Source organism: Sunxiuqinia sp. A32 (genome assembly GCF_052690465.1).
Map to the genome: position 1 here is coordinate 288,357 of NZ_JBQYLI010000003.1, position 57,197 is coordinate 345,553.

General features: G+C 37.7%; 47 protein-coding genes and 1 pseudogene (1 of these 48 only partly in view). 26 read left to right on the top strand and 22 right to left on the bottom strand.

What is annotated here, in order from left to right; all coding sequences use genetic code 11:
• From ACUNWD_RS04555 to ACUNWD_RS04585, 7 genes are all read right to left on the bottom strand, one after another.
• Positions 1 to 90: the 5' end (the start) of a sialidase family protein gene (locus tag ACUNWD_RS04555; protein WP_445586591.1), read on the bottom strand. It extends 1,068 nt beyond the left edge of the window; the window shows 90 of its 1,158 coding nt (coding positions 1–90); its start codon is at positions 88 to 90; the stop codon falls past the left edge of the window.
• A 102-nt stretch (positions 91 to 192) separates the two neighbouring features.
• Positions 193 to 1,269 (bottom strand): exo-alpha-sialidase, encoded by a 1,077-nt coding sequence (locus tag ACUNWD_RS04560; protein ID WP_445586592.1) that lies wholly within the window; start codon positions 1,267 to 1,269, stop codon positions 193 to 195.
• 64 nt (positions 1,270 to 1,333) lie between these two features.
• Positions 1,334 to 2,458 (bottom strand): sialidase family protein, encoded by a 1,125-nt coding sequence (locus ACUNWD_RS04565; RefSeq protein ID WP_445586593.1) that lies wholly within the window; start codon positions 2,456 to 2,458, stop codon positions 1,334 to 1,336.
• Positions 2,459 to 2,572: 114 nt separating this feature from the next.
• The gene (locus ACUNWD_RS04570) at positions 2,573 to 4,246 is read right to left on the bottom strand and encodes a RagB/SusD family nutrient uptake outer membrane protein (protein ID WP_445586594.1); all 1,674 of its coding nucleotides are present in this window, start codon (positions 4,244 to 4,246) and stop codon (positions 2,573 to 2,575) included.
• A 5-nt stretch (positions 4,247 to 4,251) separates the two neighbouring features.
• On the bottom strand, positions 4,252 to 7,623 hold the full coding sequence (locus ACUNWD_RS04575) for a SusC/RagA family TonB-linked outer membrane protein (RefSeq protein WP_445586595.1): 3,372 nt from the start codon (positions 7,621 to 7,623) through the stop codon (positions 4,252 to 4,254).
• A 153-nt stretch (positions 7,624 to 7,776) separates the two neighbouring features.
• Positions 7,777 to 8,808, bottom strand: a complete 1,032-nt coding sequence (locus ACUNWD_RS04580; RefSeq protein ID WP_445586596.1) for a FecR family protein — start codon at positions 8,806 to 8,808, stop codon at positions 7,777 to 7,779.
• Between the two features lie 87 nt (positions 8,809 to 8,895).
• Complete coding sequence (locus ACUNWD_RS04585) at positions 8,896 to 9,474, bottom strand: RNA polymerase sigma-70 factor (RefSeq protein ID WP_445586597.1); 579 nt, start codon at positions 9,472 to 9,474, stop codon at positions 8,896 to 8,898.
• A 1,864-nt stretch (positions 9,475 to 11,338) separates the two neighbouring features.
• Here ACUNWD_RS04585 and ACUNWD_RS04590 point away from each other — a divergent pair.
• The 8 genes from ACUNWD_RS04590 to ACUNWD_RS04625 all read left to right on the top strand — a co-directional run bounded on the left by ACUNWD_RS04590 (position 11,339) and on the right by ACUNWD_RS04625 (position 23,427).
• A complete protein-coding gene (locus tag ACUNWD_RS04590; RefSeq protein WP_445586598.1) occupies positions 11,339 to 11,614 on the top strand; it encodes a helix-turn-helix domain-containing protein in 276 nt (91 codons plus the stop codon).
• A 17-nt stretch (positions 11,615 to 11,631) separates the two neighbouring features.
• Positions 11,632 to 13,485: a site-specific DNA-methyltransferase gene (locus ACUNWD_RS04595; RefSeq protein WP_445586599.1), complete on the top strand. Its 1,854-nt coding sequence runs from the start codon at positions 11,632 to 11,634 to the stop codon at positions 13,483 to 13,485.
• A complete protein-coding gene (locus tag ACUNWD_RS04600) occupies positions 13,485 to 15,113 on the top strand; it encodes an ATP-binding protein (protein WP_445586600.1) in 1,629 nt (542 codons plus the stop codon). The genes ACUNWD_RS04595 and ACUNWD_RS04600 overlap by 1 nt, the downstream gene beginning before the upstream one ends.
• Entirely contained in the window at positions 15,113 to 18,244 is a 3,132-nt protein-coding gene (locus ACUNWD_RS04605; protein ID WP_445586601.1) for a type III restriction-modification system endonuclease, read from the top strand. Before ACUNWD_RS04600 ends, ACUNWD_RS04605 begins: the two co-directional genes overlap by 1 nt.
• Positions 18,241 to 19,185, top strand: coding sequence for a DUF4268 domain-containing protein (locus ACUNWD_RS04610; protein WP_445586602.1), 945 nt, complete (start codon positions 18,241 to 18,243; stop codon positions 19,183 to 19,185). The genes ACUNWD_RS04605 and ACUNWD_RS04610 overlap by 4 nt, the downstream gene beginning before the upstream one ends.
• Positions 19,186 to 19,187: 2 nt before the next feature.
• Complete coding sequence (locus tag ACUNWD_RS04615) at positions 19,188 to 22,424, top strand: helicase-related protein (protein WP_445586603.1); 3,237 nt, start codon at positions 19,188 to 19,190, stop codon at positions 22,422 to 22,424.
• Positions 22,424 to 23,077 carry a DUF4391 domain-containing protein gene (locus tag ACUNWD_RS04620; protein WP_445586604.1) on the top strand — a complete coding sequence of 218 codons (654 nt, stop codon included), beginning with the start codon at positions 22,424 to 22,426 and terminating at the stop codon, positions 23,075 to 23,077. Before ACUNWD_RS04615 ends, ACUNWD_RS04620 begins: the two co-directional genes overlap by 1 nt.
• A gap of 80 nt (positions 23,078 to 23,157) precedes the next feature.
• Positions 23,158 to 23,427 carry a helix-turn-helix domain-containing protein gene (locus ACUNWD_RS04625; RefSeq protein ID WP_445586605.1) on the top strand — a complete coding sequence of 90 codons (270 nt, stop codon included), beginning with the start codon at positions 23,158 to 23,160 and terminating at the stop codon, positions 23,425 to 23,427.
• 214 nt (positions 23,428 to 23,641) lie between these two features.
• Here the strand turns inward: ACUNWD_RS04625 and ACUNWD_RS04630 are convergent, their stop codons facing one another.
• Positions 23,642 to 24,286, bottom strand: coding sequence for a hypothetical protein (locus ACUNWD_RS04630; protein ID WP_445586606.1), 645 nt, complete (start codon positions 24,284 to 24,286; stop codon positions 23,642 to 23,644).
• 301 nt (positions 24,287 to 24,587) lie between these two features.
• Between ACUNWD_RS04630 and ACUNWD_RS04635 the strand changes: the two genes are divergently transcribed.
• A complete protein-coding gene (locus tag ACUNWD_RS04635; RefSeq protein WP_445586607.1) occupies positions 24,588 to 25,592 on the top strand; it encodes an HNH endonuclease in 1,005 nt (334 codons plus the stop codon).
• 84 nt (positions 25,593 to 25,676) lie between these two features.
• On the opposite strand, the gene ACUNWD_RS04640 is transcribed toward ACUNWD_RS04635, so the two are convergent.
• The 5 genes from ACUNWD_RS04640 to ACUNWD_RS04660 all read right to left on the bottom strand — a co-directional run bounded on the left by ACUNWD_RS04640 (position 25,677) and on the right by ACUNWD_RS04660 (position 29,891).
• Positions 25,677 to 26,732, bottom strand: a complete 1,056-nt coding sequence (locus tag ACUNWD_RS04640) for a hypothetical protein (RefSeq protein WP_445586608.1) — start codon at positions 26,730 to 26,732, stop codon at positions 25,677 to 25,679.
• A gap of 12 nt (positions 26,733 to 26,744) precedes the next feature.
• Positions 26,745 to 27,065: a hypothetical protein gene (locus tag ACUNWD_RS04645; protein WP_445586609.1), complete on the bottom strand. Its 321-nt coding sequence runs from the start codon at positions 27,063 to 27,065 to the stop codon at positions 26,745 to 26,747.
• 97 nt (positions 27,066 to 27,162) lie between these two features.
• On the bottom strand, positions 27,163 to 27,864 hold the full coding sequence (locus tag ACUNWD_RS04650) for a hypothetical protein (RefSeq protein WP_445586610.1): 702 nt from the start codon (positions 27,862 to 27,864) through the stop codon (positions 27,163 to 27,165).
• Complete coding sequence (locus ACUNWD_RS04655) at positions 27,851 to 29,059, bottom strand: phage integrase SAM-like domain-containing protein (protein WP_445586611.1); 1,209 nt, start codon at positions 29,057 to 29,059, stop codon at positions 27,851 to 27,853. Before ACUNWD_RS04655 ends, ACUNWD_RS04650 begins: the two co-directional genes overlap by 14 nt.
• A 220-nt stretch (positions 29,060 to 29,279) precedes the next feature.
• Positions 29,280 to 29,891 carry a hypothetical protein gene (locus tag ACUNWD_RS04660; RefSeq protein ID WP_445586612.1) on the bottom strand — a complete coding sequence of 204 codons (612 nt, stop codon included), beginning with the start codon at positions 29,889 to 29,891 and terminating at the stop codon, positions 29,280 to 29,282.
• A gap of 94 nt (positions 29,892 to 29,985) precedes the next feature.
• Between ACUNWD_RS04660 and ACUNWD_RS04665 the strand changes: the two genes are divergently transcribed.
• Positions 29,986 to 30,126, top strand: coding sequence for a hypothetical protein (locus ACUNWD_RS04665; RefSeq protein ID WP_445586613.1), 141 nt, complete (start codon positions 29,986 to 29,988; stop codon positions 30,124 to 30,126).
• A gap of 406 nt (positions 30,127 to 30,532) precedes the next feature.
• Here the strand turns inward: ACUNWD_RS04665 and ACUNWD_RS04670 are convergent, their stop codons facing one another.
• From ACUNWD_RS04670 to ACUNWD_RS04690, 5 genes are all read right to left on the bottom strand, one after another.
• Positions 30,533 to 30,919 carry an HU family DNA-binding protein gene (locus ACUNWD_RS04670; RefSeq protein ID WP_445586614.1) on the bottom strand — a complete coding sequence of 129 codons (387 nt, stop codon included), beginning with the start codon at positions 30,917 to 30,919 and terminating at the stop codon, positions 30,533 to 30,535.
• A gap of 375 nt (positions 30,920 to 31,294) precedes the next feature.
• Positions 31,295 to 33,343, bottom strand: a complete 2,049-nt coding sequence (locus ACUNWD_RS04675) for a glycoside hydrolase family 2 protein (RefSeq protein ID WP_445586615.1) — start codon at positions 33,341 to 33,343, stop codon at positions 31,295 to 31,297.
• Between the two features lie 69 nt (positions 33,344 to 33,412).
• Positions 33,413 to 34,357 carry a hypothetical protein gene (locus ACUNWD_RS04680; RefSeq protein WP_445586616.1) on the bottom strand — a complete coding sequence of 315 codons (945 nt, stop codon included), beginning with the start codon at positions 34,355 to 34,357 and terminating at the stop codon, positions 33,413 to 33,415.
• A gap of 116 nt (positions 34,358 to 34,473) precedes the next feature.
• A complete protein-coding gene (smpB, locus tag ACUNWD_RS04685; RefSeq protein WP_445586617.1) occupies positions 34,474 to 34,932 on the bottom strand; it encodes an SsrA-binding protein SmpB in 459 nt (152 codons plus the stop codon).
• Positions 34,922 to 35,506, bottom strand: a complete 585-nt coding sequence (locus ACUNWD_RS04690; protein WP_445586618.1) for a Yip1 family protein — start codon at positions 35,504 to 35,506, stop codon at positions 34,922 to 34,924. The genes smpB and ACUNWD_RS04690 overlap by 11 nt, the downstream gene beginning before the upstream one ends.
• Before the next feature lie 90 nt (positions 35,507 to 35,596).
• On the opposite strand from ACUNWD_RS04690, the gene miaA reads away from it, so the two are divergent.
• Positions 35,597 to 36,523: a tRNA (adenosine(37)-N6)-dimethylallyltransferase MiaA gene (gene miaA, locus ACUNWD_RS04695; protein WP_445586619.1), complete on the top strand. Its 927-nt coding sequence runs from the start codon at positions 35,597 to 35,599 to the stop codon at positions 36,521 to 36,523.
• Here miaA and ACUNWD_RS04700 read toward each other — a convergent pair whose 3' ends face one another.
• The gene (locus ACUNWD_RS04700) at positions 36,524 to 37,261 is read right to left on the bottom strand and encodes an acyl-[acyl-carrier-protein] thioesterase (RefSeq protein WP_445586620.1); all 738 of its coding nucleotides are present in this window, start codon (positions 37,259 to 37,261) and stop codon (positions 36,524 to 36,526) included. It lies immediately after the preceding gene.
• Positions 37,262 to 37,584: 323 nt separating this feature from the next.
• On the opposite strand from ACUNWD_RS04700, the gene map reads away from it, so the two are divergent.
• From map to ACUNWD_RS04720, 4 genes are all read left to right on the top strand, one after another.
• Positions 37,585 to 38,355, top strand: coding sequence for a type I methionyl aminopeptidase (map, locus tag ACUNWD_RS04705; protein ID WP_445586621.1), 771 nt, complete (start codon positions 37,585 to 37,587; stop codon positions 38,353 to 38,355).
• A gap of 95 nt (positions 38,356 to 38,450) precedes the next feature.
• Positions 38,451 to 39,749, top strand: coding sequence for a sensor histidine kinase (locus ACUNWD_RS04710; protein ID WP_445586622.1), 1,299 nt, complete (start codon positions 38,451 to 38,453; stop codon positions 39,747 to 39,749).
• Between the two features lie 55 nt (positions 39,750 to 39,804).
• Positions 39,805 to 40,188, top strand: coding sequence for a co-chaperone GroES (locus ACUNWD_RS04715; protein ID WP_445586623.1), 384 nt, complete (start codon positions 39,805 to 39,807; stop codon positions 40,186 to 40,188).
• Positions 40,189 to 40,364: 176 nt separating this feature from the next.
• Positions 40,365 to 41,654: an aminotransferase class I/II-fold pyridoxal phosphate-dependent enzyme gene (locus ACUNWD_RS04720; protein WP_445586624.1), complete on the top strand. Its 1,290-nt coding sequence runs from the start codon at positions 40,365 to 40,367 to the stop codon at positions 41,652 to 41,654.
• Positions 41,655 to 41,707: 53 nt separating this feature from the next.
• Here ACUNWD_RS04720 and ACUNWD_RS04725 read toward each other — a convergent pair whose 3' ends face one another.
• Positions 41,708 to 42,091 carry a hypothetical protein gene (locus tag ACUNWD_RS04725; RefSeq protein WP_445586625.1) on the bottom strand — a complete coding sequence of 128 codons (384 nt, stop codon included), beginning with the start codon at positions 42,089 to 42,091 and terminating at the stop codon, positions 41,708 to 41,710.
• A 107-nt stretch (positions 42,092 to 42,198) separates the two neighbouring features.
• Here ACUNWD_RS04725 and ACUNWD_RS04730 point away from each other — a divergent pair, with 107 nt between their 5' ends.
• The 3 genes from ACUNWD_RS04730 to ACUNWD_RS04740 all read left to right on the top strand — a co-directional run bounded on the left by ACUNWD_RS04730 (position 42,199) and on the right by ACUNWD_RS04740 (position 45,810).
• Positions 42,199 to 42,813, top strand: a complete 615-nt coding sequence (locus tag ACUNWD_RS04730) for an HAD family hydrolase (protein ID WP_445586626.1) — start codon at positions 42,199 to 42,201, stop codon at positions 42,811 to 42,813.
• 59 nt (positions 42,814 to 42,872) lie between these two features.
• The gene (gene uvrB, locus ACUNWD_RS04735) at positions 42,873 to 44,888 is read left to right on the top strand and encodes an excinuclease ABC subunit UvrB (RefSeq protein WP_445586627.1); all 2,016 of its coding nucleotides are present in this window, start codon (positions 42,873 to 42,875) and stop codon (positions 44,886 to 44,888) included.
• A 94-nt stretch (positions 44,889 to 44,982) separates the two neighbouring features.
• Positions 44,983 to 45,810, top strand: coding sequence for an alpha/beta hydrolase (locus tag ACUNWD_RS04740; protein ID WP_445586628.1), 828 nt, complete (start codon positions 44,983 to 44,985; stop codon positions 45,808 to 45,810).
• 334 nt (positions 45,811 to 46,144) lie between these two features.
• Here the strand turns inward: ACUNWD_RS04740 and ACUNWD_RS04745 are convergent, their stop codons facing one another.
• Together ACUNWD_RS04745 and ACUNWD_RS04750 are read right to left on the bottom strand one after the other, a co-directional pair.
• Positions 46,145 to 47,788 carry an alkaline phosphatase family protein gene (locus tag ACUNWD_RS04745; RefSeq protein ID WP_445586629.1) on the bottom strand — a complete coding sequence of 548 codons (1,644 nt, stop codon included), beginning with the start codon at positions 47,786 to 47,788 and terminating at the stop codon, positions 46,145 to 46,147.
• 193 nt (positions 47,789 to 47,981) lie between these two features.
• Entirely contained in the window at positions 47,982 to 50,273 is a 2,292-nt protein-coding gene (locus ACUNWD_RS04750) for a KamA family radical SAM protein (protein ID WP_445586630.1), read from the bottom strand.
• Positions 50,274 to 50,393: 120 nt separating this feature from the next.
• Here ACUNWD_RS04750 and ACUNWD_RS04755 point away from each other — a divergent pair, with 120 nt between their 5' ends.
• The 8 genes and pseudogenes from ACUNWD_RS04755 to ACUNWD_RS04790 form a co-directional block, all read left to right on the top strand.
• Positions 50,394 to 50,717: a TraR/DksA family transcriptional regulator gene (locus tag ACUNWD_RS04755; RefSeq protein WP_445586631.1), complete on the top strand. Its 324-nt coding sequence runs from the start codon at positions 50,394 to 50,396 to the stop codon at positions 50,715 to 50,717.
• Between the two features lie 11 nt (positions 50,718 to 50,728).
• Positions 50,729 to 51,178, top strand: a complete 450-nt coding sequence (locus ACUNWD_RS04760; protein ID WP_445586632.1) for a hypothetical protein — start codon at positions 50,729 to 50,731, stop codon at positions 51,176 to 51,178.
• 42 nt (positions 51,179 to 51,220) lie between these two features.
• A complete protein-coding gene (locus ACUNWD_RS04765; RefSeq protein WP_445586633.1) occupies positions 51,221 to 51,739 on the top strand; it encodes a hypothetical protein in 519 nt (172 codons plus the stop codon).
• A gap of 284 nt (positions 51,740 to 52,023) precedes the next feature.
• On the top strand, positions 52,024 to 53,676 hold the full coding sequence (locus ACUNWD_RS04770; RefSeq protein WP_445586634.1) for an XdhC family protein: 1,653 nt from the start codon (positions 52,024 to 52,026) through the stop codon (positions 53,674 to 53,676).
• 1 nt (position 53,677) lies between these two features.
• Positions 53,678 to 54,160 (top strand): (2Fe-2S)-binding protein, encoded by a 483-nt coding sequence (locus ACUNWD_RS04775; RefSeq protein WP_445586635.1) that lies wholly within the window; start codon positions 53,678 to 53,680, stop codon positions 54,158 to 54,160.
• A gap of 43 nt (positions 54,161 to 54,203) precedes the next feature.
• Positions 54,204 to 56,351 (top strand): molybdopterin cofactor-binding domain-containing protein, encoded by a 2,148-nt coding sequence (locus tag ACUNWD_RS04780; RefSeq protein WP_445586636.1) that lies wholly within the window; start codon positions 54,204 to 54,206, stop codon positions 56,349 to 56,351.
• Between the two features lie 154 nt (positions 56,352 to 56,505).
• A complete protein-coding gene (locus tag ACUNWD_RS04785) occupies positions 56,506 to 56,856 on the top strand; it encodes a transposase (RefSeq protein ID WP_445586637.1) in 351 nt (116 codons plus the stop codon).
• A 95-nt stretch (positions 56,857 to 56,951) separates the two neighbouring features.
• Positions 56,952 to 57,197: pseudogene (locus ACUNWD_RS04790) on the top strand (hypothetical protein); the annotation flags it as partial.

Consider the following 57,197-nt stretch of genomic DNA (forward strand, 5'->3'; position numbering starts at 1 on the left):
GTCAATATCTTTATTCTTTTCTTTAGCAGAAACACAACTCAAAACAGAGCTTAAAATTAAGATTACAAAAACTTTAACACTTATATACATATTTTTTCTATTATAAGATTTAAAAAATTAACTCATTTAAAATATTAGGAACTTTACTCTATGCTTTCACAATAAGAGAGACTAAATTTCTACCACCATCTATTATGGAGTAAAAATTGTTGCGGCTATATACCTGTATTTAATCCCTTCATTTGCGTTATTGTAATAATAAACAGCAACAACCTTTCCATCAGGAAGTAAAACAGATCTAGGATAACCAATATCAAAACAGGCACCATCATGTCCTCTCAATAATTGGGGCTTACTCCATTTCTGCCCATCATCGGAACTATATGAAACATACATACCTATCCCATCCTTAGTTACATCTTCTCCTCTGATCCCATAAATTAAGCATAGTTGCCCATTATTCAATTTTAGCAAAGCCGGAGGATTTCCGAAGAAAGTATTGCCAACATCAACTGGATCACATAGTTGTTTCCAAGATTTCCCATTATCTGCTGATAAATAGCTAACTAGCCAAGGAGGCTTTGTCCTTCTTATTATTGTTATTATTTGAGATGAATCTAATCTAACGGATGAGGGCATAATTGAATTTACACCGTGTGGGCCAATCCATGACAGAAAACTCCATGTTCTTCCTCCATTATGAGTGCGCACACAAGCAACTTCTCGCCAATCTCTATTACCTTCTTTAAATCCAACCGTTAAAAATGCAGTCATTTCATGTTTACCCTCGATAACATAATCTGTTCTAGTTACAATTCCCGCTGGATTAGAGTCGGGAAATTCAATATGAAATTTATAAGGCCCTTCCCACTTCTTACCTCGGTTATATGAATAAAAAAAAGCAGATGGCCCCTTTCTGTCATTGTACATAAGAAAAGAAAACGAAAGATCGGGATTAGAAAAATCAATACTCTTATCCAATGATTTTAAGGGATAAGTTTTATCAAAACCAGCCTCAATTGACCAAGTTTCTCCCCCATTAATACTTCTCGCAAATTTTATACTTTCTGATCCATCTTTTATGGGGTGTCCTTTCTTATCCTCATGATCACCAACAATAAAACCTGTTAATATCTCATTTCCCCATGACCAAATCCCTATATTAGCAGGCCATCCCCCAAATTTACCTTGCTCATAATATATTTTTACGTTTTTACTATTGGTTACACCATCATCAATAGAATACAATTCAATAGATATCGCAACCATAAGAAATAACATTATTAGGATAGGTCTACTTTTCTGTGTTAATAAATTATTCATAACATTATATCTATTTTATATTTAGGATACTGGCAGAAATATAACGGTATTTGTCTCCTGCGTTTGCATTGTTATAATAATAGACTGCAACCACCTTACCGTCTGGAAGTAATACAGATCTGGGATAGCCAATATCCCAACAGGCTCCATCATGTCCCCTAAGTAATTCAGGTTCATTCCAACTAAGCCCTTCATCAGAACTATACGATACATACATACCTATCCCATCAGGCATCGTTTTTTCTTGCCTAATCCCATAAACCAAACATAATCGTCCGCCTTCTAACTTTAATAATGCAGGTGGATTACCATTAGAATCTACTGTAACGGGATCAGCTAATTGAGTCCAAGAATTTCCATTATCCTCAGACAGAAAACTAACCATTCGTGGAGGTTTTGTTCTCCTTATCATTGTTAATAACCGAGAAGAATCAAGTCTTACAGATGAAGGCATTATTGAGTTAATATAATTAGGACCAATCCAAGAAAGAAATCTCCAAGTCTTTCCTCCATCGTAGGTACGCACACATGCAACCTCACGCCAATCTTTATTACCTTCTTTGAATCCAACTGTTAAAAATGCAGTCATCTCATGTTTGCTCTCAATTAGATAATCAGTTCGAGAAACAATGCCAGCAGGATTACGATCTGGAAAATCAACCGATAATTTATAAGGACCATTCCATTTTTCTCCTCGGTTGTATGAATAAAAAAAAGCAGTGGGGCCTGTTCTCTCGTTTTGCATCAGAAATGAAAATGCCAAATCAGCATTTGAGAAATCTATTTTTTCATCTAACGTTATGAAACTAGTACTTTTATCAAATCCATCTTCTTGATACCAAGTAATCCCCCCATCTTTGCTTCTGGCAAATTCAATAGACGCTGATCCACTTTTAATTGTATGACCACTTTCTTTATCTTCATGATCACCTACAGTAAAACCAACTAAAATCTCATCACTCCAGGACCAAATACCTACATTTGCTGGCCACCCTCCATATCTACCTTCTTCATAAAATACTTTTACGCTTTTAACTGACTTATCTATAGATGAATTTTTATCTTCTGGCTTCTTACAAGATCCAATTAACACAATCACTGTCACAACATGTATTAAATAAAATAGATTTCTCATGTTAAGATTTATGTACATTATTATATATATGATCATAAGTATTTTGAGAGATAGAGTATCATTGGGTGATTCAGATCTTTTCTGAATCACCCAACATAGGCTTAAATATCAATATTAATATCCTGGATTTTGAACTAACAAATCATTTACGTCCATCTCGTCTTGAGGTATCGGCCACAAATAGTTCCTCTCTATATCAAATGCTCTAATCTCAACAACCCTAAGCATATCACCTATGGAAGAATAGTCGCGATTACCGTATTCATCAAATACAGGATTCCCCATATCTGCATAACTATATCCTTCTAGCGGGCGACCATAAAGGGGGCCTGGCATAACGTTTTCTGCAATTCCCCAACGTCTTATGTCTTGTAAACGAAAGCCTTCCATTGCTAATTCAATTTTTCTCTCTCTTCTAATGATTTTCCTCATCTCGGCTTGAGATTTTCCTCCAGAAATTGGTGGCATCTGCACACTCTCCCTTCCACGCACGCTATTAATTGCATTTAAGCAATCTTGATCAATCTCATTTAATTCAATCTTTGCTTCAGCAAAGTTCAGTAGAACCTCGCCTAGTCGTATCATAATGAAATTTAGAGATGAATTATTTCTATAATCAGGAAAATCAATAGGATCTGCCATCTTTTTCCAACAATACCCAGTGAATGTAGCATATGGGTTCAACGCATCTTGATTGGAAATTCTTTTTGGTGGATCAACATTATAATCCCAACATTTGACACTATCTCTGTTCGTTTCAAATTGGAAACCTAAAAATATATCTCCAGGAGTTGCAATTGATTGCTTTAATCGAGGATCTCTATTTTCAAAAGGATGAGCTGGATCAAATAAAGGTGATTGTTCAATAGTCATACCATCAATACATTCATAAGAATCGACCATCGATTGAGTTGGAACTTTAGTGCTTGTACATTTAGCATTTCTAGAACTAACAGAATATGCCATTCTTGAACGCTGTATTCCGTACTCATACATAATCTCAAAAATGACTTCTGAACAACTCTCTCCTTCATATTGAAATAATCCTCTATAGTTAGGATAAAGTTGGTATATCCCAGAATCAATAATTTTCTTTGCAGCAGTGGCAGCAATATCATACCTTCCGGCATATAAAGCAATTCTTGACTTTAATGCCAACGCTGCTCCTTTTGTTGCTCGTCCTGTCTGATCATTACTCCAACTTTCTGGCAACTCCTCAGAAGCCAAATCCAAATCAGCAAGAATGAAGTCAATAATTTCATCCTTGTTGGTACGAGAAACCTTATTTTCTGTAATACCAAGAGTTGATGTTACCAGTGGAACGTCTCCCCATAATGATACTAACTCGTTATACCAAAAAGCTCGTAAGAAGCGTGCTTGTCCGGTAACATGATTGATCACTTCAGATGATGCATTCTCCACTCTGTTTATATTCTCAAGTATGAAATTACATCTTGAAATGCCTCTGTAATTGTGAGACCATACGGTCCCTAATGTTCCGTTTGCTGAGTTTACACTTCCATTTCCTGTATTTGTAAAAGTACTCGATCCTCTATCCCAACTTATATCTGTTCCACAATCAAGTATATATTCCCATTGACCAGAAGCACTAATCTCATTTAGCCACAAATTTTCATAAACACCATTTATTGCTAATATAAGTTCTTTTTCTGTTTTTAGAAATGTAACATTAGATGGACCATCCAATGGGGCTTTCTCTAAAAAATCTTGACATGAATATATCGTTAGAATAAGTATAGAGATTATTAATAATTTTGTCTTTTTCATGACGATTAAAATTTTGCATTAATTCCAAAAGTGAAGGTTTTTACAATCGGGTAGAACCATGAAGATCCATTTGGAGATTCTACATCAAAACCACGTAGAAAATTATCAATTGTCAATAGGTTCTGACCACTAAAATAGATTCTGAAATTATCTATAAATACATTATTTAACATTTTCGGGGGAATAGTATATCCAAATTGGATGTTTTTCATCCTCACATAAGCCGCATTAAATATCCAATAATCAGATACTTGTTCATTATTTGGATAATTAAAGGTTAGACGTGGATAAGTAGCATTTGTATTCTCTGGAGTCCATCTGTTCTCCGCTTGCCACTTATAGATTGTACTTCCCGTGTTAAAAGACCAGACTCCATTTCCGTACCTAAGTCCTTCCGCTTTCCCAACACCTTGAAAAAATACATTAAAATCAAATCTTCGATATGATGCCCCTAAATTTAAGCTATATGTATAGCGAGGAATAGATGAACCAAGTATTACCCTATCTCCATCAGCGGTTATTATACCATCACCTTGATCAGGAATACCATCACCATCGGTATCTAATGTTAATTGATCAACATACTTAATGTCGCCCGGAGCTACTATTCCACCGAATTGTTTTGCATGCTCCACAACTTCTTGGGAAGTTTGAAATAATCCCTCTGTCTGGTAGCCATAGAACGCATCTATTGGAGCACCTTCTTTTCTTATTGAACCCGATGAAATGTATGGACCAGTATCTTTAAGATCAATTATTTCATTTTTCACATCAGACAAAGACAATTGAACTTTGTATTTAAAATCATTTATAGTATTGAAATGAGTCAAACTTACATCCCATCCGGTATTTCTAACTTTTCCAGCATTTTGATAAGGAGCTGTTAAGCCAACAGTTGCGGGAATAGGTAAACGTAGTAAAATATCATTTGTATTCTTTATATAGTAATCAGCTGTAACTACAAATTTTGTAAGAAAAGAGAAATCTACACCAACATTCAGCATTTCAGTTGTCTCCCAGGAAATGTCAGTATTACCAAGAGCAGTCAAAGCAGCCCCAGGTACCGCCGCGTTATTTAAAATATATCCTTGAGTGAGATCAACTGATGAAGAAAATGGATATTCTCCAATATTTTGATTTCCTAATTCTCCCCAAGAAATTCTCAGTTTTAAATTATCAATGGAATCATCTGCCTTCAAAAAGCTCTCCTCGGAAATCCGCCATCCTGCAGAAAAAGAAGGAAACCATCCGTACTTATTTCCAGAAGCAAAACGAGAAGAACCATCATACCTCAAATTAGCTTCAAATAAATATTTCCCATCAAAATTATAATTTAACCTTCCAAAATAAGAACGCAACGAATATTCATGAGAAGATCCCTCCGCTTTTTGGTTTATTTCAGAACCTAAACTGAGTAACTGATATTCTTCTAACTGAAAATCCTCTCTTCGCCCCTGAAATGATTCATAGATATACTCAATTTGTTCAAATCCAGCTAGAAATTTTAAATTGTGATGAGATAAATTCTTTTCATAATTTAACAACGCTCTAATATTATCAGTTTTAGTTCGAGTACTTCGTTGAAGTAGAGAACTCATATTTGGAGCGGTATAGGCAAGATCACCATTCCCATAATATGTATCTATAGTATTTGTAAATTCTTTCAGATTACCATAGTAGAATTCTGGAGCATACATAAAATTAATATCCATACCGCTTATGGGCTGCCATTCTCCCTGCAGATTAATGGTAGTTGTATACATCTGATTGTTATTCTTACCTGAAGAATTTGCATAAGATATTGGGTTTATTCCCAGCCAACCTTGCCCATATTTACCATCTGACAATAGACCTTCTTGATTTCTAGGAATACGTCCATTCATATATTGAAAGATAGTATTTATACCTCCAGAAGGTTCATATTTTAATTCATCGCTAATTCTTATATCAAATTTAAAATTTAAGTTTTTTAATGCCTGCAAATCCGTATTCAGCCTCAACGAATTTCTATTATACCCGGTATTAGGAATTAATCCATTTTGCTTTAAATGAACCACTGATCCCCTGAATTTTATCAAATCGGATCCTCCTGATAGTTCAACTGAATGATTTTGCATCATACCATCATTGGTCAATGTTAAATCCTGCCAATCTGTATCCGGATATAAATCGCTTGGAGCATTTTGTCTATATTCTTCGATATAACTTTCTTGAAACGTAGGAGTCTGCCCCATATTGGTGTTAGCTTCATTTAACAATAACATATGATCAAGTCCACTAACCAATTCTGGTAAATTCGTAGGATTCTGCCAACCAACATAACCATTGTAACTAACAGTTATTTTTTTACTTTCTCCTCGTTTTGTAGTAATAATAATAACGCCATTTGCAGCTCTAGATCCATAAATCGCAGCAGACGAAGCATCTTTCAATATTGAGATATCTTCAATATCGTTGGGATCGACATTATTGATTTTACCTTCAATTCCATCTATTAAAACAAGAGGACTTTGCCCGGCAGTGCCAAGTGTTCCAATTCCACGAATTCGAATAGTACCTCCATCAGCACCTGGTTGTCCCGAATTCTGTGTAATTGTTACGCCAGGTGCAACTCCCTGCAATGCCATAGAAGTTTGGCCAACCGGCTTCCAATTTATTTCTTCACTATTAACAGATTCTACTGCTCCAGTAAGATTAACCTTCTTTATGGTACCATATCCAATCGCAACTACCTCTTCAATCCCAATGGCATCTTCAACGAGCACAACATCAATAAGAGTCTTCCCACCAACAGATATTTCCTGTGTCCTCAAGCCAACAAATGAAAAAACAAGAGTTGCATCCGCTGGAACATCAGCAATTGAATAATTACCATCTACCCCAGTGATTGTTCCATGGGTGGTACTTTTTATTACTACAGTTACTCCTGGAAGTGGAGAACCAGATGAGTCACTAACTTTACCAGTAATACTGGTCTGCTCCTGAGTGGAAAAAACGTTATCCTGTTGAGATAGAGAAGAAAGAACAATCTGACGATCGTAAATTTTATAGTCTATTCCAGTTTTCATGAACAACAAATTCAAGATTTCATCAATTGTTTTGTTTTCCACCTCAAAATCAAATCTTTTGGATAGATCAATTAGTTGATTATTAAACATGAAATAGTAATTTGAGTTATCCTCAATTGTATTAAGGATCTCACCCAAAGAAGCATTTTTTAATTGAACAGTAAGCTTTGTTTCCTGAGAATGGCCAATACTGGCTATTACCGTAGCTACAGAAAAAACGATAAGGAAAACAGTTAGCTTCATAACTAAAAATAATTGTTTGTACGCAATGGAACTACGTTCCTTTACGAGTGTTAATTTTTTTTTCATAAATTTGAACTGATTACATTAATACTAATTGTCTCTCTCTTTGTCATGACTGGGAGACAATAAATTAATTTTACAGCAGGATTGTGGAACCAACACTTTCCTGCTTTTTTGTTTTAATGATTTCGCATAGGTTTCTTTTTAAGATGTCAACTTTTATAATTTATATTTCACATTTATCTCAATTCTGACCTTTGCAACGGTATCATCCTTTTGTCTTTTACCGGGAAATATGTTGTACTTTAAAGGAGAAGAAAAGCATAACATATCCAGGGCTTGCTGAATCGTCTCATTTCGAAAAATGGCTGTAAATCTATATTTTAACAACTCAGGATTTTTCAATTCAATGTCAACATTGTACCATCTTTCCAGTTTTGAAACAACTTCCTTCATTGGAGTATCCTTGAAAATTAATTTTCCTTCTCTCCAAGCTGAGAACTGCCTTACATCTACATCGGATACTATCAATTTTCCATGATCAAATAGTGCTCGTTGCCCCGGATCCATCTTTAAAACTGGAAGATTATCCGATAGCCCAACTTGAAACAGCTGAATAGCACCTTCTTCCAAAGTTGTCTCAAATTCGTCATCCGCAGAAGCAAAAACATTAAACTGTGTACCAACAGCCCTAATAGTATATTGATTTGTAACGACATCAAAAGGTCTTGATTTATTTGCGACAACATCAAAGAAAGCCTCACCATCTAAAAAAACTGTCCTCTTGCTATGATTGAAGTCTGGTCCATATTTTAATTTACTCCCAGAGTTTAACCATACTACAGAACCATCAGGAAGCATCACTGTTGATCGCGTGCCGTACGATGCAACAAATTCTTGCCCCACTGATCTTCCTTTTTCGAAATTAAAGTATAATAGATAAGCAGATAGTATTAAGGCAGGTAAAATAAGAATTGCAGCTGCCCGCTGAAAATAACTCAAATAAATCTTCCACTTGTTCTCAGATTCTTCAATCCTGGAATTTATTTTCCCCCTTGCTTTTAACTTATCGATCTTCTCCATTTGATCCAATCGTTCAGATAAATTCCAAAGAATCTCGTAGTGATCCAGTTCCTTTTTACTTACATCAGATTGGTTAAAGCAGGTAGTTATTTCATCAGCTTCTTTGCCTGACAATTCTCCGTTCAGATAGGCTACTAATTTTTTTATAGAAAGATTTCTAAGTGACATTTTTACTGCTTTACGGAATAACAGACAACTCAACTTGTGCTACCCCCCACGCAGTAAAAAAAAAAATGAAAAAATGACTGTTCTTTTTCAGGAAAGGTACATAAGGAACAGAGGTAAAAAGTCTTTTAACTCTTTCCTTAAAACCTTTAATGCTTTGGTAATCTGATTTTCAACGGTTTTTTCCGTAATCTCTAATTTTTCAGCTATTTCTTTATTTTTTAGATTCTCAAATCGGCTTAACTCAAAAACCTCACGACACCTTGGAGGTAACTTTGACATAGCTTGATTAAGAACATGACGAAGTTCTGATTCATTATATAAACTCCATTGTTCTTCGAAAAGATTATTTTGCTGAATTAAATAGTTTTGACGATAGTTACGCTCAATTTTTTTATGTTTTAGCAAGTTCAGACATTGGTTATATACAGTTTTATACAAATAAAAACGAACAGAACTCTCAATTTTAATATTTTGTCGTTTTTCCCAAAACCTTACAAAAACATCCTGTACTACTTCTTCTGATGCACTTAGATCTCCAATGTAATTTTTAGCATAAATGCACAATCCAGAATAATAATAATCAAAGAAATAGTTAAATGATTCTTTATTACCTGCTTTCATTTCAGCAAATAAATGTAATTCTCTATTTCTAAGTAATTGGTTCACTCTGTCAGATCTCTGCTTTAAAATTAATCATATTTGAAGGGAGATAAAACTATCATACTAGATTTATCTATTAAACTAACTTTAACTATTAAAAAATAATGATGTGTACTAATCCTACTTTTGCACATATGTATGCAAATACTGTATAGAAAACTTGCAAATATGTAAATTTTAAAACAATATGCAAATCAAGCCAAGTTCTGACCCCTTATTTATTATCTTTTAAAGACTTCACACACAGCACATATCTGAATACTTATCATAATTACTAAAAGAAATATTCACAATCGAGTTCAAACTATTAAACCTATTCAGTATTTCTCTTCATACATTTATATTAGCTCTATGAACAACATACAGCTATCCAAAAGGATACTTGAGCTTGGGTGGGGTTCCTAGAACAGCTAAAACTATTGCCAGCGTCGTTATACGAAACTCTGTATCTATCCTTAATGAGAAAAAATTCCCTAGAACGCTACCAGTTCTCGCATTATATATCGGATAATCAATATGTAATAGCACCCGTTATATAAGGACAGCTAGTCACGGTATAAACTACCCCATTTATAACAAAGTCGATTATAATTCATATAGCCATATCAAAGCCGGGGAGTGTTTCCCCACTCAGAAAATGCTCAAAATATAACATACTACCTCTATGGGCGCACGACACATTCGTTAAACAAATTCAGTATAACAGTTGCAATTACATTCTATCTATGTGAAAAATAACTATTTCATCAAAAAAAACATGGAATAAACAACATGAACTGTGCATTTAAGAGACAATTCTTTGCAATTTTAATGGTACTAGAAATTCCAAATGTCGGCTTTACATTAACGAGAAGAGTTATTTTTTGAGTTGAACTGATTTCGGTGCAAAAAGACGCCTTCTGAAGCTACACTCATTTTTGAAAGACACAATCGGATATAGAGCTCTGAAAAGTATGATGAGGTTCCTTTATTTTCCAGCTTATCCGATAGTACTTTATATTTTAAATTCGATAATAAAGAACATAGCAAAGTTCGTGAAGCTTCTACGTAACAATAAATCTGACTTTATCCCAATGTCGGCTTTACATTATATGTGTGAGAAATTATTTCCCTTTTCACAAAATGGCTAAAATAGAAATTATAAAACATCAAATGAGGCCGATAATCGCACCATATTGGAATTAAAACTTCCTAAACCACCTCAATTTACATATGAACCCACTCCTTCAAAACTACGATAATGGGATTGAAATAAAATGAGGTGTGTAAAAATGGGTCTCGGACCCTATTCCCCTTCAAATAAAAATTGGGAATGAAATATTGCAATAGCTGCTTTAACTCAGACAATCTTTACGAGTAGTAGAGAATAGGATAAATTTCAGAAACCATTAAATAAAATGATCATCCTTCTAAGAAAAGTAATTCACAAAAGATTTTAGGAAAGAAAGATCACACCTTGCATTAGTTATTTACATGAATACATCAATAATAAAGCTAAGAAAAGAGTAAACGAAGGAAAGCAGAAGTAATCCGTGTATTGAACAAGAAGCAAGCAAAAAATGGATTAAAATGTAGGAAAAGGTTGAGTAATATATTAAAACTAGGCTTTGGAAGATGATAAATACCGACTAGAAAAAATTCTATCAAGAATGCACAATATATATAAAAACACCCGGGGGATCTTTTCCCAAATGCATAAAATTGGATTATCACCCATAGCGTATACTATCTCACTCAATATACTGAATTTTGTAGGTCAATATTCACAGTTTTGCCAAGATCATATTTTATTATGTTTTTTTGAGGTACATATCGATTCCTTTCATTAATTTAGTCAAAAATTGTCAAGTCACTTTAAGAATAAATATCAATGATCGGTGATAAGATTCGTCAACTACGAGAACAAGAAAACATCCTGCTTCGACAGTTAGCTGCTAAGTTGGACATGGACACAGCACTACTCAGTAAAATGGAACGTGGTGACCGATATTTCAGAAAGGAAGACATAGTAACCCTTGCAAAAATCTTTAAGCAACCGAAAAAGGAACTGCTCACCCTTTGGTTAGCAGATAAAGTACTAAAGACAATTAAGGATGAAGAACAAAAAGAAGAAGCACTGAAATTAGCATTAAAATCACTAAAGTAAACCCAGAGCCATACACGATGGAGAAAGATAAACTCGACCTAAAATCACCTGATTTGGTGAATGAAAACTTTGAAAAATTAGCAGCTCTATTCCCAAACTGCATTACTGAAAGCACTGAAGGTAAAGCCATAGACTTTGACCTACTCAAACAAGAGCTAAGCCATGCCGTGGTAGAAGGCACCAAAGAACGTTACCGCCTAGAGTGGCCCGGAAAACGTGAAGCCATTGTTACCGCCAATCTACCCACCACAAAAACTCTGCGCCCAGTACGGGAAGACTCAGTGGACTTCGACAATACCGAAAACCTCTACATTGAAGGTGATAATTTAGAGGTGCTGAAGCTACTTCAGGAAAGCTACCTGGGTAAGATTAAAATGATATACATAGACCCACCTTACAACACAGGTAAAGACTTTGTGTACAAAGACAACTATAGCAAAGATGCTCAGGAAGAACTGATTGAAAGTGGACAAAAAGATGAACACAACCAGCGCCTGGTAGCTAACCCGGAAACTGCGGGACGCTATCACTCGGATTGGCTAAGCATGATGTACCCGAGATTGAAGTTAGCGAGAAACCTTCTAACCCAAGATGGAGTAATTTTTATTTCTATTGATGATAATGAAGTACACAATCTAAGAAAAATTTGCGATGACATATTCGGAGAGATGAACTTCTTATCTAACATTATTTGGCATAAAAGATATGCTGCTTCAAATGATGCTAAAGGAATTCCTTCCATGCATGACCATGTTGTCGTTTATCAGAAATCAGATTCATTTAATAGGGGATTATTACCGCGAACCGATAAACAGAATTCTTTATACAAATATGATAGTGAAGACGGGAAAGGAAGATGGAGACCAGATAACTTAACTGTAAAAACAGTTTCGGAGTCGTATTTATATGATATTATAAATCCTAATACAGGAAAAGCCTATTCACCAACACAAGGAAGATGTTGGCTGACGAATGAAAACACAATGAAAGAATGGATAAAAGAAGGACGTGTGTTTTTTGGACAAAAAGGCGATGGTGCTCCCCAATTGAAGCGATATCTATCAGAAGTCCAAGATGGTGTAGTTCCAAACAGCTATTGGGGATATGATGAAGTAGGGCACACAGATAGTTCGAGAAAAGAGTTAAAGAAATTATTTCAAACCAGCGCACCATTTGATAACCCAAAACCAACGGGATTGATTAATCGAATTATTCAAATTGCAACTAACAAAGATGATATCATTTTAGATTTCTTCTCAGGATCTTCTACGTCTGCCGATTCAGTTCTTCAAATGAATTCGAAGGACACGGGGAAAAGAAAATTTATTATGGTTCAAATACCCGAAAAAACAGAAGCGAAAACGGATGCTTATAAGGCTGGGTATAAAAACCTCTGTGAAATTGGGAAAGAACGAATCCGCAGAGCAGCGAAGAAGATCAAAGAAGAATCCGGCGCAGATATCGATTATGGCTTCCGCGTTTATCGTTTAGACAGCAGCAACATGCAGGATGTGTATTATAAGCCGCAAGACTATAACCAAAGCAACTTAGACCTCTTTGCTGATAATGTAAAACCAGACCGCATAGCAGATGACCTGCTTGCCCAGGTTATGCTGGACTGGGGCTTGCCCTTATCCCTAAAAATAGAGCAGGCAGAAGTGTCCGGGAAGAAAGTATTCAAAGTCGCAGAAAACTCATTGTACGCCTGTTTTGATAGCGGAATAGATGAAGATTTTGCCAAAGCCATTGCTGCAGATGCACCTTTGCGAATCGTGTTTAAAGACAGTGGCTTTAAAAACGATACGGCAAAAATAAATGTAAAACAGTTGCTCAAGCAGCTCAGTCCGGAAACCGAAATGAAAGTTATATAATGGCCTTACCGGTAAACATAGAAGATTTAGTACACGGCAATACCGTTGAGTGGGAACGCCTGGAGTTTAAGCAAGGCTGGAACCCCGAGGATGTAATTCACTCCATGTGTGCCTTTGCAAACGATATACATAACTGGGGAGGTGGTTACATTATTGTAGGTATTGCCGAACAAGATGGTCAACCTGTATTGCCTCCTGCTGGGTTGCAGCAAAATCAGTTAGATAGTATCCAAAAGAATATTATTCAACTTGGACATAAAATTTCGCCTAATTATTTTCCAGTTGTTCAGCCTTATTTATTTGACAATAAGCACATCCTTGTTATTTGGTGTCCTGCCGGAGATAACAGGCCATACGAAGCGCCTGAGACATTAGGTAAAGGAGTACAACGTGTTCCTTACATAAGGATAACATCAAATAGTATTAAAGCGCAGGGAGAAAACCTAAGAAGGCTCCAGGAGCTTGCTGCGCGTATACCTTTCGATGATCGGATAAATAATCAGGCTACGATTGGAGCTTTGGATTTAGGATTGATCCGGGAGTACCTGCAGGAGATCAAAAGCAGTTTGCTTGAAGAAAGTGCACAGATGCCTTTCACCGACTTGTGTAAAACAATGCTCATTGCCAAAGGTCCGAACGAAGATATCCGACCGGTCAATGTAGGCTTACTCTTCTTTTCGAAACAACCGGAACAATACTTTGACCGGGCATGGATTGAGCTGGTATGGCACAAAGATGATTCGGGAAAGAATTTTAAAGAAGTGTACTTTAAAGGGCCGTTGCATAAACAACTCCGCGATGCGCTTTCCTACATCAGCACAAACATCATCAACGAAGAAGTAGTGAAACATCCGGATGTTGCAGAGGCCGAACGTTTTTACAATTACCCGTTTGAAGCAGTCGAGGAAGCCTTGTCCAATGCGGTCTATCATAAAGGGTACGATCATGGCGCCCCTATCGAAATTCAAATTTTCCCCGATCGAATGACCATCCTAAGTCACCCGGGACCGGTACCGCCAGTTAATCAACAGGTATTATCCACCAAAAAAAGAATTATCGCCCGGGAATATCGCAACCGAAGAATTGGAGACTTTTTAAAGGAGCTTCGTTTAACCGAAGGACGAGGAACAGGTTTCCCTGCCATTTACAGAGCCATGGAAGCTAATGGTTCACCTGATCCTGACTTTGAAACTGATGATGCTTCTTATGTTCTGGTTACTCTTCCAGCTCACATCAGTGACCAGGTAAGTGACGGAGCTAATGACCAAGCTACTAACGAAGTTAATGATATTGTTTTTAATGACTTAGGAGATATTGTTGAGTTTAGTAACGGAGTTAGTAACGGAGTTAGTAACGGAGCTCGTAACCAAGCTCAAACTATAATTGCTAATAAAGTTCATGATAGGGTTGCAGAGGTTCTTAGTATTACAGCAAAGTGGGTAAAAAGAGAAGAGTTGTTTGGCAAAATGGATCTGAGCAACCAATCAACAAACCGCAAGAAATACCTCGATCCTTTAATAAACCATGGGTGGATAGAAATGGAATACCCTGAGACACCAACCCATCCTAACCAGAGATACAGAATTACAGATTCAGGAATGAGACTAAAACAACTAATAGAACAATAATGAAGCTACAGTTTAAAGAACAAGACTTTCAGATAAAAGCGGTTCAGGCTGTAGTAGATTGCTTTGAAGGACAACCCCTCAAAACCAACCGCTTCACCTTGGAACGCAGTAAGGAACTCATACGCAAAGCCAAACAGGTAGCTACAGGAGTACAGGCCATTGACTTCGACATTGAAGAAGAAATAGGATATCGCAACTCCGCTATACAACTTCTGGAAACTCAGGTGCTTAAAAATATTAAGGAAGTTCAACGGAATAACGACCTGCACGAAAGCCAGAAAATCGAGCACCCCCGTGGTGTGAGGTTGGGTTACAATCTTACCATCGAAATGGAAACCGGTACCGGGAAAACCTATAGCTACATCCGTACGATGTACGAGCTGCATAAAAAATACGGATGGAGCAAGTATATTGTTATTGTACCCAGTATTGCCATTCGCGAAGGAGTGTACAAGTCCTTTGAGGTAACACAGGATCACTTTCAGGAGCTGTACGGACACAAGATCAATCCATTTATTTACAACTCCGGTCGTCCGCAGGATATCGAAAACTTTGCATCCGACAATCGTATCAGCGTAATGATCATTAATACCCAGGCATTTAGCCGACGGGGAAAAGATGCTTTAAGGATTTTTCAGGAGCTTGATCAGTTTGGAACAAGAAGACCCATTGAGATATTATCGCAAACAAATCCGATACTCATAATTGATGAGCCACAGTCGGTTGATGGTCCGGTTGCACTTCAGATGATGCAGGAATTTAATCCGCTTTTCGCAATAAGGTATTCTGCTACTCATAAGGAAGACTACAACAAGGTATATCGTTTAGATGCACTGGATGCCTACAATCAGCATTTAGTAAAAAAGATTCAGGTCAAGGGTATCAACCTCAAAGGCTCAACAGGTACTAATGGTTATCTTTATTTAGAAAGCATAAGCTTAAGCACGACAAAGCCGCCTGTTGCTTGGATTGAACATGAGAAACGAACAGCTTCAGGGAGCATTACTAAAAAGCGTGTTAAAGTGCAGGAAGGCTACAATCTTTATGAGCAATCCGGCAATATGCCTGCATACAAAAATCAAACAGTCACCGAAATTAATGGCTACCTGAATAAGATAGTCGTTGGCGGTCAGGATATACATCCGGGAGATATACTTAACGACAAGGATGAAAACACATTTAGAAGGGTACAGATAAGAGAATGTATTCTCTCGCACTTGCAAAAGGAAAAGCAACTCTTCGGCCAGGGCATTAAAGTGCTCTCGCTTTTCTTTATCGATAGTGTAGAAAAATACCGTGTGTACGATGAGCTGGGAGAACAACAATTAGGTGAGTACGCACAAATATTTGAAGACGAATATAACAAAGTAAAGAACGAGTTTTTAGACCTCTTTGAACAGGAATATAACGATTTCCTGAGAGAAACGGATCCAGGCAAGGTGCACAGAGGGTACATGCCTGTCAACTATGGAGAGTACCTTAGACGAGATGATGCAGCCATGGTACACAATGGGTATTTCTCGATCGATAAGAAAGGAAAAACCATTGATCCTAAGTTAAAGCGTGGATCTGAGGAATCAGATGATGTCTCAGCCTATGACCTGATTATGAAGGACAAGGAAAGACTTCTGAGTTTTGAAGAGCCAACTCGTTTTATCTTTTCTCACTCGGCCTTGAAAGAAGGTTGGGACAATCCCAACGTGTTTCAAATATGTGCGCTAAAGAATGCCGATAGTGGTAGTCTTACCCGTCGCAGGCAGGAGGTTGGACGTGGTATGCGCCTCTGTGTAAACGACCATGGAATCCGCCAGGATTTTGATGTGGTTGGTGAACGGGTACATGAAACAAATAAACTCACAGTCATCGCCTCTGAATCTTATGAAGCCTTTGCAAAAGGACTTCAGAAGGAAATTGCTGATACACTCAAGGACCGTCCACAGAAAGCGGAAGTGGAATACTTTGTTGGCAAGATGATTACCAACGAGCATGGAGAGGATCACAGATTAACCGAAGAGGAATCGAAAAAACTCAATAAGATACTGTACAAACACGACATCATTGATGAAGATGATAAAATCACTGTTGTAGGTAAGGAACTGATCGAAAAGATGAACGTTCCGCTACCGGAGAATTTAGAGCCTTTCAGAGAATCAGTTTGTAAACTGCTTCAGTCTGTTTACACCGGTGCTGAATTCAAACCGGAAGATGAACGTCAGACGGTTGTACTCAACACCAACAAGAACTTTAAGAAAAAGGAGTTCCAGGAGCTCTGGAACAGGATTAACCTAAAAACTATTTATGAGGTACAATTCGATACCGATAAGCTCATTCAGGATTCAAAAATCATGATAGATGCTCAGCTCAACATCGGCGATCGTGTGTATGAAGTTAAAACAGGTGAGTTACAAGAGGGCACCGCTGAGCAAATGAAGGAAGGTAAACTGGTTAAAGAATCCAAGCGGCAATACCTTAAAATCAAGAACGATCTATATACTAATACGATCTATGACGTGGTGGGGGAAATTGAGGAGCAGACAAATCTAACCCGAAGGACGATTGTAGAGATACTCAAGAAAATCAAGCAGGAGAAGTTTTTGCTGATTCGAAAGAATCCGGAAGAGTTTATAGGTAAGTGTAGTAAGCTGATCAATGAAGTGAAGGCCAGCTTGATCATTAACAACATCGTTTATCACAAAACTGAAGACAGGCACGATGCCAGGACAGTGTTTACCAACGATAAATTCGCACTTCGTAAGTCAGAACTGCTCAAAAAGCATATTTATGATTTTCTGACCTCTGATTCTAAGGTGGAGTCAGACTTTGCTTCAGCTTTAGAGACCAGCACTGAAGTAGTGGTTTACGCCAAGCTTCCTAAAAGCTTTTATGTTTCAACACCTGTTGCAAAGTTCAGCCCTGACTGGGCAATTGTGTTCGACAAGGATAAAGTACGAAATATTTATTTTGTTGCAGAGACTAAAGGTTCTGAATCGGACCTGCAAACAAGACCAATAGAGACACTCAAAATGCACTGTGCAAAGCAACATTTTGAAAAAATTAGTGATGGTGAAGTTCAATTTGTAGATAAGGTAGTTAGCTATGAAAAACTAATGGAAATTGTACAGCTAAAATGAACAAGGTAGAAAAAATCACCCGTATCGGAATCCGGGAAGCATTTCCGCTTGAACCAAGACACTTTACTCCATGGTTAAGAGATAATATCGATGTGGTTAGCGATGCCATTGGTATAGAATTGATCAGTCCAATGAGTGAACAGTCCACAGGGAACTTCAGCGTGGATATAAAGGCCGAGACTGTGGATGGTGAAACAGTTGTGATCGAAAACCAATACGGCAACAGCGATCATGATCACCTTGGAAAGCTGATAACCTACTTATCATCGTTCTCAGCTAAAGTAGCAATATGGATAGTTGAGACACCTAAGCAGGAGCACATAAATGCATTAACATGGCTAAACGAGGGTGAAAACAACTGTGATTTTTACTTACTCCGAGTTGAAGCTATTAAGATCGGGGAAAGCGCAGCAGCTCCATTGCTATCGCTCATTGCAGGACCAAGTGCAGAGTCAAAGCAGATAGGACAGAAGAGAAAAGCAGATAATGAGAATGATCGACTAAGGGGACAGTTCTGGGATGATCTCCTGGAGGTATCATCTTCTATAAACATTAAACATTTTGCCGCGATAAAGGCATCGGGGCGAGATGCATGGATAGGATCGACTGCCGGTAAGAAAGGGTTGACCTATGTGTACTGGGTTAATCAGACTAATTGCAGAATTGAACTACGGATTGATAGAGGGAAAGATTCTGAACAAGAAAACATCGATATCCTTGAAGCACTGAGGAAGCACCGGCCGGAAATAGAATCAAGCTTTGGTGGAGAATTAAACTGGGCAGACCTTGAAGGATACCGTGTATGCAGTATTCGAAAGGAAATATCAGGAGGATATAAAAATTCTCAGGATGAATGGAAAGCCATATTATCGAATTTAGCTGATAACATGAACCGATTGATCAAAGCGACTTCCAAACATGTGAAAGAACTTAGTATATAAGTATGAAGCTTATTGATAACGTAAATACGAGATTAGGTGATGACTTAAAGGAAACTATTAAAACAGGTAGTAAGCTCAGCATTGCTGCATCAACCTTCTCTATTTATGCGTACGAGGCGCTCCGTAAAGAGTTAAGTAAGATTGAGGAGTTGCGTTTCATTTTTAGCTCACCTACCTTCATTGAAGAGAAGTTTCAGAAAGAAAGCCGGAAGTTCTACATTCCACATATCTACAGAGAATCAGAGCTGTGTGGAGGTGAGTTTGAACTGCGACTTATGAACCAACTTAACCAAAGGGCCATTGCGAAGGAGTGTTCGCAATGGGTAAAGGATAAGGTCACCTTCAAATCGAACAGACACATTAATCAGCCCTTGAATGGAATGATACATGTGAACCAAGGAAATTATGAAGCGCAAGCTTATTCAAATGTAAGTGGTTTCACTACATCAGACTTGGGAATCACGCACAAAAAAGGATTTCCTACGCTCATTCATAAAACGGCGTATCCTGATAGTCAGTCGTATTTAGACTGGTTCAACCAGGTGTGGGAAAATGAGGAAGACCTGAAAGATGTTACACAGAAGGTTCAGGACTATTTTGAGAGTGCGTATAGAGAGAACAGCCCTGAGTTCATCTACTTTATCACCCTTTACAATATTTTCAATGACTTTCTGGAGGATCTGTCTTTGGATAACCTGCCGAATGAACAGATAGGATTCAAAGACACACATGTCTGGAACAAACTGTACAATTTTCAGCGCGATGCTGTTATCGGTGCCATAAACAAGTTAGAGAAGTACAAGGGGTGCATATTAGCGGATTCTGTGGGCCTGGGTAAGACTTTTTCCGCCTTAGGTGTAATAAAGTACTATGAGATGCGCAACAAGGATGTACTGGTTCTGTGCCCGAAGAAGCTGGAGGCAAACTGGAATACCTATCGGCATAACGATAAAAACAATATTCTTGCTGCCGATCGTTTCCGTTACGATGTACTCTTTCATACCGACCTGTCGCGTGAGCATGGAATAAGTAACGGTCGGAATCTGGAATCGGTGAACTGGGGTAACTACGGCCTGATCGTAATTGATGAGTCGCACAACTTCAGAAACAACAACACAGTGGTCGGCAAAGAAAACCGTTATCAGCGGCTGATGCGCAAGGTAATTCAGGAAGGTATCGAGACCAAAGTGCTGATGCTGTCAGCAACACCGGTCAACAACCGTTTTAACGACCTGCGTAATCAGTTAGCACTTGCTTATGAAGGCGATGCTGAAAGTATAGACAGCAAGTTGGATACTCAAACTGGGATCGATCAGATCTTCAGGAAAGCACAACAAGCTTTCAATATCTGGAGTCGCTTTGAAACCGAGGAGAGGACTACAGAGAAGCTTCTGGATATGCTTGACTTTGACTTCTTTGAAATCTTAGATTCCTTGACCATAGCACGTTCCCGAAAACATATCACCACCTACTACGATACCACAGCAATAGGAAAATTTCCAACCCGCAATAAGCCAGTCTCGATACAAAGCCCGTTAACGGATACCGGAGATGTGACGTACGTTGATATAGCAGAGAAGTTAACACTGCTAAATCTTTCCATCTATACTCCCTTAAACTATATACTGCCGAGCAAGGTGCAGGCATACGCGGATCTGTACGATAAAGAAGTTCGATCAGGATCCGGCGGAAAGCTCACCCAAATGGACAGAGAGGTTAGTTTGCGTATTCTGATGCGTATTAACTTGCTCAAGCGCTTGGAGAGCTCCGTTGACTCTTTCCGTATCACACTTGAAGGAATAATTAGTCAGATCGAGAATGCCATCAAAACTATTAAAAATGGCGCCTCAGGTGACTATGAAGGAATTCACAAGATTCTGAACGATGAGAACTTCGACTTTGAAGCTAACTGGGCGGATGAAGAGCAGGTTATAGGCAAAAAGATTAAGGTTCATATCTCGGATATGGATACAACTAAATGGAGTGAAGACCTTAATGAAGACCTTGCAGTACTTAATCACCTATGGGGGAGCATTGTGGACATAACAGGGGAGAAAGATGCTAAGTTACAGCATCTAATATCACTACTTGATAATAAGGTAAAAAATCCAATCAATGAAGGCAATAAAAAAGCCATCGTTTTTACTGCTTTTGCGGATACGGCTAATTATCTATACAAACATATTCGTGTGTACCTGAAAGATGAATATGGCCTCAATACAGCTTTGATAACAGGATCAACAAAAACTTGTACTTCGAAGAAGATTCCTGCTGACCTCAATGCCTTGCTCACTTGCTTTTCACCGATTTCGAAAGGCAAGGAGCAACTGTATCCGAGAATAACTGAAACAATAGACCTGCTAATTGCAACGGACTGTATCTCTGAAGGACAAAATCTGCAGGATAGTGACTACCTGATCAACTATGACATACACTGGAATCCGGTGAGGATAATCCAGCGTTTTGGTCGGATCGACAGAATAGGCTCAAAGAATGAAAGTATTACCATGGTAAACTTTTGGCCTGAAGTGACACTCGATAACTATATCAACCTGAAGCAAAGAGTCGAGAATAAGATGTTAATCAGTAATATGGCGAGTACCGGTGATGACAACATCCTTAATACTGAGGAAAGAGATCTTGAGTACAGGAAAATACAACTACAGAAACTTCAGGAGGAGGTGATCGATCTTGAAGACCTCCGTGAAGGAGTGAGTATTACAGACCTTGGATTGAATGATTTTCGCGTGGACCTGTCTAACATGATTAAGGAGTACGGTGAATTAAACAATATTCCTGAAGGTTTACATGCTGTAGTGAGATCAAGCACTATCCTTGAAAGTGGTACAATTTTCGTACTCAAGAATGTCAACTCAAGTGTCAATATCAATAAGCTCAACAGACTGCATCCGTACTACTTGGTATATATTAAAATGAATGGAGAGCTGGTACTCAATCACGTAGAATCAAAAAAGATTTTAGATGCTATGCGAATGCTTGCCCGAGGGAAGACTAAACCAATAGAAGACGTATGCAAAGAGTTAAGTGAAGAGACTGATGACTATCACCTGATGGATGAATACTCAACGCTTTTGAAGAAGAGCATCGGATCCATACTTCAAACGGAGGAGGAAAAGGAAGTATTAAGCCTCTTTAGATCAGGTGGAACAACAGCATTGAAAGAGAAGATTAAAGGTCTGGAAGATTTTAAATTGGTATCATTCCTAATCATTCGCTGATGGATTACTTCAACCTTCCCATCAGGACAAAAGTTGGTCGTGTAATACCGAAGAATGCATTTGATCGGTACACTAGCTCGAAGCAGAAAAAGTTGTTTGCAGACCATATTCAACGGATAACATGGACACACAAAATATCTACTGAAACGGTAAATTTAGAATCCAGAGATATTCGGGAAATCCAAGTATTCAAGATAGAGCTGAAACAGAAATCGGACATCAAGAGAATCACTGAACTTATAAATAAGGCCATTCCATACCATATAGTATTCTGGGTAGAGTTTGAAAAGGAAGCATACATAACTACGGCAACAAAACATCTACATCCAGCGAATGAGGATATAGCTGTAATAGATTGGACATTTGAGTCAGAATGGTTTAACAAAGATCACAACTTTATAGCATTCAACCTCAAAGGTACCCTTGATGATGTATTTAAGGAAATATGTGTTCAACTAACAGGTAATACAGATTTAGAAGATAAGCCGATAGAGGCAATATTATCCTACCAGAAGGAAAAAGGTCGTTTAAGAAAGAAAATCTCCAAATTAAGATCTGCTATTCTAACTAGTAAACAGTTCAATGAGAAAGTTGAATTAAATCTAAAACTGAAGGAAGCCGAGAAGGAACTTGATGTACTGGAAATAAAATAGTTTATCTTAGACAATTAAGATTATCTCCATACAATCCTATATTTCTCCAGTACTATATTTATTCAATAAAATTATAAGATATGAAAGAGATCCTGGTATTAGAATTGACTCCTCAGGAGTTAAAAGAAATGATTCATATTACAGTAAAAGCGGCTTTGAGCGAATTTAAGGAAGAATTGCGACCGAAGGAACCAGAGGAGCTCCTTACTAGAAAAGAAGTGGTAAAACTTCTGCAAATAAGCCTTACTACACTTTATCATTGGACTAGGGATGGAAAGCTTAAGCAATATAAAACAGGTGGGAAGGTGTATTACAAGAAGAATGAAGTATTAACTGCACTGGAAAGTTGATTTGCAGCCTTGAGCCAAGCGGATGAATGATAAGTGCAGTGAATGAAATGGGTTGCGGTTATTATTCAAGCTTTGTGAGCCGCCTGCAAGTGGAGCGAGGATGTCGCAAAAGAAAGGTGGAAGTATGAAACCGGTTTGCGGCATATTTACAAAGTGAGGAACGAACAAAGAAACTAAACCTCCGACCTGCCGGAGGCTAGCTCTATCTCATAAACTACACCTCCATTTCTTTCTCAATTTGTCTAATTATTTGTTTCCTATATTTAACCCACTTCCCTGTTCCAAGCCGATAGCTTTGCTTAGTTCTTCCATTCAATCCAAGATAAAAGGGTATCAAAGGCCGATTTAACAAATTATCTCTTGCGTCAATTGGGAATTTTGTTCTACACTCATAAAAATCTATTGTTTTACCGTAAGCATCCGGATTAGTCACTAATGCTTTAAATAACATATCTGAAGTCAAAAGAACAGGTATATTTGTATCAAATTTACTTAATTCCTCATCTAATACAGGAATCCAAAGTTTAGAAGCTTCAAGCCATATTCTCCTGTTTTCGCTGGTTTCTTTTCGGAAATAGTTACGACAGAGGTTCTGTACATAAACAGAATTCCATGATAATCCTACTACTTCTAAATCTCTTTCAAACGCCTTTTTAAAAGAATTAAATACTGGAATATTCATCCCAAGTGTAAATACATACGGCATGATTTGAGTGTGTCTGTTGCTTGGATCGCAACCTAACAAAATTGCTTTTACCTGATTTCTATCTTCACACCATGGAGCGGGTATCGGAATTTGATCTATAATATCCTCCAGATAAGCATTTTTAAGAGTCCGAATTATTTGTCTGACTTCCATAAGTTTCTCTGTGATAGCAAAAAAATTAGAGCTAAGATACGGTGTTTTGCCGATTAGTTTGTTTAGAATAACGATGTTACACTATTATACAAACATAAATTGAATATCTATGAAACTTTTAGACAAATCGGCACGATCTATACTTCGACAATACAGAAATCACGAGGTTAGTAATCTGAACGACAAAGAATCTAGTCTTATTAATAAAACTTTCCAGCGGTTCTTAAGTTTAGGCAAGAAGATACAAGAAAAACTGGAATCCGATAGTTGTATCTTTAATTACCCCGAAAAGTATAGTTTAATGAATGGAGAAAAATATCTCAATGTATGGGTTTTAAAAATCTTCCCATCAGAAGAGGCCAGAAGAAAAGACATATATTATTCAATCACACTGAATCAGAATATAAAGGTTGATCTTGTATCTAATGATTACGAAAATCGGGATATACAACGTGAAATAGAGTATTTTATGAGGAAGTTTAGTAAACTTCGGAAAATGACTCTTCATAAACATCAGATAACATCTGAACGATTTGGCTTTGATTATACCGTTTATTTTGTTGATCTTATCAAATCAATTGACCATGAACTGGATATTTACTGTCAATCGAGAAATAGTTTAAAAATCTTACCACTAGCTCTATTCCCTGACTTCAAATCAGATCGTGAACTTACAAATAGAGTGAGCTTATTAAATGAAATTAAAACTAAGAGAATTGCCGAATCTTCCTTATTATTATGGCATATTCTACTTAATAATAAAACACCTGTTGATCAACTTGCTGATGAATTAATCTCAGATCTCAATGAAGAAGATATAAATCCGACTTTTCCCCCCCGATTTAATCCTATCAATTTAGATAATTACAATGAAAAAGTGCAGAGAGGCAAACTAAAAGTTCTTCGTAAGGGAGGTAAAAAAAAACCAAAAAAGAAGTCTCAAAATGGGAAAGAGTATTGGAGTCGAGATCCAGATATTGCCTTCACTGCATTAGCTAAAGCTAAATTCAAATGTGAATTCAATTCTTCCCATACTTCTTTTATCTCAGAAACTTCTCGTAAGAATTATATGGAAGGGCACCACCTAGTTCCAATGAAATATCAGGAAAAGTTTCAAATTAGCTTGGATGTACCTGAAAACATAATTAGCTTGTGCCCTACCTGCCACAGGGCAATACATTTTGCAACTCTAAAGTACAAAGAAGAAATGATCCGCAAATTTTTTAAACGCAGAATAAATGCACTAAGAAGCCGAGAAGTAAATATTAACTTTGATGAGTTACGTGACTACTATAATATCTCCTAAAAATTATCATTGATTGTTTAATTCCAGGTTTTTAAATCTTTTCTTTAATTGATGGTGCTTTACCTTGATTAGGAATTGTTCGACCTAATTCATCTCGAATTGACTAATGTTAGCATTAATAAAGGTTTTTGTAAGATACGAGACCGAAACATATTCTTTACCACTCTTTAACGCTTTATGGGCAATTCTAGATATAAGTTCTATTGCACCGCCCCATTTTTCATAGCCATAGAAATCATTATAGGATGCCTCTATTAATGAATCGATATCCTGGACATTTATTTTCCATGATTTTGTGTCATATTCAAAAAACTCTTCATTAATATATCGTATCCATTTGTATGTTTGAAGAATCCACGCTTGAGTAATCATGTCTTTAGATTGGAAACTTTCTAACGAGGCTGGGGATTCATACTCTATGGATCTTTCCCATTCATAGTAACCGAGCCCAAATTGATCGACCGAAAAGTCAACAATAGATTGCTTAATAATATACATATCCTCTTTAGGCAAGATAGGTAAAAGAGTACAAGAGGTCGCTCCCAACGGCTTTTGATTTAAGTCAAAACCGTTAGTAAATCTTTCTTGATCTTGATTAAATTGCTGCTGATTACTTTGTTCCTGATTGCTTTGATTATAATTACTAGTTTCTTTTTCGCCAGTCGATTCCTTGCTAACCTCTTTCTCGCGTTGCATTATACCGTCATTCACTAGACCGTTGTTCAATAAAGTACTATCGGTTGACAAATCCTTATAGGACAAGGAAGTACTTTCATTGTCAACATCAGAACTTACTGTTGGTTTAGTATCTGTTTCCTTGTCTGCCGGGTATTCATTAATAATAAACTTCTTGTTGCCAAACCTCCCTTCAGAATTTGATTGCCCCATGTCTTTAATAAAGCTCCGTTTTACAAGTTCGGACCATGCATTTCTAAACCGCTTTACTCCAATCCCTAATTCTCTTTTGACTACATTTTTGTATACAATAAAAGAATCATCCTGACTCAACATCCATATCATTATCATTTTAGCTTCAACACTCATATCGAGATCCTTAATAAGACGATTATCAATTTTTGTGTAATAATTTTTCTCGCCATCATTCGCGCTGCGCTTATAAATAGTATGATTTTTATTCATTTCGTTTGTCAATTAATCGATCACTCTTTTAAGCCTTGTCGCAGCAGCAAGCACTTCCCCTTTTTTGTAGAAAATCCGACTTGAAATTCTATGAGGCTGCAAATATCCTTTTTCCTCCCATCGCATCATTGTCAAGGTCGTTTTTACATTTAGCATCTTCATTGCTTCCTTACGAGGAATTAGTTCCGTAGACGGTTTTTCATTTCGATCCTTAATAATAGCATCAGCTGTTTCTTTAGCTACATTTTGCATTACCGTCATTAAATCGTCAGCAGTTAACTCAAGTCTCATAACACGTTCACCAGCAATATTTTCAAATAATTCCTTATACATAAATATTAAGTATTTTTAATAATGTTGGCAAATAAAAGTATAGTATACGAAAGTTTTTAGGGAAAATATGCGTCCCAATATTTTCCCTTGTTGACTACTAATAGTTTAGAGTGTAATTTTTTATAATTTTTTTGATGCGGTCATAAATAATATCGGAACCATCTTGATCATATACATGATCCTTTTCAAGTTTATCAGCAGATTCTTTATCCGCCAGCTCAAGAGTCAGAAAAGGCTTATTCTCATATATACCTAGCTCATGCATAATTTCACTAACTATGATATATCTTTTCCTTTGACTTAAATCACAATGTATTTCAGATATTACTAGATTTAGTGCATTAACTAGGTAATTTACAGGATTCAGCAACAAAACGGTTTCTAGCAACTTCTTTTCAGATAAGATATGTTCTTTAAGCACAACGTTTCTCCTGCAGATATCCGTACATAATAATTTTGAGCAATCCTTTAGTTGTTGTCGAATCAGTGGTCTACTTTCCATAAACCTTTTGATGTAGTAAATCTGCAAAGATAATTCACCAACTAATCCAACTTTGTTTTCGTCAACAGCAGAATGGTCTAATAATTCGCTAATCTTAATATTATATTGAGTAAGTTGAAAAAAATAGCTGTTTGCCTCTTGATACATTTTCATATCAAGTCTATCTAATTCAATATCCTGTTTCCTGTTAAAAATGAAATTAAATTTATTACTGGTGATGGTATTATTAATTATTACTAATTGCCTCAAAAATTCATTTGTAATAACTGTTCCTCTATCTAACTTACTTTTTGTCATTTTTACTTCTCCAATGTTTCATTAGCATCTCTGCATGCTCTTCTTCTTTTACTTTTATATAGCTGTAAAATGCCTTCTCAGTTTTATGCCCGGTTATTGCCATAATGCTTAAAGAGGGGAACCCTGATTTATACAAATTAGTTGCAAACGATCTCCTGGCAGTATGACTACTCACCATTTCCCATTTCTTATAAGTCTCAGATTTACGCTTTCCGCCTTTTGTAATACTTTTTGTCACCTTACTCTTTAGTTTTGCTAAACTGCAAACGTCCTTGATGTAATCATTGAACTTCTGATTACTTATCATTTGGGGCATTTCTCCCTCATATTTCTCCAATATGCTTACAACTACTGGATGTAAAGGGATTGTTACTCGTTTCTCCGTTTTCTTTTGTTCGATTTTAAGGTAATCACCCTCTATATTACTCCTTGTAACTTTATCAAGATCACTGAATCTGCAACCAGTCCAACATCCTACCAGAAAGATATCACGAACCCTATCTAAATATGGTTTCTTAGAAAGATCAAGCTTGTGGATCGCTTTTAGTTCTTCTTCATCTAGGTAGATATTAAAACTCTCCTCGGATTGCTTCTTAAAACTTTTGAATGAGATATTGTCATGAATTTTCCTTTGGGATGCTGCATTGCAAAATACTTTAAGGTTCTTGATTCGTGAAGCAATCGTGTTTTTTGAATAGCCATTAGATGCTAAATATTTTAAGAAGTCAGCATAAAAATCCAGATCTAAATCATTCCATTCCAAGTTTGGGTTAAATTCCTTTAAATTTTTTAAAGTCGAATGATACGCACGAATGGTACGGTATCCATTATCTGATTTGTCAATCCAGGATTCAATCCATTTGAACATTGTTTGTGAATCTTGTTGGACATACTTAAATGGGTGTAGATATTTATCTACAACATTGTAAAGCCATCCTTGTCCTTTTGGATTCGTTTTTAATGCTTCTTCAAGAATATGACCTTCAAGTTTCTTTAATTTGTTAATTACTTCATCTTTCCCTTTAAATGCGGTTCTCTTAAATTTCTGTTTGGAAAGGTCCCAATATTGCAATTTAACAGATTCTCCGGAAGAGGTCGATTGATCAATATTCCCTTCTTTAAAGCGAACACGAATATTGACATCTCTTTTTATGTCTTCGGTTTTTGTTAGAACCTTAAAATAAACCTTTGCCATGCAATTAATATTTTGGTTTCCGAAGGTAACTCTAGGGTATGACTTATGAAAGTCATACCCTAATAATGTGAATAACTCTATGTTTAATTAACATTTATAGCCTACAGTCATGTTTGTATGCCTTGTAAATAAAGGGATTTCGGTAATATCAGTGAGTTATATAGATTTACTTAAATTCACATAAATTATTCCCGTTGGGACTACTAAAGCCTCTGAGTAATCAGGGGCTTTTTGTTTTATATGACTGATTGATTTGTTTTATTGAATGTCGATATATACGCTTTTCAAATCTAGAAAGCCCTTCAATAAAATCAATTAATTTCTTTTTACTTTCTCTTTTCAATATTATTTTCACATTGTAGGGCAAATCCTTCAACAATAAAACACCTTCTTTTGCATTAAAAGACCTGATTTGAGCAAAATTTATCGAATATGATCTATTTATTTTCACAAAACTTCGAAAGTTAAAAAGCCCTAATTTTCCCAAATCATCCCAAGAAGCTGTTAATATAATTGGATTACGTTTAGGTGTATTATTGGGATCTATACCATAACCCATTTTATCTTGGGATAGATATACTTCTTTCTCTTTCTTTCTGGATATTACACAAACAATACTACTTGGACATACTAAATAAAAGTTCGTTTTGTTATTTATTACTTCCCTAAGAACAATTGGTAGATTCTCATTTCTCCTGTAACGCTTTATCTGCTCTTCGCGATTCTGATATTCTCTAACTATTGATTCAAGCTCTGTTTTCTCACTCTTCAACATTCCAACTTGTCTTTTTAGTGATGCATTCTCCTCCAATAGAATTTCAGTTCGTTCCATATTATTACGGTTTCGTTACGAAGTAATAAAATAATGTTAATCAAGTGGAAAGCATTATCTATTTTCGATAAAATTTAATTTTAAAAATAAGATTATGAGCTTAAATTCAAGTTACAATTACACACAAGATGAATTAGACAATCATTCAAATCAATTGAATCCAAACAATGACACTTATTGGGAAGCTCGTGACTATGATGAACGTCCAGACAACTGGGAGGATATTGATGACTAAAAAATGATATCCATAAGTCTAAACCAAAGAAAGTGAACAGCAAATTCATGTTCGCTTTCTTTTCGCCTTTTTATAGGTCTGATTTTAATCTAACTTTAAAATGGATTTATAACAAAAAATTTTACGCACTCCACCAAAATTTTCAGGTATTATAGATATTCCATTCGTCCGGATAAAATAATTACTCAACCAAAGCTTAAAGTAAATAATCTAATTTGGGTAGTCAACAAGCCCTAAATTCCAACCAAATCAATAAATTTTAAGTAAAATGCAAAAAGCAGAAAATCAGCATGTTAAATCTTGTTGTCACAGGGATAAAATTTCCTGCCTAGGAAATTCCAAACGGATGCGCAGGAAATGGAAAAGATCTGCGCAGAAAAATATATTTTCCTGCGCAGGGAATTAATTACTTCGCTTTTTGGAACTTTACGGTCTTTAACATGTCCTTGAGTCGTGTGCCGGGAGTGAAGATAATACCGGCTTTTCGAACGGTGTCCGAACTAACTTTTGCCTCTTCTTCTTCGGCAGAACTTTTCAGGGTAACCCTTAAGCTTCCCAGGTCGCCTACGCGGATAATTGTACCCCGGGAAAGACTGTCAATCGATACATCAACGAGGGCATACAATACAGCACGAATATCGGCACCACTCACGGTACTGATTTTTTCAATCGATTTGGTTAAATCTTCAAGGGTCATTTCGCCGTCCATCACTGGATTTGCGTACCATTTTTTTTCGCCGCCACCTACAACGCCGGGCTGGCCTTTTTCTACTGCTTTAAATTTAATAGACATAACTTTAAGATTTGATATTAATAATTACCCTGCTATAGGGCTTTAAAAATCTTGTTATCTCTATTCACACTCTTTTTGCAATAAGCATTGATAAACCAATGCCACTAGGACCTATACACGTAGAAACCTGGAAACGATTTCTAATTAATTGCACGAATTTTAATTAGTATTCATCGATTAAGGGGTGTAAGGGTATCAGTTTATCTTATTCTAATTAGCATAAAAATAAACATACCAGAGCACTAAACCAAACCTACTATTTAATATATTCGATTCACCCAATTTTAAACATTAACTGAGATACCCTTAGCTTGCACTTGTCGAAATCTCTCGGCATAATGGGTATGACATTCGTTCGAACGAGTTACACGCTCATTAATCCTTCCTCCATATTTTACTAATTTCCAATGCCGATGGCTTTAAATTACCTTCAAAATCAATGATTGACGTGTTTATAGGACAGGGGTAACAATCGTGCCCCATCCAAATAATAAAGCCACCGCATTTTGGGAAACGCTTTTTACTATTATCCAGCGCAATGCTCAATCCTTCTGTTTGCCGTTGTTGACTCCACTCTACATAGTTTTCAAGTGATTCGGGAACTTGTTTATCTCTAAATTTATGGTATTGCTTCCAATCAGTCCACCAATTAACGGTGCGCCAAAGGGGATTAGAAAAGTCTGCAGGCAATGGCGCATAATCTCCCGCGTACTTGCGAATCATTTCAGCAGACATTGCTCCAGGCACCCCTGCTTCAGAATGAAACAAAGCATCGTTTTGTTCCCAGAACTCATGTACATCATCCATGTTCTGATTTTCATCACGGAAAGGCATCTTCCAGGGGCCATGAACGTCCCAATTATCGCCACTGCCAAAGTTGCTCCAATCCGCATAGATATTTGGTCCCGACGGACATCCCGGCACAAATTTCCGTGTTGGATCGAGCGCCACAATTTGTTTTTTCATGGCATTAATTAGTGGGTGTTGATCATCTACAGGAGCAATGTCTCCTTTTTCATACAGTTCGTTGCCGGCACACCAAAGCAATAATGATGCATGGTGATGGAGACGGGAAACATAATGATTGAGTATCTTACTCATCGTATAGATTTCTTCAGCTCCCTCTGGTGGGTAATTGTCTAATCCAGATGAACTGAGTGGGAAATCCTGCCAAATAAGAATTCCCATTTCGTCACAGATATCATAAAGCCATTCTTTCTCGGGAAAACCGCCGCCCCACACTCGTATAATATTTAATCCCAAATCTTTATAAATGGAGAGTAATTTTCGATAGTCTTCTTCTTTAAGGTCGGCAAAATTTGGTCGTATGGGTGTCCAGTTTACTCCTTGCAAAAACACTGGATGACCATTTATACTACAAAGCCATGGTTCTGCATGAGGAACTGCACCTTCGCAAGGCTGCCATTCAATATGACGAAAACCAATATTCCGATTAACTTGTTGAACGACCTTTCCCGTTTCACCCAATAAAGAAATATTCAAATGATAAAGTGGCTGTTCCCCACTGCCATTGGGATACCAGCGTATAATTTTCAATTGACTCCAGTTTATATTTTGAACAGATTGAGTTGCTGTTATCGTTTCTTCTTTTACTACTTCACCATCCTGCATTGCAAGACTGATTTTGACTTTACTCTTTAAAGGCAGTTTGTTAAATGATAAATTAATCTTTAAATCTCCACTATCGGTGTCTCTATCCGCTTCAGCAACAAGTCGGACATCTTCTATAATCGCATTTTGTTCGGTATTAACAACTAATTGTACCTTATCCCAAATACCAGTCTGAACAATACGCGGTACCCAGTCCCATCCGTAATTAAAACGTGGTTTCCAGTCTTTTATCTTAGATGTCCATCCTATTTGGGCTAGGTTTTCCGGGGGGCATTCAAATACAAAGACCAGCGTGTTGTTTGTCTCCTTTAAAAACTCCCCAATATTGAAATTGTATGGAATAAATGCGTTATTGAAATATCCTACCTCTTTCCCATTGAGCATCAAATACCCCTTATAATCAAGCCCCAAGCACTGAACCGCAACATTTTCTTTATTCTCAGGCACCCATTCGTCAGGTATCTTTGCGCAAAAAAGCCAATGTCGGTTTTCTACCCATTCGGATGCAGTATAGTTCAATCCGACATTCCAATCAGGAATTATTCCGGCATCCTTTAAAGCATTTCGAACTGAGCCTGGGACAGTAGCATCTATGCCCTGTATTTCGGCCCAAGTTCCGGATAGGGAGTCAAAATTGAAATTCATTCGCCAAACATTGGGTCGATACCCCCATAGTTTCCAGTCCAACGATGATGTATCGTGAACGGTTAAAGCAAAAGCCGATTGTGAGCATCCAAAACAAAAAATTAGTACAAATGATCCGATTGCTATTCTGGATAAGATTGATTTCATAAGTAGTATGTTTGGCATTTTTTGTTTTGCTCAGTAGGACTTTTGAGTTTTTTAAAATAGATCAATCAACTATTCTTCGTCTCCCGTGGGGATATTCATCGAACCAAGATTGGTTATTTGGTAATTACCCAGGTTGAATTTTTTATTGGCGTTGTCGTCGATATCGGTTACTTTCATCAGGGTGCGTTCGTTGTTCTCTTTGTTAATTGATTCAGATTCCATTACAAAACCCCATGGCATTCCTCTGGAGTATGCGGCAGATTTAAAGATGGAGCTCATGTAATCTCTTGTTTTGAAGTTGGCCTTCTCGCTAATCCAAAAACTTGCTTCTGTATCTTCCTCGGGGTTGTTATACTTATATTCTTCGCATGTGTATCCTGCAATTGATTTCGATCTTCCGGTTTTTTCCAGGTATGGATTCAGGTTGATGTTTTTGATTTGCTCTTCATCCAACTCATCATAGGCATCATCCATAGCTTCATCGAGATTTATTCCATACACAATTCCGTTTTTTTCACCTTTATCATCCGAAAGTATAATCATGGCGCCATTCGTAAAATCCATAATAAACATACCTTTCCCTTTTTGCTCCATGTCGCCTGAAATAAATTCGTAGGCAAAATTCTTTCCTTCCGGGTTAATGTATGTCACAAAATCGCCCTCATTATCTAACTTCCCATTTGATTTGTAGGATTCAATATGCATCTGGATTTTTGAATCGAACGTGTATGAATCTTCAATTGGGACAGGATCACCAGACAATCCCATACCCTTCATCATTTTTTGAAGACGTTCGTTTTGCTTTTCCTCGTCTGATGCTGCAGCTTCTTCATTTTCTTCAAATGCTTCATCCAGCTTTTCGTCTACTTTTTCATCAACCTTGTCTTCAACTTTATTTTCGATTTTATCCTGAACCTTTTTGCTTAACTTGTTCAGAAATCCTTGTGCTGATGTTGTCTCAGATATCATTAAACAACCAGCAATTATGGCAACTATTAATACATACTTTTTCATGACTAATTCATTTTTTTAACGAATTAACAAGTTACTACAATTGCATGGCTCAATGCAACTTATCAAGATGAATTCTAAATTATTTTTTAAAGGAAAAGGAGAGAGGGTGTTGAAAATTAGTGTTTCATTGCACGATCGATATCTCGCTTAGCATCCTTGCTTTTAAGACTTTCCCGCTTGTCGTACGTTTTTTTACCCTTGGCAAGTGCAATTTCTATTTTGCAAAGTCCCCGATCGTTAATAAACATTTTTAGTGGGATAATGGACAAGCCACTTTCTTTAATTTTCTTCTGAAGTTTCTGCAGCTCTTTTTTGCTTAACAGCAATTTGCGGTCACGGCGGGCCTCATGATTATTGATATTTCCAAAGTCATATTCAGAAATATTCATATTCACGACATACAGCTCGTTATTTGTAAACCGACAGAAGGAATCAACCAGGCTTGCTTTTCCATTGCGAATCGACTTAATTTCAGTTCCAGCCAATTGAATTCCAGCAACAAACCGTTCCAAAATTTCATATTCGAAGAAAGCTCGTTTATTCTTGATATTTATATTTTGTGGTTTATGCGCCATATGCAAAAAATGCCTGAAATAGTTTCCAACTAATAACGTTTATCAAGGCGAAAGTAAAGAAATTAACCAATATAGTAATAAGAATGTACCGTGTTCTGTTACCTTCCGGAATCTCAAAGCAAACCTGCACACCCAAAACGAAAAGAACAACGCCATACAGACCCAATATTTCGAGCACATATAAAGCAGGGAATAACCCAGTTACAGCAGATACCAGGAGAAATGGAAATAATGAATACGCAATTACCGGCTTCACGAGCGACATATTTTTACTTCCTCCGAAACTTGTTAGCAGTTCGTTTGTCAAATAGCTGGCAGCAAAAAATTGCAAAAGATAAACGGCAATTTCCCGAAAGGATTTTGAGATAGCATAGGATAACAGAAACTCGGGACTGGTAATCAGTTCGCCTAAAAATATAGCGATACCAACGAGGAAAACAATCGGCAGAAAGAATCTGTAGAGTACATTTACGTCGCCTTCCCCTGATTTCCGACTTTCCCAAAATTGTCTTGGCTCAATGGTGAGTTGCCAACTATCATTCAAAAGACGTATATATTCTTGTTTAATATCCATAGATGCTGGTTTTGCGTTACAAAAATACATTATTTTGCATAGTTGAATAATTTTATGGGCAGAATTAGAGATCATAAAAATCATACATTCATGCAAAAATCAAGATACCAGCTTCTTACCATTTTAGGACCAACTGCCTCTGGCAAGACAACTGTTGCCGCCCACGCTGCGCTTCGACTGGATGGTGAAGTAATTTCAGCGGACTCACGACAAGTCTATCGGGGGATGGATTTAGGAACCGGGAAGGATTATGAGGATTATGATATTGAGGGAAAACACATCCCTTATCACTTGATTGACATTGTGGATGCGGGCTATGAATACAATGTTTTTGAATATCAATCTGATTTCTTAAAAGTATATGACGATATCGTTAAGCGAGGAAAATTTCCGGTGTTGTGCGGTGGGAGTGGCCTGTACCTGGAGGCTGTTCTTAAAAACTACAAACTCATACAAGTTCCCAAAAATGTGGAATTTCGAGCTGAACTGGAAGAGAAAGACCTTGCTGAACTGGAAATCATACTACGAAAGTATAAACCTGATTTGCACAACAAAACAGATATTGAAACCAAACGAAGAGCAATCCGGGCAATTGAAATCGAAGAATACTTGAAACATCATCCAGATATTGACACGGATATGCCGCAAATAAACAGTTTGGTTGTTGGTGTAAAATATGACAGGGAACACAGACGTAAAAAAATAACTGAGCGGCTAAAGCAACGAGTAAGTGAAGGAATGCTTGATGAAGTTCAGGTTTTACTGGATAAGGGTCTGACGCCAGAAAAACTGACTTATTACGGCCTGGAATATAAATATCTCACGTTACATCTGATTGGTGAACTTAGCTATGATGAAATGTTTGTCCAACTTGAAATCGCTATCCATCAATTTGCCAAGCGCCAGATGACCTGGTTTCGCCGAATGGAAAAGCAAGGGACTAAAATCAATTGGCTCGATGGGTATATGTCTATTGATGAGAAATTGAATGCGATTACCAACTGGCTAAATGAATAGTCAGTTGCGCTCTTTCCATTTAGTATGAATCGCGCATAAATCAAGCTTGTCTGCTTCTCTAACAATTCCGGATAAATACTCCGTTTCATTCATCTTTTTGTGCACTACTGCGAGCGAATCATTCGCCATTCCTTCTTTCAGGTAGTTCACTTCGATACTTGCCAATTCATTATTATTTAGGAATTCGATTCCGAAATCATTGATCACACGTTCCAAGTATTTCACGCTGTTAAAATGCATATTTACATCCAGCTCACTAAATTGAACGGGAACAAAGCTCATCGAATTAGGATGTGCAATTGGCTTGATCCGCTTGGGATTTCTGCAAGCATCATTACTTTCAAGTTTTGGGAATGTATCGCGATAATTTCTTAGCAAGAAGATTTTCTTGGTGTCATGTTCCAGGATCAACCAGGAGGTACTAGCCTTTAAAATTAGTTCTCCGGTTTTTGTCTCCAGAATAAAATCCCGGTATGCGTACATGCCATCAGTGCCGGCAGACCAGGTATTCAGAACGATCTCATCTTGCCAGGAAGGGTATTTTTCAAACTCCACGTACATTCTCGACAAAACCCAAAATAAATTGCTGCTTTTTAACTGATCATATCCCCAATCCATCACTTGTGCATGAGCCCAGGCAGCCTCCAGCATGAAATTAAAAAGCATTGGCACCGATGCTTTTGCAAACTGGTTGGTGTGATAGCTTTTAACTTGAAGTGTTTCAATATATTTTTTCATTGTTAGCCTATGTTACGATTCAGGGAAATTATTCAAAATGAAATCACCTTTTCAAATGAAGGCAAATCTTGAGGATCCCGCAATAAAAGATTTAATTATTAAACGACAACTTGAGCTTTCCTGAACGTATGATTATTTCAGAATAATAAGAGTTACAAAAATATTGATAGTTGTTAACGAAACCAGAAATTATGGATGTTTTTTTTGAAACCCTGGTGACTAGATCGTTTCATTTATCAAGAAAATTGCTAAACCTTTCTATAAAACTATTGTTCAGCTTTGAAAATAAAGAAGCTTTAACGACTTTTGCGAAAATTTTTTTCATGAGCGAGATAATAATTAAAACACCAGAACAGATTGAAGGCATCCGTCAAAGCAGCAAATTGGCAGGCCAATGTCTGGTTATGATTGAAGAGTATGTGAAGGAAGGTGTGACCACTGATCACTTAAATAATCTTATTGAAGAGTTTATTCGGGACCATAAAGCCATTCCTGCTACTGTCGGATATAATGGTTATCCAAAAGCATCATGTATTTCGCTTAATGAAGTGGTTTGCCATGGAATTCCAAGTCCAACTGAAGTTTTGAAAGAAGGTGATATCTTAAATATTGATGTGACCACCATATTGAATGGTTATTACGGAGACACCAGCAGAATGTATACAGTTGGTGAAATCTCAAAGAGGGCTGCAAAAATTGTAGACGTGGCAAAACATTGCCTTGATTTGGGTATTGATCAGGTAAAACCTGGAAATCATTTGGGCAATATTGGGTTTGTTATCGGACGTTATGCTAAGGCAAATAAGTTCAGTGTAGTGTACGAATTTTGCGGGCATGGTATCGGCCTTGATTTTCATGAAGCGCCTCAGGTTGACCACATTGCCCGCCGTAACTCAGGGCCCATCCTCCAAGCTGGAATGACGTTCACGATTGAGCCCATGATTAATGAAGGCAGACCTACAACCCGGGTTGACAAGTATGATGGGTGGACTGCCCGTACCAGTGATGGAAAACTTTCAGCTCAATTTGAGCATACTATTTTGGTAACCAATTCGGGCTTTGAAGTTTTAACGGACGTAATTGGCGAATATTAAAATAGTCAATAGACCCGTAAGAAAATAGTTTTCATTGTGCATGGAATATTTGAATTACGTATTTTTAATAATTCAAAAAACGAATTGTACAAAACATGCTGATCGATTATATACGTAAGTATTTTCTTACTGCTGATACCAAGGCATATGCAAGTCTTTACGAGAAAAAGAAGAGCATTTTAGTAAGTTTCTTTTTATACTTTTTTCTCTTTATTTCATTATTCTTTGTTTTTGCGGCCATCGTTACTAAAGATTATGAATTCCTTCTGGCGGACAGTTCATTCTTTGTTTTAGGTTGCATCCTTATCTATTTCCTCAAAATAAAGAAGTACCTGAATCAGGTTATTAATATTTTCATTGGTCTAATTTGCGTGATTAGCATACTGTTTGTTCAGTCAGGAGGGATGAATAATACAGGAATATTAACAGCTGTTTTAGTGCCAATTCCCATTATTCTTCTGTTAGGTAAAAGAAGAGGAATATGGACACTGGTAATCTTTACAGCAGTTAATCTTGCAGGCTTTATATTCTTGAAAAATGAAAGCTGGTTCCCAGACTATAATCCAGATTGGCTGGAGCGTGTAACGGTGGTATTTGTGATGATCTCATTGATGGCATATATAAATGAATATGTTTTCGATCAGCTTTATTTTCGATTGGAGACGATTACCAATTCCTTTAGAACCAGCCAGGAGAGATATAAAAATCTGGCCATTAATAAGGAGAAGTTTTTGTCGCTGGTGTCTCACGATTTAAGCCATCACATTGGAAATTTCGCTGTTACTTCTAATATGTTGAATGAGCAATACGATGTAATGTCAAGCGAAGAAAAAAGGAATCTGATCACACAATTGGCTTCAATATCCAACCAAAATTATCATTTATTGCAAGATCTTCTAAAGTGGTCAACGGTACAGAATGAAATAATCCCATTTTCGCCACAATCCATAAAATTGGAAAGCATATTAAGAGAAGTTATTGAGCTATTTGATCAATCGATTCAGGCTAAAAAGCTTTCGCTTTTTATTAAAGTAAATAGCAATAGCGAAGTTTTTGCAGATAGCGATATGCTTGGATCTATCATCAGAAATATTCTTTCAAATGCGATAAAATATTCGAAAGAAAATGGTGAAATCAGAATTTCAGCTATTGAGAAAGGTGACTTTATGATTGTAAGTGTCACTGATAAAGGAATTGGAATGAATCCACAGGTTCTTCAGCAAGTGAAAGCATCCATTTCATTTTCAACTCCAGGGACGTTGCAGGAATCAGGAACAGGAATCGGACTTATTTTGGTGAAAGAATTCCTGCAAAAAAACAAAGGAGAATTCTTTGTTGAAAGTGAAGAAGGAGAAGGAACTGAAGTTAGTTTCACTTTACCTCTTGCCGATTAAGAAAGTATCTTTGTTCATTTGTTATTAATATTATATTTGCGAAAAAATATAGGAAATGTCTCTGATAATTGAAGAAAAGGATTTAGCGAAGTTTATTATGGTGGGAGACCGGGTTTTGGTCAAGCCTAAGAATCCGGCAGGAAAAACTCAATCTGGTTTGTATTTGCCTCCAACTGTACAGGAAAATGAGAAAGTACACAGCGGATACATTGTAAAAGTTGGCCCTGGATATCCCATTCCGGCAATGACAGATGAAGACGAACCTTGGAAAGAAAACAAGGACGAAGTTAAATATGTTCCTTTACAAGCACAGGTGGGTGATTTGGCAATTTATCTTCATAAAAGTGGATTCGAAATTGAGTTTAACAAGGAGAAATACATTATCCTGCCTCATTCTGCAATTATGATGATCATTCGTGACGAAGATTTGTTCAAATAAGTATAAATGAGCAGATGCAAATGCTTTTCATTCAATAATTTTACAATTCGTGAAGAAAACATCAATTCTATTTTCATTTTGATAATGCATAAAGTTCTGAAAAAGATTTTTTAATATCTTGCACTCGTTACAAATAATAGAAGAACAATTGGTTCAAAACGATTAATTATTTAATAATGAATCCTCAAGCTGAAGAATTAAACAAAATTATCCAATCGAAAAATCCTGTTATTTACGATCTATTATCTGCAAAAGGTAAAAATATCTTTTTCCCGAAAAAGGGAATTTTAGGACAAACTGCTGATGCAAAAGGAACCAAGATTAACGCCACCATTGGTGCTGCTGTTGAAGATAACGGTTCTCCAATGCGTTTAGAAAGTATTGCCTCAAATGTAAATCTAGATCCTTCATTGGTTTTTCCTTATGCGCCAAGTTTTGGACGTCCGGATATTCGTGCAAAATGGAAGAGCATGATTTATGCGAAAAATCCATCGCTGGGTGACAAAGTAATTAGCTTACCTGTTGTTACTAATGCCTTAACACACGGTGTTAGTATGGCTGGCTACATGTTTGTTGATGAGGGTGACAAAGTGATTGTTCCTGATTTGTTTTGGGGGAATTACAACTTGATTCTAACCCACGCTTACGGTGCTATTCTGGATAAATATAAATTATTCAAGGATGATCATCTTAATTTGGAAGCTTTTGAAGCAAAGCTAAATGAAGGTGAAATCGGTAAAAAAATTCTAATTCTTAATTTCCCAAATAATCCAACGGGTTATTCGCCTACCACGGAAGAAGTAGAAGCGATGAGCAAAATCATCAAAGACGCTGCAGACAAAGGGAACAAGATTGTAATCTTTTCGGATGATGCTTATTTTGGATTGGTATATGAAGAGGGAATCGAAGAAGAAAGTGTTTTTTCTCAGCTTTGTGACCTTCACGAAAATGTATTGGCTGTTAAAGTGGATGGCCCAACCAAGGAAGACTATGTTTGGGGGTTCCGTGTTGGATTCATGACCTATGGAATTAAAAGCGGCGATGCTGAATTATACGGTGCTTTGGAAGCAAAAACAGCAGGTGCCGTTCGTGGAAACATTTCAAATGCAGCAAATATTTCACAATCCTTACTGCTGAATGCTTTTGAGAATGAAGCTTATCAATCGCAAAAAGATGCTAAGTACGACATTATGGATGCTCGTTACAAAGCCGTAAAAGAAGCGTTGAAGGAAGACAAGTATGCAGAATTCTTCACTGCCCTGCCTTTTAATTCCGGATATTTCATGTGTGTAGAATTAGCGGAAGGTTTGGATGGAGAAAAAATCCGTCAAATACTAATTGAAAAATACAGCATTGGTTTAATTAACCTGAATAATGTTCTACGAGTAGCATTTTCGGCAGTAGCAGCCAGCGATGTAAAAGAATTGTTTGAAGGAATTTACAATGCTTGTAAAGACTCTAAATAAAAATACCACGGATAATTATTACAAGGCTGTTTGCGATTTGCAGACAGCCTTTTTTATGCCTTAATTAATTCATAGACCATAAAGAAAAGCAGCAAGGCTACCAGTCCAATGATAACGTTAATCCAGTTGCTGTATTTAGATTTCTTAATCTTTAAAACAATAGCTACCGCTGCAAGAATAGCTGTTACAACCAAACCGGTAAAGAAGGAAATCAAACGTGCTTCCTTTGGCAATTGCCCATCAATTATTTCAGGTACAACAATTTGCCCCGAGGCGAGAATCCAGGCTGCCAGAACTCCTAACAAGATAAATAACACATGCCCAATCTTTTCCAATTGTTCTTTTTTCTCAACCCAGGCAAAAATAAGTACGGCAATTCCAGCAAATAGTGCGACCTGCGAGAGATAGGTGAAATTTGATATCAGCGTTTGGTTCATTGTATTTGATTTGAAGCAAATGTGTTAAAATTTACTTAAACTAAAAAATAAAAGCAATCATCATTATTTGGTTACTTTTGTCAGCTAATATTGTACAATTACATTTTATGAATCAAATGATTGAAGTATCTCCAAATGCAAAAGGGCTGATATTTGATTTGGATGGAACCATTGCAGATACGATGCCAATCCATTTTATTGCCTGGAGAAATGCGGCTGCACGATTTGGGATTGATTTTACAACCACTCTTTTTGCTGAATTGGCTGGAATTCCACTTTATCCCACTGTTGAGAAATTAAATGAGATGTTTGACAAGAACATTGATCCTCAGGAAATGGGAGATGCTAAAGAACTGGAATATGAGAATAATATGCATCTGGTAAAACCAATAGAGCCGGTAATTCAGGTAATTGAGCGTTTTCATGGAAAACTTCCAATAGCTGTTGGAACAGGTGGTTGCAGAAGAATCTCGGAGAAAGTTCTAAAGTTGGTTAAGATGGATATATATATTGATGGATTGGTATCTGCCAATGATATTGTCCATTCAAAGCCTCATCCCGAAACTTTCCTTAAATGTGCAGAGCTAATTGGTGTAAAACCTGATGATTGTGTAGTTTTTGAAGACGGCATATTAGGGATGAAAGCTGCTGAGGCAGCTGGGATGGAAGTTATTGATGTAACAAAGTATTACAAGGTAACTATTGGAGAAGAAGTTTATTAAACCAGGTTTACAATAGGATTAAACTGAACTAAAATAGCCCAAATTCGGTTTTTAGGAACATGGATTTTAAAGTAGTTGCACCATACGTACCAACAGGAGATCAGCCCGAAGCAATCAAGCAATTGGCAGAGGGAATTGAAGAAGGAATACCCTTTCAAACTTTGCTCGGGGTGACTGGCTCGGGGAAGACTTTTTCCATGGCCAATGTGATTGAAAAGGTGCAGCGCCCTACCTTAATTTTAAGTCATAATAAGACATTGGCGGCACAGCTGTATGCCGAAATGAAGCAGTTTTTCCCGAACAATGCGGTTGAATACTTTGTGTCGTACTACGATTATTATCAGCCTGAAGCCTATCTGCCAACAACTGATACTTACATTGAGAAAGACTTATCCATCAACCAGGATATTGAAAAACTGAGGTTGAGTACAACATCTTCCTTACTTTCCGGAAGGCGCGATGTGGTTGTGGTCTCATCTGTTTCCTGTCTCTATGGTATTGGGAATCCTGAAGACTTTCATGCGAATGTAACTTCTGTAAAAAAGGGTCAGATAATAAACAGAAATCAATTTCTACATAAATTGGTTGATGCACTTTACTCGCGCAACGAAGTGGATTTTCAGCGAGGAAATTTTCGCGTAAAAGGAGATACTGTTGACATCTTTTTGGCCTATGATGATTCTGCTATACGGGTTGTTTTTTGGGGGGACGAAATCGAAGAAATTTACAGCTTCGATCCGATTGAAGGTGGAACGATTGACGAACTCGAATCAGCCATTATTTACCCGGCAAATATATTTGTGACCACCAAGGAAAGAATGAAATCTGCTATTCATGAGATTCAGGATGATTTGGTGAAACAAATTGATTTTTTCCGCGAAATTGGAAAGCCATTGGAAGCTAAGCGGATTCAGGAGCGGGTGGAGTACGACATGGAAATGATGCGGGAATTGGGTTACTGTCCGGGTGTGGAAAATTATTCCAGATATTTTGATGGAAGAGACGCAGGTAGCAGACCATTCTGTTTGCTGGATTATTTTCCTAAAGATTTTATCACCATTTTGGATGAAAGTCATGTAACGATTCCCCAGATACGAGCCATGTATGGAGGTGATCACTCGCGTAAAGTAAACCTGGTGGAGTATGGTTTTCGGCTACCATCTGCTATCGATAATCGGCCTCTAAAATTTGAGGAATTTGAAAATCTGGTCAATCAAACATTATTTGTAAGTGCAACACCAGCTGATTATGAACTTGAGAAATCTGAGGGGGTTATAGTAGAGCAAATTATTCGTCCAACCGGCTTGCTTGATCCGATTATTGATGTTCGTCCATCAACCAATCAGATCGACGACCTAATGCATGAGATTAATCTTCGCATTGAGAAAAATGAACGTGTTTTGGTAACCACACTCACCAAGCGGATGGCCGAAGAACTGAGTAAATATTTATCGAACATGGGAGTAAAAACCCGATACATCCACTCTGATATTGACACCATGGAGCGGGTCGAAATTATGGAAGAATTGCGCAAAGGTGGGTTTGATGTTCTTGTTGGAATTAATCTATTGCGGGAAGGTTTAGATTTACCTGAGGTATCACTGGTTGCTATTTTGGATGCTGATAAAGAGGGTTTTCTGCGCTCGGAGCGATCATTAACACAGACGGCCGGACGTGCTGCCCGTAACTTGAATGGTAGGGTAATCATGTATGCGGATAAGATTACCAATTCGATGCAGAAGACGATTGACTCCACCAACTATCGACGTGAAAGGCAATTGAAATATAATGAAGAAAATGGTATTACTCCGCAAGCCATCGTGAAACCAACGCGAGAAATCATTGGCTATGAATACCGAAGCAATAAACAGGAAGCTTATAGTGGAGGAGCAGATCATCCTGATGTGGCAGCTGATCCGGTAGTTCAATACATGAGTGTGGATGCTTTAGAAAAGGCGATTATAAAAACTAAAAAGGAAATGCAGGCTGCGGCAAAGGATTTAGACTTTATCGAAGCTGCGCGCCTTCGTGATGAGATGTATCGATTACAGGAAATACTCAAACAAAAACAATAATATTTCCCATTTTTACATTTGAAAACTCCGACATTGAAATGGGTATAACAATTTTTAATGCCTAAATTTGTTAGAAACTAATTTTACATACCCAATGAAACTGACATTACTATCCTTCTTAATTTTATTCCTTTCATTTGCTTCATCCGCTCAGGATATAAATTATAAGTTGCTAAATGACTTGCCCTATTACGAACAATCTGCTCAACAAGGGAACGACTATATTCAATCGCGATGCAAATTGGACTTCTACTATCCGGAGAATGTTGAAAATTTTCCAACGGTGGTATGGTTTCATGGAGGAGGATTAAAAGGTGGGAGTAAAGAAATTCCGGACGCACTCAAAAATAAAGGAATAGCTGTTGTAGGTGTCAATTATCGGTTGTATCCAAAAGCAAAATGTCCAGCATATCTTGAAGATGCAGCAACTGCTGTTGCATGGACGATGAAAAACATTTCGAAATATGGCGGTGATTCCAACTTGGTTTTCGTATCGGGACATTCTGCCGGCGGTTACCTGACCAGCATGATTGGACTTGACAAAAGCTGGTTAAAAAAATATGATCTGGATGCGAATAATTTGGCCGGATTAATTCCTTTTAGCGGACATACGATTACACACATGACCGTGCGTGAAGAGCGTGGAATTCCGGATACTCAGCCAATTGTTGACAAATATGCACCATTGTACCATGTACGAGCAGATGCATCTCCCTTGTTACTAATAACAGGCGATCGCGAAATGGAAATGCTTGGCCGCTATGAAGAAAATGCATACATGATGCGCATGATGAAAATTGCAGGGCATCAAAGAACCACTCTTTATGAATTGGATGGTTACGGACATGGAATGACCTACCCTGCTTTTCCGCTTTTAATTGAGTTTGTTAGAAATATTCAAAGAGAAAAAGCAGCTCGATAATTTATTTTTAGTCTGGTTCAAGGAAAAACATCGATAAATTAATACTTCAGGCGGATTCACAAAAAGAATTGGTTTTTAGCAAATTTTCATCCAGCGTCGGCTGTTTTTGATTCCTTTTTCCAGCTGAAGGGAAAAAAGGGATAACCAGTTAGGTTATAGACAACTTGGCTTGTTGCTTCGGAAGATAGCTATCTTCACTCAATAAATGAATATAAATCATTTCAGATGGATTTCGCAGTCTTTTTGAGGCTGAACCAATGTCATCCACATGATATGAAATGATTTACTGAAGCTCTTGAAATTGGCCGGAGGTAGTTTATTTTACCGAATTTGTTTATCGAAACAATTCACTGATAACGCGTCCCTGCGTATGAGCTGGGGGATCATAGCCCAAAATCTCAAAAATGGTTGGAACCACATCAACTGCTTCAACCTTTTCAAGAATGCGTTGCTTTCTTATTCCTGCACCGTACCAAATCATTGGTATACGAACCTGGTCGGTGTAAATTGTTCGCTGATATTTGTATTGTGGCTGCCATCCATCTTCAAGCAAATACAGCACATCTCCTGAGCGTTTAAAATTGAATGAGTTTGAGATTAAGGTCAATTGGCTTTTTAAATAATCGCCTTGCTCAAAACTACTGGCAGGCAATGCCAATTTTACTCCTTCAAATTGATTAATAAAAGTAGCAGCTTTCCGTTGTACTTCCTCTAAATCCAATTCCTTTTTCTCAATTAAATCGCGGTTAAAATAGATTTGCTGGTCACTAACAAACTCAATCCAATCATTCTGACCATAGGAAATATTTAAGTATGATTTTAACAAGGCAACCATGCTCTCTGGAGCCACATAACCAACAGGCATATTATATTCTTCCTTTAAATAATCAACCGGATAACTTGATGAACAGGATGAAGTAAGAACAATTAATGAATTTCCTTTCCCAACTGAATTATCCAGGTAGTTGATAAGATGGGCAATTTCCTGATCCAAACGTAAATAAACATCCTGCATTTCGACGGATACTGGACCAAACTCCCCATTTTCGTAATCCATTGATGAGAAATTTACTGTTAGTAAATCCGGAATATTGTCTTTCCCAAGGTTTTCTGCCTGTATGAGGTTGACAGCAAAATCCTTAACCATTGTATTTCCAAATGGAGTGGCTTTCAGTATTTTATAACTTCCGGCACGATCTTTTAACTTGTTGATGTTATATGGGAAAGTGTTCCATTTATTATAAAATCCTTTCTCCAAAATGTAGTCATCCTGAAGGCTCTCTTCGTAGCTTCCTGCCGGCAGTAAAGTAGACCAATCTCTACTGGTGTAGAGTTCTGCAAACTTTTTATCATTAAACAATCGTACCCAATCCGGAAATAATTCGATATAATAGGAACTGCTGATCATAGCACCTGTCTGTGTGTCGAGCCAATAAGCTCCATCAGCAGAATGACCAGCAGAAAATACAGCACTTTCAGGGTTTAAAGCAATGGAGAACACTTTTGACTTTCCTCGTGTATTTATTTTAAGGTCATCTCCAATCGTAGGACTCAGTAGCTTACTAGCTGAAATTTTCCCCTCTTCAGAATCACTCCCAACAGTGATATAATAATCATCTTCCAACGCATTTACTTCTTTGCTACGCAAACGATCATACCAGTTATCATTGACAATTCCATGACGAGATGGATATACTCCTGTAAATAAAGTTGCTACTCCTGTAATAGATTTTTGAACATGTAAATTCATTGATGTATTTGAACATACAGCTCCCTCTTCTAGCAGTCGTTTAAAACCACCTTGTTGAAACTTGTTCCAAAAACGACCAATATAGTCAGTCCGCATCTGTTCAACATTAATAACTACAACCAACCTGGGAGAATTAATTATTTCAGAATTTGATTGCTGAGCAATAAGGGTGTTCCCCACTAGAACTGTCAATAGTAATGTGGTTAGATATTTAAGGCAGTTTTTCATTTTCGAATATCGATAAAGTATTGAGAAGCCAAAAGTAAAAAAAGAACAACTCAACTACAATTGAAAACAGTTAACAAGCTTAAAACCTGCAAAAACTATTTAAATTATGTGAGCAGGAAAAAATTTTCTCGATGCATTGAAACTACCTAGTCCAATTAGATTTAATACATAACCAACCTCGGAATGCTATGGGTCAGCTTAATTCCAGGTTGGTTATTTCTTTTGTAGTCACAAAGTTGTATGATGGGTATTCATAAATTGGAATTCGGTATTCAGTTTCTCCAATGGAATAGCCAAAAACGCTTTTGTATTCGTCAATATCCTCACCCATATTCTCCAGTTGCTGCAGATATTCACTGATGGATTTGGATTCAATGATAATTACCTGGCCTATTTTGTAGATTATCGGACTATGTTTTCGGGTTTCATCATGTTCAAACATCAGAATCCGGCGACCGTAGCGGGTAATGCCTATCACACGAAAAGTCATACTTTTACCCACCCCCGGTAAATTCAAAACACTTCGATCTGTGGATAAAAATGGGAGGTCGGCCTCTTGCCGAAGCTTATCGATATTTTCAACCATGTGTTCTGCATCTGAAGGAAAGCCCCTGAGAACCTGATAATACTTTTTAGGTATTTTCCCAATCACCTTTTCCTCATTCTGTTCTTGCAGCGAGCGGGCATTCACTGCAAAGTGATAGTTATTTTCCATGTATCCTTTTACGGTGAAAGTGTAATAGCTGAGAATTCCCACATCATTAATCACTTTGCGCAATTTGGCAGCGTGCCCTCTTCTGGATGCTGAAGCTGTAAAAACCAGTTGATTTGTAACAGTCCATCCGGCAGAAAGTAAACGACGAATGCTATCTCTTGATTCAGGTGTCATTTCCATTGCCGATTCAATATGTGTTTGAATGACAAATTGTTGAATACCAATTTCAGAAGCTCTTTTTTTAAAGTCAGCGAGCAATTTAATCAACTTGAGAGAAATTCTTTGGGGCAGGTAGATTGGCAGACGGGTTCCGATTCTCACCCGAACAATTTCGGCATATTTTTCACCGTCCTTTCTGGATTTATTTGCTTGCTTTTTTCGTTTCGCCATTTCATAGATAGCTTCCAGGATCTCTTTCAAAGATTGATCTGAGCTCATCAAGGCATCACCACCTGTAAGTAAAATATCCCGTAACTGAGAGTCGTTTTCAAAATAGTCCATTAATGATCTCAATTTTTCTTTCCAGCCGATTATAGGACGAAGTTTCCCTATATCGAAATTTAGGTTACCATTTTGAAAATCAAACATTCTCTGACACACTGCACACAAACCACCACAAGTTCTTCCTGCAGTGTCTGGAATCAGAATAGCGACTTCGGGATATCGGCGGTGTATGTTATGGAAGGATGGCAGCAAAAAGCCGGCAGCATTTGGCTCCCCTGGTTTCACCTTGTCTTCTTTCTCCCATGCCGAAATTTCCCCAAATTCATCAACTAATTGCTTTTGGTAAATAATATAATCACGGATTGCTAGGTCGGCGCCAATTGCAAAATAAGGAACCCGAACATGCAGTAAAGACAAATAATACGGATTGACGAAAAAGGGAATGCCTGCATCTCTGGCCTGATAGAGCACTTTCATTGTATCGGGATCCAGCGATTCACCCAGCATTTTATTTAACAGGTCAGGCGAGCGAACTGCAAATTTTAAATGGAAATGATGATCATTCCACCACTCTCGAACTTTCAGATACTTTTCTTCACCAGATAGTCCCGTCTCAAAACGAAAACGTTCACTTTTAACTTTCTGCTCATCAATCTGCTTGATAATGATTTGGATAATTCGATCTCTGTTTTCCTCCCTCAATTTAATCATTCGGGGATCGAGGCCTGACGGATACTGATCCATCCATTCTTCTACTTTTTTCCGACTGGGCAACTCACGTTTCAACACCCCACGATATTGACGAAATAACTCAAGCATATCCTGAAAAAAATATGGTTTGGCACCGCCAGTTCCGTAGTTTACAGCTAACCAAATCATTTTTATAGGATTGCTAACGGCTAGTTCACCATGCAGATTTTGGTCAATGTACTCATTCCCCGCATGATCAATATAGTCCAAAATACGAATGGCAGCATAATCAGACCAAGCCACTTTAGTTAATGATACATGCAGTCCATTTTTTTTATAATAGTTGTATGCATCCGGCCTTTTTTTTAAATCCTCAAGAACCCAGTTGCGCACTCCAACCAATGCTTCCGTTTCATTCCTTGAATTTTGCATGATGTTTCCAAGCTTCGGGTTCTCCCGAAGAAGCTTCTTCAACAAGCGATGTGATTTCACGCTGATTGCAATTTTATCCAGCTGTTGATGCGTAGTCATGATCATCCCCCCTATTTCACAAGTCACCTGCAATTCAAAACCAAACAGATTTTCATCATTCTTAAAACCAATATATAATTTACGACTTTTTAGGCTTATTTTCAATAAGTTTGACTATGTTATTGGCAATCAACAATGGATGGTTTGACTATCGTGCGATGTTTCTCAATTCATTCAATAATGCTAACTTGTGGTCTTAAACAACATATTGTAAGCGATTTTTGTATGGATAAGGAAGAAATAAGAGCCAAACTACTAAAGGAAATTGATAAAACGGAAAAGCTGATTGTTGAATATCGGGAACTTACTAAACCTGTTGAGCCGGATGTCGCCATTGGTAGAATTTCGCGCATGGATGCTATAAACAACAAAAGTGTAATTGAAGTTTCGTTGCGTAAAGCCAAGGAAAAGTTAAAAAACCTGCAGCGCGTGTTTTCCCAACTAAATACGAAAGACTTTGGTTTGTGTTTATCCTGCAAAAAGCCAATTCCACTTGGTAGGATTCTAATCCGCCCAGAGAGTTTGTATTGTATGAATTGTGCCCGCTAAAGTCCAGTCAGATGAAAACAAAAGAGCTGTTATTAGAAGAGCTGGTCAAGCAATTTAACCAAAAGATTGAGCTTTTAAATCGGGCTATCGAAACTGCAAAAGAATCACGTGACAATGAAACCAAAAGCAGTGTTGGTGACAAGTATGAAACCGGTCGGGCAATGGTGCAAATGGAAATTGAGAAGAATCTAATGCAACTGGTTAATCTTCAAAAGCAGAAAAATGAACTCATGAAGATTGATCCGGACAAAAAATCCAACGGTGTTGAGTTTGGAAGTCTTGTAATCACCGATCAGGGGAATTATTTCTTTTCGATTGCTTACGGAAAGATTGAGATGGATGACAACAGCTGGTTTTGCCTATCAATTTCGTCACCAATTGGCAAGCACCTTTTAGGAAAGAAAGTGGGAGACCACTTGATGTTTCGGAATCAAGAAATTACGATAAAAGAAATTCATTAAATTTGAAGGGTGTTGATTTTCAGTTATTAACAATTTCCCATTATGAAACATCCCAAAAGCCTGATCAAATCTTTATTTTTGACTCTTATCATTGGTAGTTCTCTTTTCCTGTATAAAAGTACTTCAAGCCAACCAAAACAAAAGGAATCTTCCTCCCAAAATCAATTATTAAAAGCTGAAATTACAGATGCAAAATTTATTGTTCAGGGAAAACTTCAACTTATAAGCGAGGAGGTTCGTGATAGTTCGGTACTAATCATTTATGATGGAACGAAAGTCACACAAAAGAATAAATTAAGTAATGACAGCCGATTTCGCTTTGAACTTGAATTTAATAAAAACTATATTGCTGAATTCTCAAATCCAAAATGCATTACCAAGAAAATTGCAATTAACACCATGATTCCGGATACTATATCAATAGACTTTCCTCCATTTTCTTTCATCGTTAGTTTACAAGAAAATTATGATGATGTAGATTCGCAAAAAGAGAATCTGGTTGGAGAAATACTTTATAATCCAGAAATCGACAATTTTGATTCGAAAATTTTCACCAAATAATTTCTTCCAAAGAAAAAATAAATTCTAGTGTTTAAAACTTTTTGACCTCATTACAAGTAGGCATTTCCAGCGAATTGATGCAAGTTTTCCTACTCTAACTATGTGCGTTTTACTTCTTCGATTTTGCCATCAAACTCATCGATAAAAAGCATGATAATCAATCGAGTATAAAACTTCACTCTTCTCCTTCTCAAATATTTTCAGTAAATTTATATAGCTGCGATTTAAATTTTCGCTTTGCATCAAGTAGTTGTCATCAGTTCAATCCTATTAAAATTTACCTAATGGAAAATCTGTTTGAAACTATTCTTTCTCATTTAACTAGGGAGCATCCGATTGTTCTTGGTACGCTCATAAAAACCAAAGGATCGACACCACAAGTCCCCGGTTCCTCAGCTATTTTCAATTCGGAAGGGATTGTTTTTGGTACTTTGGGTGGAGGAATTCTGGAAGCTGAAGCACAGAAACTAGCTTTTGATGCATTAAAACAACAACATTCAATTGTTACGGAATTTAGTCTTGATGGCAAAATGGATGATGACAAAGGTGCTATTTGTGGAGGTTCTGCACTTTTTTTTCTTGATGCAAATACTACCGAAAGTTTTTCCGTTTTTCAGCAGGTGGTTAACTCTCTACAAAAACAAATAGCCGGGATCTTAATAACAGTGATCGAGCAAATACAAGGGCAACATCCTCTTATAACCCGGTTTTGGATTCCAGAGAATGAGGAAGTGCCGCTGGGGCTCAAAAGACAATTCAAGCTGGAGAAGGAATATTTGAAAGAATTCCTTGCGGCTGGAAAAGCACAAATTTTATCTTCTTCCGACCAACCGGATAACATTCTTTTTGCTGAGCCGATTCAACCAACTCCCAAACTGGTTATAGTTGGCGCAGGACATATCGGACAATCTCTTTGCCACCTTGGACATTTGCTGGATTTCAAGGTCACTGTCCTTGATAATCGAGCTGAACTGGCTACAAAAGAACGCTTTCCGGAAACAGTCCGAATCATCATAAAAGATATCACGAAGGCATTTCAGGAAATCACAATTACAAAAAACAGCTTTATTGTCATTTTAACTCAAAGCCACCGAACAGACATGGAAGCACTGGCAGCTTGTATCAAATCGGAGGCTGCATACATTGGAATGATTGGGAGCAAACGAAAAATAAAGCTTGTTCGTGAGAAATTTATATGCGATGGTATTTGTTCTGCTGAAGAGTTCGAAAGGATTCATGCTCCCGTGGGAATTGATATTCGTTCTCAAACGGTCCCTGAAATTGCTACAAGTATTGCTGCCCAACTTGTGAAAGTACGGCATGAGAAAAAGTCGATTCTAAAAACCTCTGCTGTATGGTGCATCATATTGGCTGCAGGTCAATCCAAAAGAATGGAGCAACAAAAACTACTTATGCCCTGGAATGGGCACACGATTATTGAAACAGTTATTCAAAAAGCAAAAGCCTCCATTGCCGACAAGGTTTTGGTTGTAAAAGGTAGCCATAAAGAAGGAATAGAAGAACAAATTAATAAGCTTCAAGTTTTAGCTGTTGAAAATGTCAACTACAAAAAGGGAATGCTATCATCGATTCAATGTGGGGTGAACTCAATTTCCTCCGAAGCTGGAGCTGTAATCATCTTACTGGGTGATCAGCCCATGTTGCAATCCGATGTTATAAATCAATTGATACGATCCTGGCAAAAAAGCTACAAGGGTATAATTGTACCTGTCTGGAAAGGAAAACGGGGACATCCAATCCTGATTGATATTAAATTCAAAGAGGAAATAAATCACCTCAATCCAGATATAGGACTGCGAGAACTGCTTCTAAATCATCCGAACGATATCCTGGAAATTGATGTCCAAACGGGTGATATTCTGAAAGACATTGACACCCCGGAAGATTATCGAAAAGAATTAAAACAAAACGTCTGATATGGAAGAAAAAATTCAATTTGAGCTGAACGGAAAGCCAGTGGAAGTTTTGCTCGACAAAAATCAAACGCTATTATGGGCGCTCCGGACCCACTTCAATTTAACCGGAACCAAATACGGTTGCGGGCAAGGTGATTGTGGCGCTTGTACCGTGATTGTTAATAATGAAGCTGTGCGTTCCTGCCTGCTGAGTATGGGGGAAGTAAAAAATGCCAAGATCATCACTATTGAAGGATTGGCAGACAATGGAGAGCTTCATCCCATCCAAAAAGCGTTTATGGAACACGATGCATTGCAGTGTGGCTATTGCACTCCCGGAATGATTATGAATGCTTACGGACTTCTTCTCCAAAATCCGGAGATAAGCAGGGACGAGATTATAACAGGTATGGAAGATAACTTCTGCAGATGCGGAGCTCACAATCGGATTATCGATGCAGTGGAAGCTGCTTCAGAAGAAATGAAAAGTGCTGCAGCCCGATAACGGGAATATTTCAAATTTTCTTAACGACTGAAAAGATCAAGTTATGAGTAAAATAGATGATTACAATGAATATTCACCGGAAGAAACCACTATACCCGGATTGAAACGAAGGGATTTCTTTAAGATTCTAGGTGGTGGCTTGTATGTTTTTTTTAATGTTGGTGAGGCCATTGATGTGCTGGCAATTGATGCTGAACAGCAAAGATCGCTGCCTACAGATTACAATGCCTTTCTGCTAATCCATGAAAATGGTGAGGTTTCTTGCTATACCGGAAAAATTGAAATGGGACAGGGAATTATCACTTCGCTTGCCCAAATGCTGGCTGACGAGTTGGATGTGGTATATGAGAAAGTTAAAATGGTGATGGGGGACACCCAGATTTGCCCTTGGGACAGGGGAACATTTGGCTCTATGTCCACCCGTTTTTTTGGTCCACCATTGCGAGCTGCTGCTGCTGAGGCAAGAGGAGTGCTCATAGAAATGGCGGCTGAAAAACTCGGACTTCCCGTGAGTGAGCTAACCGCTAAAGAAGGAATAGTCTTCAGCAAAAGGGATAAAAATAAAAAAGTGGCTTACCATAAATTAACAGAAGGAAAAACGATAGAGCGCTATCTGGATGAAAAGCCCAAAGTAAAAGACTATTCCGAATTTAAGGTGATGGGCAAATCCTATCATCATCAAGACGCTAAACTAAAGGTTACCGGTGAGGCAAAATATACAGCAGATATTCGGGTTCCGGGGATGGTTTACGCACGAATTCTCCGCCCACCATCTCACGGTGCTGAGCTGGTTTCTGTTGATACTTCAGAAGCAGAAAAGGATGCTGAGGTGCTTATCGTAAAAGATGGTGATTTTGTAGCAGCATTGCATGAAGATCCGGAAAGAGCAGAACAAGCCACGGCAAAAATTAAAGCTGAATATGAATTTGACGAAAAGGATGTCAACGATCAGACAATTTTTGACTATTTGCTTGCCAATGCTTCTGAAGGAAACGAGATTGAAAGTCAAGGGTATTTGGCAGAAGGGAAAAAGCAAGTTGACACGCTGATTGAAAGCCAGTTTCTGGATGGTTATGTTGCCCATGCTACAATTGAAACTCACGCCGCACTTGCACACATCGAAGGAGAAAAAATCACGGTATGGATTTCAACACAAACGCCTTACCCCGCGCAAGAAACTATTTCCCGAGTGACCGGATTCCCGTTGGAAGATGTTCGCGTTATTCCTCCATTTCTGGGAGGTGGATTTGGAGGTAAGTCAGCCCACAATCAGGCAGTGGAAGCTGCCCGATTGGCAAAACTTACCGGCAAGCCGGTGATGGTTGACTGGAGCCGTGAAGAGGAATTTTTCTATGACACTTTCCGGCCTGCTGCGGTTGTTAAAATTACCTCCGGCACGGATAAAGAAGGTAAAGTCAACCTCTGGGATTATCATGTCTATTTCGCCGGCTCAAGAGGATCTGATACTATTTATGACGTACCTCACCAAAAAACAACCACATATGGTCAGGAAAGGAATGCACCTAAAGTGCATCCGTTTGGTACCGGCGCATGGCGGGCTCCGGCAAATAACACCAACACTTTTGCGCGCGAATCCCAGATTGACATGATGGCTTCAAAAGTAGGCATGGATCCAATTGAATTCCGCCTGAAAAACCTGAAAGACCCACGAATGATTGGCGTTTTAAAAGAAGTGGCAAAAAAAGCAAACTGGAAGCCTGCCGTTTCACCCAGCAAAAGAGGTTTTGGTGTGGCCTGCGGATTTGACGCCGGTGCATACGTTGCTCACATTGCAGAAGTTGAGGTCAATGAGAAAACCGGACACGTGCAGGTAAAACGGGTAGTTTGCGCACAGGATATGGGCTATTGTATCAACCCACAGGGAGCGACCATCCAAATGGAAGGCTGCATCAATATGGGCATGGGTTATGCGCTGACTGAAGACGTAAAATTTACAGGTGGCAAAGTGGAAACAAAAGATTTTAGCAATTATCAGCTACCAAGTTTTTCATGGATTCCAAAAATTGAAACACATATTCTCGATAAAAATGAACCACCCCAGGGAGGTGGCGAACCAGCAATTATCTGCATGGGTGCAGTAATAGCCAACGCTATCTTCGATGCCTGTGGTGCAAGACTCTATCAAATGCCAATGACTCCTGAACGGGTACTGGCTGCTTTGAAAAAATAAAATTTTGTAGCATAGAAAGTGGAGGATGTCCTTAGTGCAAAAACAAAAAGGTTTCTACTTTTCCATCAGCTGACAATAGGCTCCAAGTCCCCTTCAGGGGATTTAGGGGTCTAAATGTCTTGTCCTAAAATAGGTTTACACAAAAAGTAAATTTATGCCAGTATTTAAGATCTATGAAGAAAGCTTCAAACGACGTGTAGTTAGCGAAGTTTTAAGAGGACAAATAAGCAAAGCAGAAGCCCATCGTCGATACGATATTGCCGGGCATTGTACTATTTTAAACTGGATTCGTAAATTTGAGGCTCAGACACTTCAAATAACTCCAATGAAACCGGATTCGCATACATCAAAAGAGGACCTGCTCAAGCGAATCGAAGAACTTGAACGGCAGGTTGAAGATGAAAAGCTTCGCAGTGAAGCTTTATCACTGATGATTGACATTGCTGAAAAGCAGCTGGATATTCAGATCAGAAAAAAGCCAGGTACCAAACAATCCAAGCGTTAAAATACCGCTATCCTGTTACTAGTCTGGACAGGATGTGCCGAGTGTTTGGTATAAGCAGGCAAGCCTATTACAAGCATTTACAGAACCGAAACAAAGTGACGAATCAGTACTACCTGGTTGTGCAATTGGTCTTATCTGTTCGCCGGGAACATCCGCGTATGGGAACCCGAAAGATTTACCATCTGATCAAGACAGATCTGGAAAATCAGGGAATTAAAATCGGTCGGGATGCCCTGTTCTCTTTATTAGCTACTGAAGGCCTTCTGATAAGAAAACGCAAACGAATGCATATCACAACCAATTCAAATCACTGGTTCCGAAAATATCCGAACCTGATAAAA

Excerpts from the sequence above, each read along its gene's own strand:
- ACUNWD_RS04560 (WP_445586592.1), bottom strand. The coding sequence starts at position 1,269 with ATGGTTGCGATATCTATTGAATTGTATTCTATTGATGATGGTGTAACC.
- ACUNWD_RS04565 (WP_445586593.1), bottom strand. The coding sequence starts at position 2,458 with ATGAGAAATCTATTTTATTTAATACATGTTGTGACAGTGATTGTGTTA.
- ACUNWD_RS04570 (WP_445586594.1), bottom strand. The coding sequence starts at position 4,246 with ATGAAAAAGACAAAATTATTAATAATCTCTATACTTATTCTAACGATA.
- ACUNWD_RS04575 (WP_445586595.1), bottom strand. The coding sequence starts at position 7,623 with ATGAAAAAAAAATTAACACTCGTAAAGGAACGTAGTTCCATTGCGTAC.
- ACUNWD_RS04580 (WP_445586596.1), bottom strand. The coding sequence starts at position 8,808 with ATGTCACTTAGAAATCTTTCTATAAAAAAATTAGTAGCCTATCTGAAC.
- ACUNWD_RS04590 (WP_445586598.1), top strand. The coding sequence starts at position 11,339 with ATGATCGGTGATAAGATTCGTCAACTACGAGAACAAGAAAACATCCTG.
- ACUNWD_RS04595 (WP_445586599.1), top strand. The coding sequence starts at position 11,632 with ATGGAGAAAGATAAACTCGACCTAAAATCACCTGATTTGGTGAATGAA.
- ACUNWD_RS04600 (WP_445586600.1), top strand. The coding sequence starts at position 13,485 with ATGGCCTTACCGGTAAACATAGAAGATTTAGTACACGGCAATACCGTT.
- ACUNWD_RS04605 (WP_445586601.1), top strand. The coding sequence starts at position 15,113 with ATGAAGCTACAGTTTAAAGAACAAGACTTTCAGATAAAAGCGGTTCAG.
- ACUNWD_RS04610 (WP_445586602.1), top strand. The coding sequence starts at position 18,241 with ATGAACAAGGTAGAAAAAATCACCCGTATCGGAATCCGGGAAGCATTT.
- ACUNWD_RS04615 (WP_445586603.1), top strand. The coding sequence starts at position 19,188 with ATGAAGCTTATTGATAACGTAAATACGAGATTAGGTGATGACTTAAAG.
- ACUNWD_RS04620 (WP_445586604.1), top strand. The coding sequence starts at position 22,424 with ATGGATTACTTCAACCTTCCCATCAGGACAAAAGTTGGTCGTGTAATA.
- ACUNWD_RS04625 (WP_445586605.1), top strand. The coding sequence starts at position 23,158 with ATGAAAGAGATCCTGGTATTAGAATTGACTCCTCAGGAGTTAAAAGAA.
- ACUNWD_RS04630 (WP_445586606.1), bottom strand. The coding sequence starts at position 24,286 with ATGGAAGTCAGACAAATAATTCGGACTCTTAAAAATGCTTATCTGGAG.
- ACUNWD_RS04635 (WP_445586607.1), top strand. The coding sequence starts at position 24,588 with ATGAATGGAGAAAAATATCTCAATGTATGGGTTTTAAAAATCTTCCCA.
- ACUNWD_RS04640 (WP_445586608.1), bottom strand. The coding sequence starts at position 26,732 with ATGAATAAAAATCATACTATTTATAAGCGCAGCGCGAATGATGGCGAG.
- ACUNWD_RS04645 (WP_445586609.1), bottom strand. The coding sequence starts at position 27,065 with ATGTATAAGGAATTATTTGAAAATATTGCTGGTGAACGTGTTATGAGA.
- ACUNWD_RS04650 (WP_445586610.1), bottom strand. The coding sequence starts at position 27,864 with ATGACAAAAAGTAAGTTAGATAGAGGAACAGTTATTACAAATGAATTT.
- ACUNWD_RS04655 (WP_445586611.1), bottom strand. The coding sequence starts at position 29,059 with ATGGCAAAGGTTTATTTTAAGGTTCTAACAAAAACCGAAGACATAAAA.
- ACUNWD_RS04660 (WP_445586612.1), bottom strand. The coding sequence starts at position 29,891 with ATGGAACGAACTGAAATTCTATTGGAGGAGAATGCATCACTAAAAAGA.
- ACUNWD_RS04665 (WP_445586613.1), top strand. The coding sequence starts at position 29,986 with ATGAGCTTAAATTCAAGTTACAATTACACACAAGATGAATTAGACAAT.
- ACUNWD_RS04670 (WP_445586614.1), bottom strand. The coding sequence starts at position 30,919 with ATGTCTATTAAATTTAAAGCAGTAGAAAAAGGCCAGCCCGGCGTTGTA.
- ACUNWD_RS04675 (WP_445586615.1), bottom strand. The coding sequence starts at position 33,343 with ATGAAATCAATCTTATCCAGAATAGCAATCGGATCATTTGTACTAATT.
- ACUNWD_RS04680 (WP_445586616.1), bottom strand. The coding sequence starts at position 34,357 with ATGAAAAAGTATGTATTAATAGTTGCCATAATTGCTGGTTGTTTAATG.
- smpB (WP_445586617.1), bottom strand. The coding sequence starts at position 34,932 with ATGGCGCATAAACCACAAAATATAAATATCAAGAATAAACGAGCTTTC.
- ACUNWD_RS04690 (WP_445586618.1), bottom strand. The coding sequence starts at position 35,506 with ATGGATATTAAACAAGAATATATACGTCTTTTGAATGATAGTTGGCAA.
- miaA (WP_445586619.1), top strand. The coding sequence starts at position 35,597 with ATGCAAAAATCAAGATACCAGCTTCTTACCATTTTAGGACCAACTGCC.
- ACUNWD_RS04700 (WP_445586620.1), bottom strand. The coding sequence starts at position 37,261 with ATGAAAAAATATATTGAAACACTTCAAGTTAAAAGCTATCACACCAAC.
- map (WP_445586621.1), top strand. The coding sequence starts at position 37,585 with ATGAGCGAGATAATAATTAAAACACCAGAACAGATTGAAGGCATCCGT.
- ACUNWD_RS04710 (WP_445586622.1), top strand. The coding sequence starts at position 38,451 with ATGCTGATCGATTATATACGTAAGTATTTTCTTACTGCTGATACCAAG.
- ACUNWD_RS04715 (WP_445586623.1), top strand. The coding sequence starts at position 39,805 with ATGTCTCTGATAATTGAAGAAAAGGATTTAGCGAAGTTTATTATGGTG.
- ACUNWD_RS04720 (WP_445586624.1), top strand. The coding sequence starts at position 40,365 with ATGAATCCTCAAGCTGAAGAATTAAACAAAATTATCCAATCGAAAAAT.
- ACUNWD_RS04725 (WP_445586625.1), bottom strand. The coding sequence starts at position 42,091 with ATGAACCAAACGCTGATATCAAATTTCACCTATCTCTCGCAGGTCGCA.
- ACUNWD_RS04730 (WP_445586626.1), top strand. The coding sequence starts at position 42,199 with ATGAATCAAATGATTGAAGTATCTCCAAATGCAAAAGGGCTGATATTT.
- uvrB (WP_445586627.1), top strand. The coding sequence starts at position 42,873 with ATGGATTTTAAAGTAGTTGCACCATACGTACCAACAGGAGATCAGCCC.
- ACUNWD_RS04740 (WP_445586628.1), top strand. The coding sequence starts at position 44,983 with ATGAAACTGACATTACTATCCTTCTTAATTTTATTCCTTTCATTTGCT.
- ACUNWD_RS04745 (WP_445586629.1), bottom strand. The coding sequence starts at position 47,788 with ATGAAAAACTGCCTTAAATATCTAACCACATTACTATTGACAGTTCTA.
- ACUNWD_RS04755 (WP_445586631.1), top strand. The coding sequence starts at position 50,394 with ATGGATAAGGAAGAAATAAGAGCCAAACTACTAAAGGAAATTGATAAA.
- ACUNWD_RS04760 (WP_445586632.1), top strand. The coding sequence starts at position 50,729 with ATGAAAACAAAAGAGCTGTTATTAGAAGAGCTGGTCAAGCAATTTAAC.
- ACUNWD_RS04765 (WP_445586633.1), top strand. The coding sequence starts at position 51,221 with ATGAAACATCCCAAAAGCCTGATCAAATCTTTATTTTTGACTCTTATC.
- ACUNWD_RS04770 (WP_445586634.1), top strand. The coding sequence starts at position 52,024 with ATGGAAAATCTGTTTGAAACTATTCTTTCTCATTTAACTAGGGAGCAT.
- ACUNWD_RS04775 (WP_445586635.1), top strand. The coding sequence starts at position 53,678 with ATGGAAGAAAAAATTCAATTTGAGCTGAACGGAAAGCCAGTGGAAGTT.
- ACUNWD_RS04780 (WP_445586636.1), top strand. The coding sequence starts at position 54,204 with ATGAGTAAAATAGATGATTACAATGAATATTCACCGGAAGAAACCACT.
- ACUNWD_RS04785 (WP_445586637.1), top strand. The coding sequence starts at position 56,506 with ATGCCAGTATTTAAGATCTATGAAGAAAGCTTCAAACGACGTGTAGTT.